This window comes from Mycobacterium sp. NPDC051804, assembly GCF_044452905.1.
Taxonomy (GTDB): domain Bacteria; phylum Actinomycetota; class Actinomycetes; order Mycobacteriales; family Mycobacteriaceae; genus Mycobacterium.
The window spans coordinates 737,089-794,054 of the sequence record NZ_JBITCD010000002.1; the positions used below are offsets into that span (position 1 = coordinate 737,089).

At 63.1% G+C, this 56,966-nt stretch carries 57 protein-coding genes and 2 pseudogenes (2 of these 59 only partly in view); 28 read left to right on the forward strand and 31 right to left on the reverse strand.

Going from position 1 to position 56,966, the window contains the following annotated elements; translation table 11 throughout:
• A protein-coding gene (locus ACIA48_RS09270; RefSeq protein WP_396729975.1) for a hypothetical protein crosses the window boundary here: on the forward strand, positions 1–361 show its 3' portion. The gene continues 74 nt to the left of window position 1, outside the view; only the last 361 of its 435 coding nucleotides appear in the window; its start codon lies beyond the left edge, outside the window; its stop codon occupies positions 359–361.
• Here the strand turns inward: ACIA48_RS09270 and ACIA48_RS09275 are convergent.
• The 3 genes from ACIA48_RS09275 to ACIA48_RS09285 form a co-directional block, all read right to left on the reverse strand.
• Positions 358–1,566, reverse strand: a complete 1,209-nt coding sequence (locus ACIA48_RS09275; protein WP_396729977.1) for a cytochrome P450 — start codon at positions 1,564–1,566, stop codon at positions 358–360. The genes ACIA48_RS09270 and ACIA48_RS09275 overlap by 4 nt on opposite strands.
• A 17-nt stretch (positions 1,567–1,583) precedes the next feature.
• On the reverse strand, positions 1,584–2,822 hold the full coding sequence (locus ACIA48_RS09280; RefSeq protein ID WP_396730739.1) for a CaiB/BaiF CoA transferase family protein: 1,239 nt from the start codon (positions 2,820–2,822) through the stop codon (positions 1,584–1,586).
• Positions 2,823–2,888: 66 nt separating this feature from the next.
• Positions 2,889–3,452, reverse strand: coding sequence for a nuclear transport factor 2 family protein (locus ACIA48_RS09285; RefSeq protein ID WP_396729979.1), 564 nt, complete (start codon positions 3,450–3,452; stop codon positions 2,889–2,891).
• Positions 3,453–3,564: 112 nt separating this feature from the next.
• Here ACIA48_RS09285 and ACIA48_RS09290 point away from each other — a divergent pair, with 112 nt between their 5' ends.
• Positions 3,565–5,178 (forward strand): class I adenylate-forming enzyme family protein, encoded by a 1,614-nt coding sequence (locus tag ACIA48_RS09290; RefSeq protein ID WP_396729981.1) that lies wholly within the window; start codon positions 3,565–3,567, stop codon positions 5,176–5,178.
• A gap of 4 nt (positions 5,179–5,182) precedes the next feature.
• On the opposite strand, the gene ACIA48_RS09295 is transcribed toward ACIA48_RS09290, so the two are convergent.
• Entirely contained in the window at positions 5,183–5,602 is a 420-nt protein-coding gene (locus ACIA48_RS09295) for a VOC family protein (RefSeq protein WP_396729983.1), read from the reverse strand.
• A gap of 77 nt (positions 5,603–5,679) precedes the next feature.
• Here ACIA48_RS09295 and ACIA48_RS09300 point away from each other — a divergent pair, with 77 nt between their 5' ends.
• Together ACIA48_RS09300 and ACIA48_RS09305 are read left to right on the forward strand one after the other, a co-directional pair.
• Positions 5,680–6,468: an SDR family NAD(P)-dependent oxidoreductase gene (locus ACIA48_RS09300; protein WP_396729985.1), complete on the forward strand. Its 789-nt coding sequence runs from the start codon at positions 5,680–5,682 to the stop codon at positions 6,466–6,468.
• 19 nt (positions 6,469–6,487) lie between these two features.
• Positions 6,488–7,567, forward strand: coding sequence for a dihydrodipicolinate reductase (locus tag ACIA48_RS09305; RefSeq protein WP_396729987.1), 1,080 nt, complete (start codon positions 6,488–6,490; stop codon positions 7,565–7,567).
• Here the strand turns inward: ACIA48_RS09305 and ACIA48_RS09310 are convergent.
• On the reverse strand, positions 7,564–8,346 hold the full coding sequence (locus ACIA48_RS09310; RefSeq protein ID WP_396729989.1) for an SDR family NAD(P)-dependent oxidoreductase: 783 nt from the start codon (positions 8,344–8,346) through the stop codon (positions 7,564–7,566). The two genes, ACIA48_RS09305 and ACIA48_RS09310, sit on opposite strands and share 4 nt — an antisense overlap.
• 89 nt (positions 8,347–8,435) lie before the next feature.
• Between ACIA48_RS09310 and ACIA48_RS09315 the strand changes: the two genes are divergently transcribed.
• A complete protein-coding gene (locus ACIA48_RS09315; protein ID WP_396730741.1) occupies positions 8,436–9,248 on the forward strand; it encodes a mycofactocin-coupled SDR family oxidoreductase in 813 nt (270 codons plus the stop codon).
• On the opposite strand, the gene ACIA48_RS09320 is transcribed toward ACIA48_RS09315, so the two are convergent.
• The 9 genes and pseudogenes from ACIA48_RS09320 to ACIA48_RS09360 form a co-directional block, all read right to left on the reverse strand.
• Complete coding sequence (locus ACIA48_RS09320; RefSeq protein ID WP_396730743.1) at positions 9,245–9,586, reverse strand: hypothetical protein; 342 nt, start codon at positions 9,584–9,586, stop codon at positions 9,245–9,247. The two genes, ACIA48_RS09315 and ACIA48_RS09320, sit on opposite strands and share 4 nt — an antisense overlap.
• Before the next feature lie 57 nt (positions 9,587–9,643).
• Entirely contained in the window at positions 9,644–10,318 is a 675-nt protein-coding gene (locus tag ACIA48_RS09325; RefSeq protein ID WP_396729991.1) for a hypothetical protein, read from the reverse strand.
• Between the two features lie 8 nt (positions 10,319–10,326).
• A complete protein-coding gene (locus ACIA48_RS09330) occupies positions 10,327–10,464 on the reverse strand; it encodes a hypothetical protein (RefSeq protein WP_396730786.1) in 138 nt (45 codons plus the stop codon).
• Between the two features lie 205 nt (positions 10,465–10,669).
• Positions 10,670–11,332: a GntR family transcriptional regulator gene (locus ACIA48_RS09335; RefSeq protein WP_396729993.1), complete on the reverse strand. Its 663-nt coding sequence runs from the start codon at positions 11,330–11,332 to the stop codon at positions 10,670–10,672.
• Between the two features lie 24 nt (positions 11,333–11,356).
• A complete protein-coding gene (locus ACIA48_RS09340; RefSeq protein WP_396729995.1) occupies positions 11,357–12,232 on the reverse strand; it encodes an SDR family NAD(P)-dependent oxidoreductase in 876 nt (291 codons plus the stop codon).
• Positions 12,232–13,359 carry a dihydrodipicolinate reductase gene (locus tag ACIA48_RS09345; RefSeq protein ID WP_396729998.1) on the reverse strand — a complete coding sequence of 376 codons (1,128 nt, stop codon included), beginning with the start codon at positions 13,357–13,359 and terminating at the stop codon, positions 12,232–12,234. Before ACIA48_RS09345 ends, ACIA48_RS09340 begins: the two co-directional genes overlap by 1 nt.
• A complete protein-coding gene (locus tag ACIA48_RS09350; RefSeq protein WP_396730000.1) occupies positions 13,356–14,402 on the reverse strand; it encodes a hypothetical protein in 1,047 nt (348 codons plus the stop codon). Before ACIA48_RS09350 ends, ACIA48_RS09345 begins: the two co-directional genes overlap by 4 nt.
• 1 nt (position 14,403) lies before the next feature.
• Positions 14,404–15,549, reverse strand: a pseudogene (locus tag ACIA48_RS09355) (cytochrome P450).
• Between the two features lie 94 nt (positions 15,550–15,643).
• Entirely contained in the window at positions 15,644–16,474 is an 831-nt protein-coding gene (locus tag ACIA48_RS09360) for an SDR family NAD(P)-dependent oxidoreductase (RefSeq protein WP_396730002.1), read from the reverse strand.
• Positions 16,475–16,524: 50 nt separating this feature from the next.
• On the opposite strand from ACIA48_RS09360, the gene ACIA48_RS09365 reads away from it, so the two are divergent.
• From ACIA48_RS09365 to ACIA48_RS09375, 3 genes are read left to right on the forward strand one after another with little or no spacing between them, the layout of a single operon-like run.
• Positions 16,525–17,166, forward strand: coding sequence for a fatty-acid--CoA ligase (locus ACIA48_RS09365; RefSeq protein WP_396730004.1), 642 nt, complete (start codon positions 16,525–16,527; stop codon positions 17,164–17,166).
• Entirely contained in the window at positions 17,166–17,360 is a 195-nt protein-coding gene (locus ACIA48_RS09370) for a bacterioferritin-associated ferredoxin (RefSeq protein WP_396730006.1), read from the forward strand. The genes ACIA48_RS09365 and ACIA48_RS09370 overlap by 1 nt, the downstream gene beginning before the upstream one ends.
• Entirely contained in the window at positions 17,357–18,118 is a 762-nt protein-coding gene (locus ACIA48_RS09375; protein ID WP_396730008.1) for an SDR family oxidoreductase, read from the forward strand. The genes ACIA48_RS09370 and ACIA48_RS09375 overlap by 4 nt, the downstream gene beginning before the upstream one ends.
• Positions 18,119–18,645: 527 nt before the next feature.
• Here the strand turns inward: ACIA48_RS09375 and ACIA48_RS09380 are convergent.
• Positions 18,646–19,488 carry an SDR family oxidoreductase gene (locus ACIA48_RS09380; RefSeq protein WP_396730011.1) on the reverse strand — a complete coding sequence of 281 codons (843 nt, stop codon included), beginning with the start codon at positions 19,486–19,488 and terminating at the stop codon, positions 18,646–18,648.
• An 88-nt stretch (positions 19,489–19,576) separates the two neighbouring features.
• On the opposite strand from ACIA48_RS09380, the gene ACIA48_RS09385 reads away from it, so the two are divergent.
• Together ACIA48_RS09385 and ACIA48_RS09390 are read left to right on the forward strand one after the other, a co-directional pair.
• Entirely contained in the window at positions 19,577–20,671 is a 1,095-nt protein-coding gene (locus ACIA48_RS09385) for a dihydrodipicolinate reductase (RefSeq protein WP_396730013.1), read from the forward strand.
• Positions 20,672–20,675: 4 nt separating this feature from the next.
• Positions 20,676–23,042 (forward strand): CaiB/BaiF CoA transferase family protein, encoded by a 2,367-nt coding sequence (locus ACIA48_RS09390; protein ID WP_396730016.1) that lies wholly within the window; start codon positions 20,676–20,678, stop codon positions 23,040–23,042.
• Here ACIA48_RS09390 and ACIA48_RS09395 read toward each other — a convergent pair.
• Together ACIA48_RS09395 and ACIA48_RS09400 are read right to left on the reverse strand one after the other, a co-directional pair.
• Positions 23,039–23,830: an SDR family NAD(P)-dependent oxidoreductase gene (locus ACIA48_RS09395; RefSeq protein ID WP_396730018.1), complete on the reverse strand. Its 792-nt coding sequence runs from the start codon at positions 23,828–23,830 to the stop codon at positions 23,039–23,041. The two genes, ACIA48_RS09390 and ACIA48_RS09395, sit on opposite strands and share 4 nt — an antisense overlap.
• Positions 23,827–24,441 (reverse strand): TetR/AcrR family transcriptional regulator, encoded by a 615-nt coding sequence (locus tag ACIA48_RS09400; RefSeq protein ID WP_396730020.1) that lies wholly within the window; start codon positions 24,439–24,441, stop codon positions 23,827–23,829. Before ACIA48_RS09400 ends, ACIA48_RS09395 begins: the two co-directional genes overlap by 4 nt.
• A gap of 126 nt (positions 24,442–24,567) precedes the next feature.
• Between ACIA48_RS09400 and ACIA48_RS09405 the strand changes: the two genes are divergently transcribed.
• Genes ACIA48_RS09405 through ACIA48_RS09440 form a run of 8 tightly spaced genes read left to right on the forward strand, consistent with a single transcriptional unit; the run spans position 24,568 to position 32,919 of the window.
• On the forward strand, positions 24,568–26,022 hold the full coding sequence (locus ACIA48_RS09405; RefSeq protein ID WP_396730022.1) for an aldehyde dehydrogenase family protein: 1,455 nt from the start codon (positions 24,568–24,570) through the stop codon (positions 26,020–26,022).
• The gene (locus ACIA48_RS09410; protein ID WP_396730024.1) at positions 26,019–26,927 is read left to right on the forward strand and encodes an SDR family NAD(P)-dependent oxidoreductase; all 909 of its coding nucleotides are present in this window, start codon (positions 26,019–26,021) and stop codon (positions 26,925–26,927) included. The genes ACIA48_RS09405 and ACIA48_RS09410 overlap by 4 nt, the downstream gene beginning before the upstream one ends.
• Positions 26,924–28,021 (forward strand): Zn-dependent alcohol dehydrogenase, encoded by a 1,098-nt coding sequence (locus ACIA48_RS09415; protein ID WP_396730026.1) that lies wholly within the window; start codon positions 26,924–26,926, stop codon positions 28,019–28,021. Before ACIA48_RS09410 ends, ACIA48_RS09415 begins: the two co-directional genes overlap by 4 nt.
• Before the next feature lie 21 nt (positions 28,022–28,042).
• Entirely contained in the window at positions 28,043–29,260 is a 1,218-nt protein-coding gene (locus tag ACIA48_RS09420) for a DegT/DnrJ/EryC1/StrS family aminotransferase (RefSeq protein ID WP_396730029.1), read from the forward strand.
• 13 nt (positions 29,261–29,273) lie between these two features.
• Positions 29,274–30,560, forward strand: a complete 1,287-nt coding sequence (locus ACIA48_RS09425; RefSeq protein WP_396730032.1) for an amidohydrolase family protein — start codon at positions 29,274–29,276, stop codon at positions 30,558–30,560.
• Positions 30,561–31,733, forward strand: a complete 1,173-nt coding sequence (locus ACIA48_RS09430; protein ID WP_396730035.1) for a thiolase family protein — start codon at positions 30,561–30,563, stop codon at positions 31,731–31,733.
• The gene (locus ACIA48_RS09435) at positions 31,730–32,155 is read left to right on the forward strand and encodes a Zn-ribbon domain-containing OB-fold protein (RefSeq protein ID WP_396730037.1); all 426 of its coding nucleotides are present in this window, start codon (positions 31,730–31,732) and stop codon (positions 32,153–32,155) included. The genes ACIA48_RS09430 and ACIA48_RS09435 overlap by 4 nt, the downstream gene beginning before the upstream one ends.
• A complete protein-coding gene (locus ACIA48_RS09440; protein ID WP_396730040.1) occupies positions 32,152–32,919 on the forward strand; it encodes an SDR family NAD(P)-dependent oxidoreductase in 768 nt (255 codons plus the stop codon). Before ACIA48_RS09435 ends, ACIA48_RS09440 begins: the two co-directional genes overlap by 4 nt.
• 8 nt (positions 32,920–32,927) lie before the next feature.
• Here the strand turns inward: ACIA48_RS09440 and ACIA48_RS09445 are convergent, their stop codons facing one another.
• Positions 32,928–33,437: a nuclear transport factor 2 family protein gene (locus tag ACIA48_RS09445; RefSeq protein ID WP_396730042.1), complete on the reverse strand. Its 510-nt coding sequence runs from the start codon at positions 33,435–33,437 to the stop codon at positions 32,928–32,930.
• Positions 33,438–33,451: 14 nt separating this feature from the next.
• Between ACIA48_RS09445 and ACIA48_RS09450 the strand changes: the two genes are divergently transcribed.
• The gene (locus tag ACIA48_RS09450) at positions 33,452–34,489 is read left to right on the forward strand and encodes a dihydrodipicolinate synthase family protein (RefSeq protein ID WP_396730045.1); all 1,038 of its coding nucleotides are present in this window, start codon (positions 33,452–33,454) and stop codon (positions 34,487–34,489) included.
• Here ACIA48_RS09450 and ACIA48_RS09455 read toward each other — a convergent pair.
• The 3 genes from ACIA48_RS09455 to ACIA48_RS09465 form a co-directional block, all read right to left on the reverse strand.
• On the reverse strand, positions 34,486–35,370 hold the full coding sequence (locus ACIA48_RS09455) for an SDR family NAD(P)-dependent oxidoreductase (protein ID WP_396730047.1): 885 nt from the start codon (positions 35,368–35,370) through the stop codon (positions 34,486–34,488). The two genes, ACIA48_RS09450 and ACIA48_RS09455, sit on opposite strands and share 4 nt — an antisense overlap.
• 89 nt (positions 35,371–35,459) lie before the next feature.
• Positions 35,460–36,518: a dihydrodipicolinate reductase gene (locus ACIA48_RS09460; RefSeq protein WP_396730049.1), complete on the reverse strand. Its 1,059-nt coding sequence runs from the start codon at positions 36,516–36,518 to the stop codon at positions 35,460–35,462.
• Positions 36,519–36,530: 12 nt separating this feature from the next.
• A complete protein-coding gene (locus tag ACIA48_RS09465) occupies positions 36,531–37,769 on the reverse strand; it encodes a cytochrome P450 (protein ID WP_396730051.1) in 1,239 nt (412 codons plus the stop codon).
• Between the two features lie 127 nt (positions 37,770–37,896).
• Here ACIA48_RS09465 and ACIA48_RS09470 point away from each other — a divergent pair, with 127 nt between their 5' ends.
• The gene (locus ACIA48_RS09470) at positions 37,897–38,988 is read left to right on the forward strand and encodes a dihydrodipicolinate synthase (protein WP_396730052.1); all 1,092 of its coding nucleotides are present in this window, start codon (positions 37,897–37,899) and stop codon (positions 38,986–38,988) included.
• On the opposite strand, the gene ACIA48_RS09475 is transcribed toward ACIA48_RS09470, so the two are convergent.
• Positions 38,959–40,104 (reverse strand): ABC transporter substrate-binding protein, encoded by a 1,146-nt coding sequence (locus tag ACIA48_RS09475; protein WP_396730054.1) that lies wholly within the window; start codon positions 40,102–40,104, stop codon positions 38,959–38,961. The genes ACIA48_RS09470 and ACIA48_RS09475 overlap by 30 nt on opposite strands.
• 98 nt (positions 40,105–40,202) lie before the next feature.
• Here ACIA48_RS09475 and ACIA48_RS09480 point away from each other — a divergent pair, with 98 nt between their 5' ends.
• The 6 genes from ACIA48_RS09480 (at position 40,203) to ACIA48_RS09505 (ending at position 46,897) form a co-directional block, all read left to right on the forward strand.
• The gene (locus ACIA48_RS09480) at positions 40,203–41,300 is read left to right on the forward strand and encodes a dihydrodipicolinate reductase (RefSeq protein ID WP_396730056.1); all 1,098 of its coding nucleotides are present in this window, start codon (positions 40,203–40,205) and stop codon (positions 41,298–41,300) included.
• Between the two features lie 51 nt (positions 41,301–41,351).
• Complete coding sequence (locus ACIA48_RS09485) at positions 41,352–41,984, forward strand: TetR/AcrR family transcriptional regulator (RefSeq protein ID WP_396730058.1); 633 nt, start codon at positions 41,352–41,354, stop codon at positions 41,982–41,984.
• Positions 41,985–42,104: 120 nt separating this feature from the next.
• Positions 42,105–42,893, forward strand: coding sequence for an SDR family oxidoreductase (locus tag ACIA48_RS09490; RefSeq protein WP_396730060.1), 789 nt, complete (start codon positions 42,105–42,107; stop codon positions 42,891–42,893).
• Between the two features lie 31 nt (positions 42,894–42,924).
• Positions 42,925–44,376, forward strand: coding sequence for an aldehyde dehydrogenase family protein (locus ACIA48_RS09495; RefSeq protein WP_396730745.1), 1,452 nt, complete (start codon positions 42,925–42,927; stop codon positions 44,374–44,376).
• A gap of 29 nt (positions 44,377–44,405) precedes the next feature.
• A complete protein-coding gene (locus ACIA48_RS09500) occupies positions 44,406–45,572 on the forward strand; it encodes an NDMA-dependent alcohol dehydrogenase (RefSeq protein WP_396730062.1) in 1,167 nt (388 codons plus the stop codon).
• A gap of 113 nt (positions 45,573–45,685) precedes the next feature.
• Positions 45,686–46,897, forward strand: a complete 1,212-nt coding sequence (locus tag ACIA48_RS09505) for an alpha/beta hydrolase fold domain-containing protein (protein ID WP_396730064.1) — start codon at positions 45,686–45,688, stop codon at positions 46,895–46,897.
• Positions 46,898–46,905: 8 nt separating this feature from the next.
• Here ACIA48_RS09505 and ACIA48_RS09510 read toward each other — a convergent pair whose 3' ends face one another.
• The 6 genes and pseudogenes from ACIA48_RS09510 to ACIA48_RS09535 all read right to left on the reverse strand — a co-directional run bounded on the left by ACIA48_RS09510 (position 46,906) and on the right by ACIA48_RS09535 (position 52,670).
• Complete coding sequence (locus ACIA48_RS09510; RefSeq protein WP_396730066.1) at positions 46,906–47,733, reverse strand: 1-acyl-sn-glycerol-3-phosphate acyltransferase; 828 nt, start codon at positions 47,731–47,733, stop codon at positions 46,906–46,908.
• Positions 47,730–49,169, reverse strand: a complete 1,440-nt coding sequence (locus tag ACIA48_RS09515) for a wax ester/triacylglycerol synthase family O-acyltransferase (RefSeq protein ID WP_396730068.1) — start codon at positions 49,167–49,169, stop codon at positions 47,730–47,732. Before ACIA48_RS09515 ends, ACIA48_RS09510 begins: the two co-directional genes overlap by 4 nt.
• A gap of 272 nt (positions 49,170–49,441) precedes the next feature.
• Positions 49,442–50,398, reverse strand: a complete 957-nt coding sequence (locus tag ACIA48_RS09520) for an LLM class flavin-dependent oxidoreductase (RefSeq protein WP_396730070.1) — start codon at positions 50,396–50,398, stop codon at positions 49,442–49,444.
• Between the two features lie 5 nt (positions 50,399–50,403).
• On the reverse strand, positions 50,404–51,231 hold the full coding sequence (locus ACIA48_RS09525; protein WP_396730072.1) for an SDR family NAD(P)-dependent oxidoreductase: 828 nt from the start codon (positions 51,229–51,231) through the stop codon (positions 50,404–50,406).
• Position 51,232: 1 nt separating this feature from the next.
• Positions 51,233–51,631, reverse strand: a complete 399-nt coding sequence (locus ACIA48_RS09530) for a nuclear transport factor 2 family protein (RefSeq protein WP_396730074.1) — start codon at positions 51,629–51,631, stop codon at positions 51,233–51,235.
• A pseudogene (locus ACIA48_RS09535) lies at positions 51,628–52,670 on the reverse strand (zinc-binding dehydrogenase). The gene ACIA48_RS09530 and the pseudogene ACIA48_RS09535 overlap by 4 nt, the downstream one beginning before the upstream one ends.
• A gap of 97 nt (positions 52,671–52,767) precedes the next feature.
• Here ACIA48_RS09535 and ACIA48_RS09540 point away from each other — a divergent pair.
• Positions 52,768–53,637, forward strand: a complete 870-nt coding sequence (locus ACIA48_RS09540; RefSeq protein ID WP_396730076.1) for a helix-turn-helix domain-containing protein — start codon at positions 52,768–52,770, stop codon at positions 53,635–53,637.
• Here ACIA48_RS09540 and ACIA48_RS09545 read toward each other — a convergent pair whose 3' ends face one another.
• From ACIA48_RS09545 to ACIA48_RS09555, 3 genes are read right to left on the reverse strand one after another with little or no spacing between them, the layout of a single operon-like run.
• The gene (locus ACIA48_RS09545) at positions 53,638–55,176 is read right to left on the reverse strand and encodes an FAD-binding protein (protein ID WP_396730078.1); all 1,539 of its coding nucleotides are present in this window, start codon (positions 55,174–55,176) and stop codon (positions 53,638–53,640) included.
• Positions 55,173–56,051, reverse strand: coding sequence for an SDR family NAD(P)-dependent oxidoreductase (locus ACIA48_RS09550; protein ID WP_396730080.1), 879 nt, complete (start codon positions 56,049–56,051; stop codon positions 55,173–55,175). Before ACIA48_RS09550 ends, ACIA48_RS09545 begins: the two co-directional genes overlap by 4 nt.
• A 40-nt stretch (positions 56,052–56,091) precedes the next feature.
• Positions 56,092–56,463: a MerR family transcriptional regulator gene (locus ACIA48_RS09555; RefSeq protein ID WP_396730081.1), complete on the reverse strand. Its 372-nt coding sequence runs from the start codon at positions 56,461–56,463 to the stop codon at positions 56,092–56,094.
• Between the two features lie 171 nt (positions 56,464–56,634).
• On the opposite strand from ACIA48_RS09555, the gene ACIA48_RS09560 reads away from it, so the two are divergent.
• A protein-coding gene (locus ACIA48_RS09560; RefSeq protein ID WP_396730083.1) for a PAS and ANTAR domain-containing protein crosses the window boundary here: on the forward strand, positions 56,635–56,966 show its beginning. It continues 391 nt past the right edge of the window; the window shows 332 of its 723 coding nt (coding positions 1–332); the start codon lies at positions 56,635–56,637; its stop codon lies off the right edge, out of view.

The window sequence follows — 56,966 nt, forward strand, 5'->3', positions numbered from 1 at the left end:
CGTCGACATCTACCTTGAATCACCAGGCGATGAACGGGCCTTGTGCATCCTCGGCGCGAGAAGCGTTGCACTCCCCAATGTCTTTGATTTCGAGTCGATTTTGCCGGACGCAGTCTTTCTATCGGCAGCGATGCATGAGCGTCATCGAGGCGTACAGCGCCTCGTGGCAACGTCCATCCGGCGACACGTCGGCGAGATCGGGGTCTGGGGCGGAAGCGTACCGGGCCTCGTCGCCGAAACCCGAAGTGAACATCGTCTGAGCACCGCGGCGCGCGCGTTCAAGCCTCACGCGATGAACGCCGCGGGACTGCCGCCGTGTGTGACAGACATCGAGACGTTCAGTGGCGGTCAGCTCGGTTAGCCCACCCTCCGCACCGGAACGTTGGACCAACCGCAAACATTCGTCATCGCCACACGCCGCAGACCGTCGCGGTCGACCTCATACTCCGGGATGAGATCCAGCAACGCCTCGAGAGCAATGCGGCTCTCCATCCGCGCCAGCGCGGCACCTAGACAGCTGTGCACCCCGTAGCCGAATGCCAGATTGAAGCCCATCTTTCGCTCACGCTCGATGTCCAGTCGGTCAGGATCATCGAACATGCGCTCATCGCGCGTTGCGGACCCAGTCACGAGCAGGACGGCGGCACCTTCGGGGATCGTCGTTCCGTGGTGAGTCACGTCCCGCGTCGCAGTGCGGATCTGGTATTGCGACGGCGCCTCGTAACGCAAGAGTTCCTCGACCGCAGCGGGAACCTTGTTTCGGTCCGCTTGAAGCTTTCGCCATTGGTCGGGAAAGTCGGCGAAAGCGACCATCGCGTTGCCGACGAGCTTCGTTACCGTCTCCGCGCCGGCGCCGCCAAGCATGGTTGCAAACCCTGAGATGTCGACATCCGTCAGCTTCTCCACCACGCCGTCGCGTTCGATCTCAGTGTCGATCAAACGGCTGATCATGTCGTCCTGGGGCTGCGCGCGCCTCTGTTGAATGAGGTTGTAGTAGTAGATGCCAGTGTTCACCGAGGCTTCGTAACCCTGTTTGGTGGTGGCGATCTCCCCTGCCTGACGCTCGAGCAACAAGTCCAGCCAGAGCCGGATCTGATCGCGGTCCTCTTTGGGCACGCCGAGCATGGTCGTGATGACCTCGTTCGGAAACAGCGCCGAGAAATCCGCGACGATGTCGAATCCCGATGGGTCCAGCGAATTTAGGCATTCGAAGACCTTCTCGCGCACCATGCCTTCCAAAGCGGCGATGGCGCGCGGTGTGAACACCTTGCTCACGAGCTTGCGCATCTTCTCGTGCTCAGGAGGATCCATCGAAATGATCACCTTGGGTACCGGAATTGCATCGTCGTGCGCTTTGACCATGTCAAGAGTGGCGCCTCTGGCCGACGAATACGTCTCATGGTCCTTTGTCCCGGGCGCCACGTCGTCATACCGCGTCAACGCCCAGAAGTCCCACTTTGCGCTGTAGTACACCGGTGCCTCGTCTCTGAGCCTCCGGTACGTCTCGTATGCCCCGTCGAAGAAGTCCTGCGAAAACGGGTCGAATTCGATCGGACTTCCGGACACCTCGGAGGTCCTCGCGTTCACAGGATCGCGCCGGATTCTTTGTGCGCCATGATCGTGTCCCAATCTATTCCCGCATCCATCAACACTTCTTCGGTGTGCTGGCCGTGTTCTGGCGCTCCCGGTGGGACAACGGCCTGCTCATCGAACTGAACGGGGTTGGTGGGAAGTGAGAACGGCGTACCGCCAACGGTTTCGGTGTGGGCGATATAGCCGTTGGAAGTGACGGCGGGATCCTCGCACAGTTCCCCGGGCGTCTGCACGATGCCCCACGCACCGGAGAGTCCGGCGAGATTCTCGCGCCATTCGGCCAATGTCTGCTTGGCGAAAGCCTCGTCGAGCGAGGCGATCAGGCTGCCCCTGTTTGCGTATCTGGCGGCCGGATCGGCGAATCGCGGATCATCGACCAGTTCCGGCAGGCCGATCACATGCATTGCTTCGGCGTAGAACTTGTCGAGCTGCAACATCATCAACTGGACGAAGCGGTTGTCCTTCGTCCGATAAGTCCCCACAAGAGGATTCGGCGCATCGGCATGCCCGAACTTCGGAATGGCACTGCCGCCGTGTAGCTGGCTCACCGCGACGTCCGGACTGAGGTTCCACGCCGCCAGCCCGAGCAACGACACGTCGACGACCGAACCCTTGCCGGTGGTGGCTTTCTTGTACAGCGCCGCGGCAATTCCCCCTGCGATCGTCATGCCACCGAGCAGATCACCGAACGCGGGCCGTGACCGTACAAGTTCGTCGGCCTCCTCGCTTAGGACGGTCGCGATTCCTCCACGCGCCCAGTAGGAAACACCGTCGTACCCCGGCTTGTCCGAGTCGGGCCCCTTCGGTCCATGACCAGAGCCGCGCACGTACACGATGCTCGGGTTCACTGCCCGGATGTCATCGACGTCGATGCCCAACTTCTTGCGACGGTCGGGAAGGTAGCTGGTGAGAAACACGTCACAGCTCTTCGCCAGCTCTTGGACCACCTGCTGGCCGCCGGGTTTGCTCAGGTCGACACCGATCGATTTCTTCCCCCGATTGGGGATCTCGATCATGTAGTTGACGGAACCGCCGCCGGAGTCGACGATCCCCATGGTGACGAGGCCGCGCTGTGGGTCACCGCCGTTTCGGGGCTCGACCTTGATGACTTCAGCACCCCACTCCGCCAACACTGCCCCGGCCGACGGGACGAATGTCCAGGCCGCTACTTCGAGCACACGGACTCCACTGAGCACCTTGTCGTCGGAAATGACGTTCCTCCCTACCAGTGATAATCATCATTATCACTACTGAGAATGGCATTTACTCATCGGTTTGTAAAACGAACTCACAGGTCATGGCCGCCGCGACAGCCGGGACGGCAGCTCTGGATCTCCCGCCTCCCAGAACGCCCGCCACGTCGGCATGCGGTGGGGCATCGCCGCGCGAAGCTGCACATCGGCAGGCCATCGAACAAAATCCGGCGTCGGCCGCTCGGTGACGTCAACCGAGTACCACGGATGTTCGCGTCGTTGCACGAAGCACCAGCCGCCGTCTCGACGCGAGTACACATCGTCGTACCGCATTGTGATGACGTACCAGCCGTCGCCGTCCTCGTGTTCTGCGCGGCAGTAGACGGAGCCAGTTGCGTTATCGCAATCGAGGAAGTCGAACTGATGACCGCAGATCAGGTGAATGCTTCGGTAGAACCGCCGCAAGACTGGCTCGTACCACCGCTTCAGCGCTTCCCTGCCGGTCCCCTCCGAGCCGGCGTCGACGTCGGTCACAAACACCGCTACCAACGCATCGAGATCGCGGGCATCCAGCGCCATCGCATAGCGGCTGGGCAGCTGGCTGATCGCGAGACTGGACTCGATCCTGTCAAGCCGGGCAGCCTCATCCGTTTCCAAGACCGCCATGACTGCAGCATAGTTCGTCCATTCCCCGACGAGAACCGGTGTTCTCGATTTACGCATAGGGAACTATCCTGTTGAGGCCCAATGATCATCCGAAGCCGAGGATGCTGACGCCATGCCGTTCCCGACTATCACTCCCACGGTTCCTGCGCTGGTGCGATCAGGTGCGGCCCGTTTCGGTGACAAGCCATTCCTCATCGCCGATGGCGAGATCCTGACCTATTTCGATCTCGACCTGAGGTCGGCACGGTTGGCACGGGCGTTGCTCGCCGCCGGCCTCGGAAAGGGCGACCACGTCGGAATCCTGATGCCCAATAGTGTCGAGTGGGCGGTCGCCTGGTTCGCGACGACCCGCATCGGTGCCGTCGCGGTGCCGATGAACACCTTTTACAAAGCCGCTGAGCTTGCCTGGACCACACGCCATGCCGATCTACGGGCCATCCTCGCCGCGTCGTCGTTCCGGAACCACGATTTTCTCGCGCGTCTGGAAGAGGCGCTGCCAGGTCTTGCCGACCAACGCGAGCCTGGACGGCTTCTGCTGCGCGAAACGCCATATCTGCGCACGGTCGCGATATGGGGGCCGTGCGACAGATTATGGGCAACGATGCTTCGCGACGACGAAGATCCGACCGGCGTCGACTCCGACTTCCTTATCGACGTCGAATCCTGCGTCACCGCGGCGGACGACGCCATGATCATTTACACCTCGGGCAGCACCGGCGATCCGAAGGCGCCGGTGCACACTCAAGGCACGCTCGTGCGCCACACCTACAACCTCACGTTCGACTACGGCGTCACACCCGAGACGGTGATGTTCACCGCCATGCCGTTCTTCTGGGTCGGCGGCTTGATCACCGGCGTCCACGCGGTGATTCACCACGGCGCGACGCTTGTCACGCAGCCGGCGTTCGACGCGGCCGAGGCGCTGGAGTTGATCGAGCGGTACGGCGCGACGATCACACTCGGCTGGCCGCAGCAGGGCAAAACCCTCGCCGAACACCCGGACTTCGGGGCTCGGGATCTCAGTTCGGTGCGGCGCACGAGCATGCCCGCGATGGTGCCCCCGGAACGCAGACCGCAGGGACCCAACGCACTGGGGATGACCGAGCTGTGCGGCAATCACATCGGGGTCGACCCGTATCCACCGCAACCCGCGGATCGGGCCGAAACGGGCGGACGTTCGATCGAGGGCCTGTCCCACATCCTGGTCGACCCCTCATCAGGCGAACGCGTACCGGTGGGCACCGACGGCGAGATCTGGGTGCGCGGTTACTCGTTGATGCAGCGGCTGTACAAGCGTGAGCGCGAGGACGTGTTCACCCCTGACGGCTATTACCGGACTGGCGACTGCGGCGTCCAGTACGACGACGGCTGGATCAGATTCACGGGTCGCCTCGGCGATCTGATCAAGACCGGAGGCGGTACCAACGTGACGCCATCTGAGGTAGAGCTGGCCCTGAGCGATTGCGACGGCGTGCTCGAGGCCTATGTAGTTGGCGCGCACGACGGGGACAACGGCACGGTCGTCGCCGCCGCGGTGGTGCCGCGTGGCGATTCGGCGCTCGACGGTGAGGAATTGCGGACCCAAGTCCGCAGTCGCCTTTCGGCCTACAAGGTGCCGAAGTTCATCTGGATCACAGCCAAGGACGCACTACCCTTCACCGCGACGGGCAAGGTCAAGAAGTCAGATCTGGCGGTGCAACTGGGCGAGCTGCTCGCCAGGGGCTGACCAGTCACGGAAGGTTCGTCGTCAGCAAGGTCAGTGGAATACCGAACAGCGGTTCCAGCTTCACCTCGGTGACCTCGAAGCCGTCACCCTCGACATGTTGGCGGAAATCTGACGTCGTTCCGTGACGCCCCGCGATGTGCTCGGCCGCCTCGGAATCGGCAGTTCGCACCACCACGGAGAACAATCCATCGCCGTGGCGAGCGAGAAAGACCGCCGCAGTTCCGGAGTCGGTGGGCGCATCCGCGAGCGGCGCTATGAGTTCGAAGCCGCGGTCCCAGTCGAGCCTGATCGCCAGGCGAAGTTCCTCGTGGTCGAACGCCTCGAACTGAAATCCAAGGTCTTCGAGGAACTCGACTGCCTGATTCAGCCGCTCTCGTTCGATCGCGAAGACCACGTGGTGCAGTAGCGGCAACGATTTCGTCATGGTCGGACACTATGTCGGTCGCGAAATCAGGTTTCCGATTTGCGGAAACTCTAATTCTCACTTGGTAGATTCGCGTCGTGGCGCTTGAGCAATTCCAGTTGGACGGGCACGTTGCGATCGTGACGGGCGCCGGCCGTGGTGTCGGTGAGGGAATCGCGAAGGTGCTCGCCGAGGCGGGCGCGACAGTGGTCGGCACGGCGCGCACGTCATCCGAAATCGAGTCGACGATGCGGGACATCACGAGCGTAGGCGGCAAGGGGTTGGCATTGACCGCGGACGCGCTCGAGCGCGAGGACAGCGAGCGAGTGGTGCAGACCGCGGTCGACGAGTTCGGCCGAATCGACATCTTGGTCAACAACGTGGGTTTCGCCACCTACGGCCCATTCCTGAGCCTCACGTCGGACAACCTTCGGAGTACGTTCGACTACTGCGTCACCTCGGCCTTCGACATGAGCCAACTCGTCGTACCTCACATGCTCGACGTCGGGCGTGGCTCGATCGTCAACATCTCCTCCGGCGCGGGACGGTTCGGCATTCGCGGGCTGCTGCCGTACTCGGTCGCGAAGGGCGGACTCGAAGCGCTGACGCGTGCCATGGCTCAGGAACTCGCGCCCAAGATCCGCGTCAACGCGATCGCCCTCGGCGCGTTCCTCACCACCGGTCTGCAGTCGAGCTTCGACCTGATGCCGGGTTCGGAGGAAAAGCTGAAGGAGCGAACGCCGTTGCACCGCATCGGCGACGTCGCCGACCTCGGCCGACTGACGCTGTACCTATGCACAAGGGACTGCTACGCCACCAACTCGACGTTCAATGTCGACGGCGGGCTCCAGGGGCCGAATTCCGAACTGCCGATCCCCGATCTGTGAAGCAGAAGGAGCAGAAGTCATGACTAGCGCTCCGTTGAGGGTGGCCGTCATCTCCACCGGGTGGATCAGCAGCCTCGCCATCCGCGCGATACTCAAGCGCCCCCATCTCGAACTCGTCGGGGTGTGGGTACACAGCCCCGAAAAGACGGGACGCGACGCCGGCGAGGTCATCGGTGTGGACCCGATTGGGGTCACCACGACCAACGATCTCGACGAGATCATCGCGCTGAAGCCCGATTGCGTCGTCTACGGCGCGGCCAGCGCGGAAATGGACGCCGCAGCTGTGCGTGACTACGTGCGGTTGCTCAACGGCGGACTCAACATCGTGACCACGAATACGCCGGGAATGATGTTCCCCGACAGGTGGATTCCTGAACTCGCGCGTCAAGTGCGCGAGGCCGCGCTGGCCCGCGGGGTCACCATCTATACGTCGGGTATCGAGCCCGGCTTTGCCGGCGACCAGTTCGCGGTGCTACTGACGACGTTGTCCAACAGGATTCGGTCGATCCGCGCCCAGGAGATCTTCGACTATTCGGCATATCCCAACCGTGACCTCATGGTCACGGCGATGGGTTTCGGCGAACCGCTGGACTTCACCCCACTACTCGAGCTCGAGGGCGCACAGCAGTTCGCCTGGGGTCCCCCTATCGGGCTGGTCGCCAGAGCGCTCGGCGTTGAACTAGATCGCGTCGACGAGTCCTACGAACGGGTCCTCACGCCGCGTGACCTTCACGTTGCCTGTGGCACGATCCCGGCAGGCACGGTCGGTGCGGTGCGGGCGGTGACCTCCGGCATCGTCAACAACCGGGCAGTCATCACCATTGAACACATCAACCGGATGGCCCCCGACCTCGCACCCGAATGGGCGACGGCGCCAAACGGCACCTACCGCATCATCATCGAGGGGCAGCCTCACATGCAATGCGACCTGAAGCTCGGCACCGAAGACACCCCCGAATCGGGCAACGACAACGCGATGGAGGCGACGGCCATGCGTGTCGTCAACGCCATCCCTTACGTCATCGACGCGGAGCCGGGCATCGCAACGTCACTCGACTTGCCGATCACCGCTCCGCGCAACGCAATAGACCTCGGCTAGACGGTGAACATCGGGCCGCGTGGTGCACCGCGGACCTCGCTTCCGCCGTCGACTGCAAAGCTCTGTCCCGTCATCCAACTGGATTCGGGTCCGGCCAGATAGCGCACACCCGGGGCGATGTCATCGGAAACCCCGAGACGACCGAGCGGAACACGCTCGAGGAAGCTCGTGGTGAGTTCCTCGAGATGGATATAGGCCTGTGTGGTGACGGCCTTAGTCAGGCCCGGGCGTACCGCGTTGACTCGGATGCCCCGGGGTCCGAGTTCGGACGCAGCCACGCGGATCATCATCTCGAGCGCGGCCTTTCCGGCGGAGTAGTGACCGAGGCCCTCCATCGGAATCTTCGACGACGTCGACGAAATGAAAACGATCGAACCACCGTCAGTCATCAACGGCACCGAATAGCGCATGGCCAGAAAGTTCGACCGCGGGTTTCCCATCACCAGGTCCGTGAAGGTGGCCAGGTCTTGCTCGACGAGTGGGCCAGTACCACCCGTGGCGACGGTGCCGACGACGATGTTCAGCCGGTTGTGGATGTCGTGAGCTGCCTGCGCTGCCGCCTGCACGGTCGCCTCGTCCTCAGGATCGCCTTTGCGGAGGACGATTTCGGCATCCGGGACGACCGCACGGATGTTGTCACGTGCGGCTTCCAGCCTCGTGGTGGACCGGCCCAGCAAGAACAATGCCGCGCCGTCAGCGGCCAGCAGTTTCGCACTAGCCTGTGCGATCCCTGCCGAGGCTCCGAGAATGAAGGCGGTTTGACCGTTGAGCACACCCATGGGCACCGACGCTACCGTGCCGCCAAGCATGCTTCTCGGAAATTACAAATGCGTATTCTCATTCGCGGTAGCGTACCCACGTGCCAGACATGACCGACAAGGTTGCGCTCATCACCGGCGCCGCCCGCGGGCAAGGCCGTGCGCATGCGGAGCGGCTGAGCGCCGACGGAGCCGACGTCATCCTCGTCGACATCGCCGGACCGCTGCCGCCCAGCGTGCCTTACCCTTCGGCCACGCCCGAGGACCTCGCCGAAACGGCCGCCCTGGTCATCGCCAACGGGAGGCGCGCAGTCACGGCCGCGGTCGACATCCGCGACCACGAGGGCCTGTCTGCGGCTGTCAAGGAAAGTGTTGCCGAACTCGGCCGACTCGACGTGATCGTGGCGAACGCGGGCATCTGCGTTCCGTCGACGTGGGATCAGGTGTCAGCTCGGGATTTTCAAGACACTATCGACATCAACCTCGTCGGCACCTGGAATACGGTGATGGCCGGCGCCAAGCACATCATCGGCGGTGGACGCGGCGGATCGATCATCCTGATCGGATCAGCCGCGGGCGTGACGATGGAGCCGTTCATGATCGCCTACACCGCCAGCAAGCACGCGATCACGGGACTCGCGCGATCTTTCGCCGCGGAGCTCGGAAAGCACAAGATCCGGGTCAACAGCCTGCACCCCGGCTCCGTGGTCACCCCGATGGGCAGCGTCGAGATGGTCGAGGCGATGGCGGATGCCGCCAAGACGAACCCCGTTCTCCGGCATGGATTTACGAAGCAGCTATTGCCCGATTCGATCACTATGCCCGAGGACATCGCGGCGGCAGTCGCCTGGTTGGCCTCCGACGAGGCCCGCTATGTCACCGGCGCTGCGATCCCTGTCGACGTCGGTGTGACAGGAACCTAAGGAGAACCGGCCGCTTCTCGCTCCCCGTGGATGCGCACCAGTTCGCGGAAGCCGACCCGGGGATACTGCGGAACAGGCTGAATCCCCCACTCGTCTCTCGCAGTCTGCTGTCCTGCCGCCTCCGGCGCGCCACCGAACGGCGGGCCCGAGAGCGGATACGGCTGCGTGCAGTCGAGCGTGTCGTCGGAGTAGCGGACCTTCATCAGTTCGCTGCATATTTCGGTCAACGACAGACTCGGCCAGCCGTACCACAAAGCGAGCGCAGGCACCGTGAGGGCACCTTCGACCACGAGACCGAAAAGGCAGACGAAGAGACCGCGTTTCAGCCACCGGTGCATTCGCGCAAAGGGCGGTGTGGTGCCGACGGGCAGTTCTGTTTCGGTCACGGGGTGTCCTCAATCGGAGAAGATCTCACGGTTCACGGTGTGGAGGTATGGAATCGCCAGGAACGGCGTTATGTAGAAGATGTTGTAGAGCCACCACCCGAGGACCGGGAAGGCGACGCCGGCGTAGCGCACGTCGGCATACATCGTCATGTTGATGATGTAGCCAAGCCAGGTGATGAGGCCGAACCAGCAGGTGACGATCATCCACTGGTGTCCCCACCGCCTCATCTGCAGGAAGGCGATCCCGGCGGCGATGCGCATCGGGAAGACAACGACGATGCAGATGATGATCCACGACTTCTCGCCGGGCGCGCCCGCGCCGCCGATCCACAATTCGTTGTAGTGCCAGAAGTATCCGCCGTCCATCAGGTTGCCCCACGCAGTGAAGATCGTGCGGGTGATCAACGCATGGTTGGCGAAAACGTCCAGGCCCCAGCCGATGCTGTTGATCGCTGCATCGATGATGATCACGTAGCCGATCAGCGTGACCATCATGGGACGCACCGAGAGACCGGCGGTTTGTGCTTTGTGCAGCAGGTAGATCCCGCGGCAGAAGACCGGCAGTCCCAGCGGTCCGAGCACCAGGGAACCCATCAGGATCGAGCCGACGATCAGCCAGCGATCGGCGGCCTTCTGCGCTCGGCGACTCTCGTCCTCGTGCAGATCCAAAGTCATCGATGTCATGGCGTCACCTACCAATCCCTGACGAAGAACATCTGCAACTGGACGAGGAACATCGCGGCCATCGCGCCGTAGACGACGATCTGGAAGACGATCAGGGCGCGGTGACGGCGCCGGTCCTGCTCGGACATCCCGTTGCGTCCGGCCATCAGAAGGTTCCGATGTTCGACAACAGCCAGTACCAGAACCAGATGATCCCGACCATCGCTCCCCACGCGAACGTCAGTCGCACCAACTCGTGGAGCATGCGGACCTCCTATATTCGTTCTCATTTCCGAGAACCCGAATTCTTAAGTGAATATTGTATAATGTATCCACAATGTCAACCGGCGAGCTCTCCGCCCGAAGTAACTCTCAGGCCTGCCGGGACTCCAGCGCGGCCATGAGATGCTCGGCCGCCGCCCTCTGAGTTTCGATCTGATTCGCCGACGCGCGCTTTCCGTCACCGGTACGTATCAATGAAATCGTCTTCAAAATACCAAGTTTCGTCGTCTCGACAGCTTCCGGTGACACCGCATTCACATCGCTGACCTCAACCAGCACACGCATGCGACGCAACGTGCGATTCATCCGCTTGGAGACGCCGACTTCCATGATGGCGTCGACGTACTTCCCGACGACTCGCCACACCTCGTCACCGGAAGTTGCGGCTTCCAGTTCGACACCGATGGCCGCCAGCGCGGCATCGAGGTCATCCGTCAACCGCTCGGCGGCCTTCTGGGCGACATAGGCGTAGATCAGTCCGAAGATCTCGGTGTTCTCGCGGACCGATTCCGGGTCGATCGGGAGGACGTACGAGCCGCGGTGCAGCTCAGTCTCGATGCGGCCCTCGTTCTCGAGAATCGCCAGAGCTTCGCGAACCGGAACCCGGCTGACCCCGAGAACTGCCGCGGTCTCCTCCTGATTGATCCGGTCCCCGGGAGCGAGCCGGCCGGCCATGATCTCGTCCCGTAGATACGCCGCAACCTGCTCACCGCTGCTGCGTCTCCTCAGCCGGGCATCCGGTGCTGCACTCACAGTTCGCGACGATACCGTTTCCCGTCAACGAGTCTCGCGGAGCGCACCGAACCTCGGCTGCGCGAGCCCGACGCGCACCAGTTGGTGCATGACGGATGTCGGAGTGAAGCGGCCGACGGTCCGAAAGATCTTGGCGTCGATTCCAGCGCCGCGGTGCACGATCGGGCCGCGATCGCGTTCCAGCGATCGAGCCAGTGACTTCGCGAAGCGCTCCGGCGGATTGGCCACCCTCACCGCGGCGCGACCGCGCTTCTCCATCTTCGGGTGCATCGGTCCGTTCGGCCCATCGGGATTCCGGAAGACGGGAGTGGCGTCGCCGGTAATTTCCGTCGCATACGTGCCGGCCATCAGGATGGTCACGCCGAGACCGTGCGGCGCGATTTCGGCGGCCAATGACTCGGCCCACCGTTCCAATCCGGCTTTGGACGCGGAGTAAATCGGGGAAATCGGCATTCCGCGCACAGCGACGGTGCTCGACACCACCACAACGCGCCCACGCCCGGCGGTGCGCATCGCTGGCAACAACGTGTTGGTCAGCGCGACGGGTCCGAACAAATTCGTCTGAAAAAGTCTTGTCCACTCGGTGGCCGGGGTCTCCTCGGCGAACCCGGCACTCGCGACCGCGGCGTTGTGCACCAACGCATGTGGCGCCCCGACCTTCTCGACGATCTCCTTGCCCGCGGCCGAAACCGATTCGGGGTCGATGAGATCGAGGTTCACCCCGAGCAGTCGCGGATCGTCGGATCGCGCACCGGTGGCTTCACGTAGCCGGTCGAGGCCGGATTCGGCCGACCGCATCGCCCCCACCACACACCAGCCGCGGCGATACAGTTCAGCGGACGAGGCGAGCCCGAGTCCGCGCGAGGCACCGGTTATCACCACGGTGCGGGCCTTGGACATCAGCGGCTACGTGACAATCGGCTGACAATTGCAGGTCCGGCCAACGGCATCCCGATGACGCCCGGTTCCGCCTCCACAGTTGCAGGGATGGCATTGACCGCCGCCATCGCCGTCACCGTGATGCCGGGATTGACGCGGTCGGTTGGGCTCTGGTTCATGGTGAGCGCAAGACTCATACTCGGACTGCCTTCGACCCGAAAGATCATCCCGCCCTGGCCCTCCCGGACCGGCCTCGGCCAGTCGTCCGGCCACGGAGTCGAGCTGACGGTGGCGAAGTACTGCACGGCGACGACCGACTTGCCATCGATGACCCCGGACAGTTGCCATCGGTGGCCGCAGATGGTCCCCTTAGGAATCGTGCCGAGCGCGGTGGGGAGATCTTCGGGTGCCAACGGCGTCTCCCATTCCAATTCCACACTGTCCAGCCGTAACCCAAGCACGTCCGCGAGATACCGCACCACGGTCTCCCAATCGTGATTGACCTTGCCTGAGGCTATCCGTGCGGGTACGTGGCCGTCAGGCTTGCCGAATCCCATCGACTCGTGCAGAACTTCCCAGATGGGATACGACGTGTCCAAGTCCAGTGCGTATTCATCCATCCGATACGAGTCGACCCGTCCCGCGCCGGACAGTAGCGCCGTCGGAATGTTCAAGCTGATGAAGCCGGGCTCGGCACCAGTGGCATAGAACGATGAATTCCCCTCCGCGGCAGCCGCTTCGATGGTGGTGCGCCAAGATTCCGGCGCGGCCGGCGGGTAGACCATGGGAATCGTCGAGATGGCTACTACATTGATTCCCGCCTTCAGGTACTCGACGATGTCGGCGACGGCGTCGTCGTCTCGTCTGACAGCCGTCGCGCAATACGAAACACAATCCGGTTTTGTGGCAATCACTGCGGCGACATCGTCGGTTGCGATCACGCCGACGTTCGGACCACCACACAGCTCACCCGCGTCGACCCCGACTTTGGATGGGGTCGAAACCTTCAGGCCGACCAGTTCGAGTGCCGGGTCGTCGATGAGCGCGCGCAACGCCTCAGTGCCGGTGAGGCCTGTCCCGACGTGGACGACGCGGTAACGAGTTTCGTTGTCGCCGAGCAAGAATGTCTCCTCTGATGGATGCGTCATCTGAAAAACGGGCCGGGCTTACCGGCGTCCTCGAGATGACCGTACGGGTCGTAGACCTTCACGTTCGGGTACGGATTCTGGTCGTACGCTGGCCGCGACAGACCGGCCTCCCGCAGCCCGGCCAGCCCAGCAAGCGGCGTGGCGAACGATACGAGGCCGACCGTCACCGAGATGAGCAGCTGCCTGGTGAGGGTCACTTTGGGCCTGCCCGCCCGAGCAGGTAACCAGCGTGCGATGCGGTTGATCAGCACCAGGTCGCCGTTTTCATCGCGGACACACATCACCGCGACCATGCCGAAGATGATCGAGTCGTACATCGCCATGATCAGCGGGAAATGGATGTGGCCGATCTGGAGGACCGGCCCGACGGCCTCGGTGTAGAAGAAGATGCCGGCGCGCATCCAGGTGAACTGGATCAGCCCGTTGATCGGGATCGCGACGATCGTCGACCCGATGAACACCCTGACCAACCGATAGCTTGCCAGCCAGTTCACGCGCCGCATGAACGGGTCGAGCAGGCGGTCGTGGAGTTGCAGGAAACCAAGGCCGTTCAGCAGGTAGTAGGCCGCATAGCCACCCAGGAACGCCAGTGCCGGTTCGAGATTGGGCGAGATGTTGACATAAGGCCACGTCAGCGGAAAGTGCAGCATGCGGGGATCGAAGATCGCGAACGTCGCCCAGTTGGCCAGCGGATCCAGAGCACCGGTGATGAGACCGGCGAACGCGATTATCACCGCCCAGTGCACCCTGCGCTGCCGCCACGAGAGCCACACCAGCGCGGTGATCAGGCCGATCGCCATTGGGATCGAGCTGATGGACACCGCGTGCGGCCAATTGTCGAAGCCGAGGAACGGCGCATACGGTGCCGGACCCGGGTTGGGGTTGGCCCGCTCCGGGTCACCGTGCAACCCGGACTGGATCGTCACGACAGTCACCACCGCAAAGGCGAGGTAGGCGAGGCCGAAAAGACCCCACCCGATCCGGGTGGGCCACGGAGAGAACACCGTGTCGCAATCCGCTTCCGAATCAATAGTATTCGTCATGTCATACCCAAACCGGTAGGGTCGCCCAGCCCCTGACACTGGTGGTATGGGCAGGTTTGGCCTCGGTGTAGTCGACGTCCCAGTCCGGCCACCGCGTCAACACCTCATCCAGCGCTATCCGCGCCTGGACTCTGGCGAGCGCGGCACCAAGGCAGAAATGGATGCCACACCCGCGGACAGATGTGCGCCCCTGCGGTGGATGTCGAAGGTGTCCGCGTCGGGAAACTGCCGCTCGTCGCGGTTGGCGGATCCGTCGATCAGCAGCATCACCGATCCGTTGCGAACCGTCTGCCCGTAGTGGTCGACTTCGCGCGATATGTAGCGAGCCTGCACCGGTGACGGCGCCTCGTACCGCAGGATCTCTTCGATGGCATTGGGTATCAGGCCGAAATCGGCTGCCAACGCAAGTCGCTGGTCGGGGTGATCGGACAACAGCTGCCCTGCGAAACCCGATCAGCCGGGTGGTCGTCTCGTTGCCGGCACCGACCACTGTCCCGGTGTAGGTCAGCACCTCGCCGCGCGTCAACCGCCGTCGCGAGCCGTCGGGTCCCTCGACGTCGGCGTTCACGAGGTCGGTCATCAGATCGTCGGAGGGATTCTCATAGCGCCAGTCGATGAACTCCCCGATCATCGATCCGGAGTTCGTCACCATGTCTGCAGCCACTTCGCCCGGACCGTCGGCGGACAGTTCGAGCAAGCGGTCGTTCTTCTGTCGGATCGCGACCTGCCGGTCCTCGGGAATGCCCGGCAGGTACCCGATTGTCCGCATCGGCATCCACGCCCCGAGGTCGGCGGTGAAGTCGAAGCGGTCGACGCCCTCCAGCGGTTCCAGCGAGCGCCTGCAGAACTCCCGGGCCAACAGTTCGATGGCCGCCATGGGCCGCGGAGTGAAGACGCTCGACAGCAGGCGTCGGTGCAGATCATGGATCGGCGGATCCTTGAACAGGATGATTCCCGGCGGCACCTCGATCCTGCCGAGCAGCACCCCGATGACCGTGCCGCGCCCCGACTGGTAGTCCTCCCGGTTCACCAGCTCGCGGGCCATGTCGACATGCCTGCTCAACGCGTAGAAGCCGTACTTTTCGTTGCGGTAGAGCGGCGTTTCGTCGCACAACTGCTTCCACACCGGATACGGATCGTCGTCGATCTCGACGTCGAACGGTCGCGGTAGGGGTCAACCTTCACCCTGTATGTCACGTGACGAGAATATGCGTGTACGGCTCGCGCAACGGCGTTTTGCCCTACTCGGCCGGGCGAAGACTGTTGCCCTTGATCACCGGCATGTTGGTCCATGTCCCACGATCGTCGCGGTACCAGCCCGCGGCAGCCAGTGCACCGCCATCTGCGTGGATCACGGTGCCGGACACCCACGCGGCCAGCGGGCTGGCCAGGAACAGTACACATCCGGCGATATCCTCAGGAGTGCCGAAACGGCCCAGCGGGATCCACCGCGGAATGTGGTGCTGTTGGGACGGGTGGATCATCCGGTCGAGAGGGACCTGCGCGCTGTCGGTGGTCTCCGGAGCGACCGCGTTGACTCGGATGCCTTCCGGCCCCAACTCCAGCGCAAGGCTCATGGTGAAGCCTGTGACCGCCGCCTTGAACGCGCCATACACCGCGAAGTGCGGAATACCGCGAAACCCTTCGATCGACGAGATGTTCGTGATGCTCGAGCCGGAACCGGCGTCCCGTAGCAGCGGCAGCACCGCCCGAGTGACGGAGAAGATGTGCTTGAGGTTCACCCGGTAAATGTCGTCGATCTGTTCGTCGGTCATGTTCTCGAACGAAGTGGGACGTGTCACGAAGTGCCCGACGTTGTTGACCAGCACATCGACGCGCCCGAACCGTTCGTCGATAGTCGCTGCAAGCGATGCCACATCGGCGGGATCGGTCGCATCACCTTGTACCACCGTCACGTTGGGTTCCGCTGTCCGCAGATCCTCGGCGCGGGCCTCGTCAATCTCGAGCGCGACAACCGTCGCTCCCTGCCGGGCGAACGCCGATATGGTTGCGCGTCCGATTCCCGCGCCACCGCCGGTGACCAGAGCCACTTTGTCGGTGAAGTCGATCATGTCCACCTCCGCTAGAGAACATCTATTCTCACATGCGAGAATTATGAATTATGGGTGCATCCGAATTCCGCAGCTTCGTCTTCGCTGTGGAGTTCGAGGTAGGCGACGCCGACCGCGTGTGGCCGGTACTGACCCGTTACGAAGAGAGCCTGCGGGATCTCGGGGCGCTCTATGCGTTCATTTACGAATCGATCATCGGCCCGAGTAGGGTGCTGGTCGTCATCGGTGTCCGTACCCGGCAACCGTTGGTGAGTCTTCTTCGCTCGCCGCAACTCTTCGAATGGTTCGATGCGGTTGGTCTCGACGATCTTCCCGCTGTGTTCGCCGGTGAGACGGTTGAGCGCTTTGATATCGGCGACCCGCCCGCACCGGGCACCGAGATCGTGGTCGCGGCCATCACCCCGGTCGATGACGTCGACGAATTCTTGGCCTGGGTGCGCGAATCCCTATCCCAGTTCGCCAGGGCCGGGATTCGCAGAACCCTGGTCTACCGCGCGTTCGACACCCCGCGTGAGGTGATGTTCCTGCAGCAACTGGCGAACCCGGAAAAGGCACTCCTGTGGGTCGAACACTCGGAGCTTGCGGCGTCCTGGCTCGCCGCCGCCGGCGTCGGCGCCTACCCGCCCGTCTTTGTCGGACGGTTCGTCAATGCGATGCGTCTGGCCCAAACCAGCGGGACGGACCTGTACTGATGTATGTCTGTCTTTGTCGAGGTGTCACCAACGAGACCGTTTCTGCCACCGTCGTCGCGGGAGCGAGAACCCCCAAGCAAGTGTCCGCGGCGTGCGGGGCAGGATCGGAATGCGGCAGATGTTGCCGCACCATTCGGTCGATCATCGAGTCGTTGGCGACAACGACGGAAGCAGGCAGGGGAAGCAACGTATGAGTGATCGCAACTCCGATATCGCGGGAACACGGATGCTGATTGTCGGCGCGTCCTCCGGAATCGGACACGCGCTGGCGCTGGCTGCCTGGTCCCGGGGCGCCAAGGTCGCCCTTGCGGCGCGACGGGTGAATATATTAGCCAAACTGGCCGAACAACTCGGCGGCTCGGCGCACGAGCTCGACGTGTCCGACCCGCAGGCCATCGAACGCGTCGTCGGCGAGGTTGCAGCACTCCTCGGTGGCCTTGACGCGATTGTATTCACCAGTGCCTCTGCGCCATTCGCGTTGATCGAGGACACCGACGTGACGACGTGGATGCACACCTACGCCGTGAATGCTGTCGGCGCCTCCCATCTGTTGCGCGCCGCCGTGCCACACCTCGCCGACAACGCCGTCGCGCTCATCGCCTCGAGTCACGACGTCGGAAGACCGCGCGCGGGCGTCGCGGCATATCACGCGAGCAAAGCGGCACTCGACGAGATCCTGCGATCATGGCGGGCCGAACATCCGGAGCTGCCGGTCATTCGGGTGAGCATCGGCCCGACCGAGGGAACCGAGATTCTGCGCGGCGCCGACCGAGACCTGCTGGCGGACCTGTACCGGACATGGGCCAAGGAGGGTCAGATTCCCGCCGAGATGTCTGCGGTCGACGATGTTGCGAACGCTCTACTGTCCTTCATTGCCATCGCGCGCGCGCACCCGACGGTCGTCAGCGACATCGTCCATCTCGCCCCGCGCGCCCGCACCAAGCAAGACTGAGTAGTACGCGCCATGGTCCTGGGCTTCGCGAGCGCCAAAGCCGGCGTAACCGGAGGCAGCCAGGGCACGGACCCGGCGATCGCCGAAACCCTTTGCGCTGAGGGTGCCTCGGCAGCGATCGCGGCGCGCGGCCGCCAAAGGCTAGATTCAGCAGCCGAGGTCCTGCCAGTCACCTCGACGTGGACGATGCCTGATCGATCGCGGCTGTGAACGACGGCTGGGGCCTGCTCAGACTCTGCACACGAGGGGCATCACCGCGAATTGTGTATGCCCGAGCTCGCTTGTGACTGCAGGCTTTACCGAGGCGCTGACGGACGTCTTGGCCGCAGACAACCTCGACTTTCCGAATCCTCATGACGTGAGGAAGTGGGTAGAGCAGATGCACGGACATCTCCGCGATGTTGGTCGCGCCGGGCTGCCCACAGAAATCGCCTCCGCAACAGCATAACTGGCTTCCCGTCGCAGTGCGTACGCCACGCGGTGCGACCGTCACACCCGCGGCGGATCGGACTCTTCTGAAAAGACACTCAGCCGTTCTTCGACATCTCCCCCGCCGCGATGTCCGCCCACTTCGCTTCGTGACGGCCCATGGTCATCGCGCCGTTCCAACCTCCATCAGTCCACAGCACCTCACCGCCGACATAACTCAGCCGCGGACTTCCAAGACAGATTAGCGGCCAGGCCTGTTCTTCCGGCGTCGAGTATCGCCCGACAGGCCCGATCGCCTGATCCACCGTCTCCTTACCCATCAGATCCTGGAACGCCGGCATCATCGCCGTCTCGGTGGGACCAGGGTTGATGCAGTTGATGCGTATCCCCTTCGCGCCCAACTCGGGATACCACCAACCCACCCATGCATCGATGATGTATTTCGAGTAGGCGTAGCCGCTCCACGACCATTTCTTCTCGTTGGCGGTGAGCCACTCGACGGCGCCATCGAAGCCGTCGGTCTCCAGAAGTCCTGTGATCGCCTTGATGTGGTCTTGCCATCCGATTGCCGCCGACGAGGAGATCACGCTGATCGAGGAGCCGTCAACCATCTTCGGCACCAATTGCTCCGCCAGATGCCGTGCACCGACGAAGTTCACGAGGATGGTGTCCCATTCGCTGAACGGCGGGCCGGGAAGGCCTGCGCAGCTGAACAATGCGTCGATCGGCCCGTCGATCGATTCGGCTACCGCTTCTATGTTCGCGCGATCTCGCAGGTCGATAGTCAACGCGCGCGCTACCGGAGCTGTGGTCGCATTGATGTCGAGCGCGGTCACCGTGGCCCCCAGGTCGACGAGGATCTGTGCCGCCGCCTGGCCCATTCCCGATGCGGCGCCGGTGACGACGACCGACTTGCCCTGATAACCCAACACATCATCCATATCGAGAACCTCACTTAACCAATAGTGAGAACTAAGATTATCACCCCCGATACAGTGGGATCCGGCTTGGGCCGAAGGGAGCTGTCCGTTGACGAGCACGCGACCGATACGAGTCATCCAGTGGGCCACCGGCGGAGTGGGCGCCGAGATGGTGACCACCATCCTCGACCACCGGCCCGATATCGAACTGGTCGGTGCGCGCGTCTACTCCGAAGCGAAGAACGGCGTCGACCTGGGCACGATCGTTGGCCGAGATCCGATCGGCGTCACTGCGACAACCGACACTGCGGAGATCCTCGCGCTCGATGCCGATCTCGTTCTCTACGCGCCGTCTTTCACCGACCTCGACGATGTCTGCGCGCTCCTCGCGAGCGGTAAGAACGTGGCGACACCGTCGTTTCTGTTCCACCCACGCCGCATTCCCGTGGTGGAACGACAGCGCCTGCAGGCGGCATGCGACAAGGGCAACGCCACCATCCACGGTAGCGGCCTGAACCCGGGCAACCTGTCCGGGGTTCTGCCGCTCGCGCTGTCGGGCATGAGCCGCACCATCGACCGGGTCACGCTGCAGGAGCGGGCCGACTGGACGCTGTGGGAGAGCACCGAAATCACCTTCGACGGGATGTGGTTCGGTCGACCGCCTGGAGACGTGACGCCGACGGCCAACGAGTATCTGAGCTTTCTGACGAAGCTTTTCGTCGAACAGACCTGGTTCATCTCCGACACGTTGAACGCGGATATCGAAGACGTTTTGGTCAGCCTCGAAAGCATTCCAGCGATAAAAGATTTCGAGATGTTCGGTCATGTGGTCAAAGCGGGCACCACGGCCGGGCAGCGTTGGAACTTCCGCGGCCATCGTCTCGGCGAGACGCTGATCGAGTTCGAGACGCTGTGGACCATCGGCGGTGAGTATCCCGACCACTGGCCCAAGCCGCTGGACGGCTGGACCCTGACCATCGAGGGAGATCCGTCGATGCGCACGCATTTCTTCCCGCTGGCCAGCTTCACGCGCGAGGCCTCGATCGAAGAGCATGTGAAGGCAGGCCTGATCACCGTCGCCATGCAGGTCGTCAACGCGATCCCGGCGGTGTGCGACGCACCGACCGGCTTCGCGACGATGGCCGATCTGCCATTGATCCGCTCTTACTCCGGGTTCGGCAATGGCCGAGTGATAGAAATCTGATCCGGTGGACCTGGCTTTCGCGCTCGACGATGTCCGCGTCGTCGACTTCAGCACCGGAGTTGCTGGCCCCTACGCCACACACCTGTTGCGTGACATGGGCGCCGCCGTGCTCAAGATCGAACCACCCTCAGGCGATCCGCTACGCGCGTGGTCAGCGTCCGGCCGTCGCCCTGCCGACCAGGACGGCGCCCTGTTCTGCTTCCTCAACGGCGGTAAGCGCTCGATATGCGGCGGCCCCGGGGATCCGGAGGTCATTGAACTGATTGGTGACGCCGACATCGTGATCGAGAGTGGGCAACTCTCAGATGATGACATCAAGCAACTACGAGAACGTTTCCCGCACTTGGTCAATGTGTCTGTAACGCCCTTCGGACGGTCGGGGGCGTGGGCGCGACGGCCCGCGACTGAGTTCACTCTCCAAGCCTTGTGTGGGTCGACCGCCTCGCGGGGCAGCACCGACCGTCCACCTGTCGCAGTCGGCGGTCGGCTCGGCGAATGGATTTCGGGCACCTACGCCGCCGTCGCCGCGCTTGCCTTCCTCGCCGGGGGCCGGGGCGACCATGTCGACGTCTCGATGTTGGAATGCATGTGCGTGACGATGGGCGGATACGGCCATCTCTACGCGTCGCTGGCGGGCCAGTTACCCAAAGCCGCGGAATACCGCGGACCTGTGCGCAGCGTCGAGTCGCCGTCGGTCGAGCCGACCAGCGACGGTCTCGTCGGTTTCTGCACGGTGACTGCGCAGCAGTTCGCAGACCTCGCCGCGATGATCGGGCATCCCGACCTCGGCGACGATCCCCGCTTTCAAAACGCGGGCCAGCGAATCATCAATCAGCGCGAGTTCGCCGCGATCCTCCATGGGTGGACGACTAAACACACCACCGCAGAGATCATCGAGCTTGCGTCGCTACTGCGGGTTCCGGTTGCACCGATCGGAAGGCCAAGCACCATAGGAGATCTCGACCATTTTGTGGACCGGCGGGTATACGTCGACAATCCGATGGGGTTTCGGCAGCCACGGACGCCGCACTCGACGGACGGACTCCGCACCAGCCCGCCGTCGCCAGCGCCACAACTGGGAGAGGACTCCGGGTACACGTGGCCCGCAAGAATCCGACCTTCTCGGGTGCCCCAGCCGGTCGGCGAACCGCTCGCGGACATTCGCGTTGTCGACCTGACGGCCTTCTGGGCAGGGCCTGCGGCAACCAACATCATGGCGGCACTGGGAGCCGACGTCATCAAGGTCGAGTCCGCGAAGCGACCCGACGGAATGCGTTTCACGACCGTCAAGCCGCCCGGCGACGATGGGTGGTGGGAGTGGAGCATGGTGTATCAAGGCGTGAACGCGAACAAGCGGGGCCTGACCCTCGATTTGGATCAACCCACCGGTCGTGAACTACTGCTGACGCTGATCGAAACCGCCGATGTCGTAATCGACAACTTCTCCCCACGGGTGATGGACTCTTTCGGTCTGACATGGGAGGTTGTTCACGCCCGCAATCCGCGAGCAATCATGGTGCGAATGCCCGCATTCGGGCTCGATGGGCCGTGGCGTGATCGCACGGGATTCGCGCAAACCATGGAGCAGACGTCTGGCATGGCGTGGATCACCGGCTATCCAGACGGTCCGCCGCTGATCCCCAGAGGCGCCTGCGATCCGACCGCGGGTATGCACGCACTCGCCGCGCTACTCGCCGCGCTCCACGAACGGGAGAGCAGCGGCGTCGGACGGTTTGTCGAGGTGCCGATGATCGAGACGGCACTGAACACCGCTGCCGAACTCATGATCGAGTATTCCGCGTACGGAGTCGAACTCATGCGGGATGGCAATCGTTCTCCGGTCGCGGCTCCACAAGGTCTGTATGCGTGTGCTGGACGAGAGGCGTGGTTGGCGCTGGCGGTCGAAAGCGACGCTCAATGGCAGGCGCTCTCAGGCGTGCTGGGCTACCCGGCGTGGATGTCGGATGATTCACTGAGCACGGACGACGGTCGGCGCGCACATCATGACCGGCTGGACGAACTGTTGTCGGCGGCTCTCGAGGGTCGCGACGTCGACGATCTTGTCGAGATTCTTGTCGCTGCGGGTGTTTCCGCGGCACGGGTCGTTGCACCCGCCGCCGTGCCACAGCTCGCCGGTCTACGGACTCGGCGGTTCATCGAGGAGATCGACGGCCCAGTGGTTGGTCGGCACGAGGTGTTCGGCATTCCATTTCGTGCGGCCTCGCGCGTCGAATTACAGTGGTTCGAAACACCTGCGCCCACACTTGGGCAACACAACAGAGAAGTGCTCGAAGCCCTTCTGGGGCTTGACATCACCGATATCGACAAACTGGGGCGTGACGGCGTCATCGGTGACCGCCTGCATGGCTAGAACGGAAGCTCGTCCGCCCACCAAGGTTGGTGAATGGTCTCGCCGCCGTCGACAACGATGGTCTGACCGGTGATGTAGGCGCCTGCATCAGAGGCGAGGAATGTGACAAGACCAGCGATGTCCTCGGGAACACCCAGCCTCGGTGTGAGGGTGTGTCGCAACCAGGTGTCCTTCATCGACTGCGGCACAGCGGCATTAACCAATTCGGTGAGGATGATTCCGGGAGCGACGGCGTTACATCGGATGCCGCGCTTGCCGTACTGCGTTGCAACGTTGCGCGTGAATGCCTGCAACGCGCCCTTTGAAGCGGAGTAGGCACCGCGACCGCTGTCGCCGACGAGTCCGTCTGCTGACGATGTGTTGATGATCGAGCCTCCGCCGTTGGCCAGCATATGGGGAATCACGTGTTTGGTTCCCAGCATGGCACCGGTCGCGTTGACAGCAAGGGTGCGATTCCACACCGCCGCGTCGAGTTCGTGCACAGCGCCATCTGACAAAGCGAGTTCTATCGCAGCGGCGTTGTTGTGCAGGATATCCACCATGCCGAACTCGGCGATGGTTTTGGCGACCATCCGCGCTACCTCCGCCTCGATGCTGACGTCTACGACTACGTGAACTGATTGTCCGCCAACATCTTTGATTGCCTCGGCGACGCCAATCGCGGCGTCCTCACGGATATCCGCCACAACGACGGACGCGCCGGCCGAGGCCAGCGCCTGCGAACACGCCGCACCGATACCGCTGCCGCCGCCGGTCACGATCGCGACCTTTCCTGCGAGACAGCTCATGTCGCGCGGCCCGCGAAAAGGCCGATGGGATCGACTGCCTCAGGTGCCCCCACGTCAGAGGCGATCACGAAGTGATCGGTGACGAATTGCGCTGCGGCAGCCGGGTCGTCGAGGTCGAGTGACTGTGAGCGCGTGACGTAGAGCGACATGAGGATGCGTGCGAACCATTCAGACGTGGCGACCGGGTTCAGGCCACTTCTGATCTCACCGCGCATCTGCGCGGCCGCGACGTACGGCTCGAGAAACGTTGTGAATCCTTGAAGTAGTTCACCGGACTCGTCGATCAGCAGAAGTGCTGAACCCGCGGCATCGAACTTGGCCTGACCTTGATGCAGCGACTGCCGGTGCGCGGCGAGGAAGCGCGCGGCCAGCGCCAGTTGCGCCCTCAACCCGATGCCCTGCGCCATCGCCTGCCCCATCAACTTGAACACCGACTTCGACGCCCCTGCCACGACTGCGTCGATGATCTCGCGTTTGTCGGCGAAGTACTGATAGACGGTGGCTCGCGACACCCCGGACTGCCTGGCGATTTCGGCGATGTTCGCACGCTTCACGCCGCGTTCTTGGATGCACGCCCAGGCACCGGCGACGATCGAGTCTCGGGTGTTCATGGCCCCGTTACGATACAACACTCTAGGAATTTCTGTATGGGTATAGCTCTCAATTTCTCGTAGTGATAGGTTTCAGATCATACAGATCTGAACAAACTGTAAGATTTGTTAGGAAGGACGAACTCCGTGTCCACCGCTGAAAGGGCGATCACCGCATCCGCTGAGGTTTACGTCGACGGGCGGTGGGAATCGCCTCGTGCCGGTTGGATCGAGGACATCGACCCCACCAGCGGCGAGGTCTTCGGTCGGGCGCCCAACGCCGACTTAGGTCAGATGGAGCGAGCCGTGGTCGCCGCTCGCCGGGCTGCCGACGACGGAGCGTGGGCCGCGGACCCCCAGTTGCGAGCCAACTGTCTTAAACAGCTCAGTGACGCACTTTTCGCACATCGCGGCGATGTCGTCGATCTGGCCCGACGGGAGTACGGCGTCGTCGACGCGGTGCACACCATACAGATCGACGGTCCGGCATTCATGGCCAGCCGTGGTGCCGAGCACGCGCTGGTTCCGATGGAGTACGAGCAGGAGACATTCGGTGCTGAAGGACGCTGCCTCATCCGCCACGAACCGATGGGCGTGGTGTCGGTCATCACCCCGTGGAACTTTCCCCACATGATCAACGTGATGAAGCTGTCTGCCATCCTCGCCGGCGGCAACACCGTGGTACTCAAGCCGTCACCGCTCACTCCGATGATCGGGCTGGCGCTCGCCCGAATCATCGACCAGCACACCGATATTCCTGATGGTGTCGTCAACGTCGTCACCACCGACAGTCTGACGGCCAGCGAGCTGCTCACGACGCATCCGGGGGTGGACATGGTGTCGTTCACCGGAAGTTCGGCGGTCGGGCGCACCATCATGACCAACGGCGGGTCGACGATGAAGCGCCTGCTGCTGGAGTGCGGCGGCAAGTCGGCGTGCATCCTTCACGGTGATATCGACGTGGAGGCAATCCTGCCGCGACTGCTGTTCGATTGCGTGACTCTGCATTCGGGCCAGGCATGCATCCTCAACAGCAGGTTGCTGGTGCCAGAGCATCGCCGCGACGAGGTGATCGACCGACTTGCCGCGCTGGCCCGTGAGGTGGTGCTCGGTGATCCTCGCGACCCGGCGACGAGGATGGGGCCACTGATCAGCGCGGCGCATCGCGATCGCGTCGCCGGAATGGTCGACCGTGCAGTGACTGCGGGTGCGACCCTCGTGACAGGGGGACGCCGACGTGACGGCCTCACTGGATTCTTCTACGAGCCAACCATTTTGATCGACGTCGACCGGTCGTCCGAAATCGCGCAGGAAGAGGTGTTCGGTCCTGTGCTGTCGGTGCTCACCTACACCGATATCGACGACGCGATCGCCATCGCCAACGACTCACCGTACGGCTTGGCCGGGTCGGTATGGAGTGATGACGACGACGCCGCAACAAACATCGCCCGTCGGATGCGAACCGGTCAGGTCACAGTCAACGGCATCGGGCCGGGCGACGCGCCCTATGGCGGGTACAAGCAGAGCGGCTTCGGTCGCGATGGCGGGATCGGCGGCGTGCGCGCCTATACCGAGACCAAGGCGATCGGCGTGCCCGCGTGAATCCACCGAAGATACTGAACGACAAAGTCGCTGTCGTCACGGGCGCGGCTCGTGGTATCGGCCGCGCGATCGCGATTCGGCTCGCATCCGAAGGTGCCCGGGTCGCGGTCACCGCCCGCACCAGACACAACGGCGACGGCGCCTACGCAGGCTCACTGCAACAGACAGTCGAGGACATCAGCGCAGTGGGCGGCAAGGCCGTGCCGATCGTCGCCGACCTCGCCAATCCCGCCGACCGTGCTTCGCTGATCACCGAAGCACAAGGCGCACTTGGCGGCCCGGTCCAGATACTGGTCAACAACGCCGCAGCCACCCGCAATTTCGAGCTGAGGTTCACCGGGGTCACTGCGGAGGAATTTCATCGTCAGGTCGACGTCAACGTGTGGGCCGGGTGGGAGCTCTCGCAATACGCTTTGGCGGGGATGACCGCCGCGGGCGCCGGTTGGATTCTCAACATCTCCTCGCAGGGCGCGGCCCCAAAGATCGGCCCGCCCTACCGGGCGATCCCCATGGTGGGTGCGCAATGCCTTTACGGCTCGACCAAGGCCATGCTTGATCGCCTCACAACGGGAGCGGCGATGGAGCTGTGGCCCGACGGAATCGCGGTCAACGCGCTTGCACCCGAAGCGGCCGTGGCCACCGAGAACGCCAGCGCCGTTGCCGGTGTGCGTGATGACTACTCCGAACCCGTCGAGTGTTTCGCCGAGGCCGCTCTCGCGTTGTGCTCCGGTGAGCCTGGTGTGATGACCGGACGCGTGGCGACCAGCTTGTCGTTGCTCGTCGAGCTCGGTCGGCCAGTCCGGACCCTGGACGGCTCGGACCTGGTGTCCGGTTGGCAACCGGCGGAAATCGACCGCCGCCGGCTGGTCGGCAGCTACCTCGCCGCATTCTGCGGAGGTCGATGATGCGAGCCGCGCTGTTCGTCGATTCCGCCGAACTCGAGATCGTGGACGATGTCGATATCGACGTCCCCCGGCGCGACCAAGTTCGTGTCAAGGTAAACCACTGCGGCATCTGCCATTCCGACTATTCGCTGATCGTCAGCGGGTACAGCCCTAGCCCGCTCATCCTCGGTCACGAAGCGGCGGGAACCGTCGAGGCGGTCGGCCCAGACGTACATGAACTGGCTGTCGGCGACAAAGTGGTGCTCAGCCCGACCGTGGCATGCGGGAGGTGCAGAGCCTGCCTGCGCGGACAACCCGCACTGTGCGCGGGTAACAAGGCGGTGTTCGCATCGACGTTCGTTGACGGCGAAACCGGACTGTCCCGCGGCGGCAAGCGTGTGTACCGAGGCATGAACGTCGGCGGCTTTGCCGAGGCAGCTCTGGTAACGCAGGCGGCGGCGGTCAAGGTAGCGGCCGACACCCCCCTCGAGATCGCCTGTGTCCTAGGTTGCGCGGTACAGACCGGCGTCGGTGCCGCTCTCAACACCGCCGACATCGTGCCCGGAGACACGGTGGTCGTCCTGGGGGCCGGCGGTATCGGGCTATCCGTTGTGCAGGGAGCGCGCATCGCGGGTGCCGCACGCATCGTGCTGAGCGATCCGATTGCCGAGCGGCGCGAACTCGCCGCAAAGTTGGGAGCCACAGATCTCATCGACCCTGAAGCCGATGACCTTGTCGGTGTCGTCCGTGATCTCACCGAGGGTGAGGGCGCCGACACCGTGTTCGAGGCGTCCGGAGTCGGCGCGCTTCAGCGAGTGGCGATCTCTGCGACACGGCCCGGTGGCACCACGGTTCTCGTCGGTGCTCCTCCCGGCGACCACACCCTGAAGATTCCTGCGGCTCTGCTGTGGGGCATGTCGGAGAAGAAACTCGTCGGCTGCTTCATGGGAAGTTCCAACGCCCGCCGCGACATTCCGCGCTTCCTTGACATGTGGCGGGCCGGCCAACTCGACCTGCAATCGATGATCACGTCACGCAGGCCGGTCGAGGACGTCAATGCCGGCTTGGCCGATCTCGTGGCAGGTGTCGGTGTCCGCACCATCATCGAATTCTGAACAACCCCAGGGAGACGTGTTGTGACCGCCGAACCGAAGGCGCGAAATCGCGAGATCGCAGAAGCTCGACCTGTTTTCGATGACCGTGAGATAGACGCCGTGGTGCAGGTGCTGCGGCGCGGCAACTTCGACCTCGGTCGTAGCGTGCGCGACATGGAGGCTGCCGTCGCTGCCCTCTTGGGAAAGCAGCACGGGGTGATGGTGAACAGCGGGACGTCGGCGCTCTGGCTCGCCGTGGACCTGCTCGGGTGCGAACCCGGAGACGAGGTCATCACGTCACCGCTGACGTTCAGCAGCGACGTCGCACCGCTCGTCCGCAATGGCATCGTGCCCGCATTCGTCGATGTCGAGGCCGACACTCTCCAGATCGACTCGGAACGGATCGAGGAGATGATCTCGCCGCGCACGAAGGCAATCCTCGCCCCGAACCTCGTCGGCAACTGCCCTGATTGGGATGTCATCCGCGCCGTCGCCGACGCGCACGGGCTGATCGTCATCGAGGACAGCTGCGACGTGATCGGTTCCCACCTGCGCGGCACACGCACCGGGCTGCGCGCCGAGATCTCGGTGACCAGTTTCGCGCGCGGTCATGCGATCACTGCAGCCGGCAATGGTGGCCTGATCGCGGTGAACAATCCCGATTGGTTCAATTCGACCCTGGTCCGCAGACGTTGGGGCCGACGCAGCGAGAAGTACTTTTTCGGCACCGAGCGCGGCAACTGGAAACGCTTCGGCCAGCTGCCCGACGGCACCGACTACGACATGGTGTTCGTCTTCGACGACATGGGTTACAACTTCGAACCGTCGGAAATCATGGCCGCTTTCGGACTGGTTCAGTTGCAGCGGCTCGACGAGTTCAACGCCATCCGACAGCGCAACTATCACTCGCTCAACGAGGCATTGGAACCGCACCAGGACAAGGTGATTCGCTCCCGGACGCTGCCTGAACTGAACACCACGTGGATGCGCTTCCCGTTCCTGCTCGCGGACGGCATCGACCGCAGCGACTTCCAGCAGCGACTACTCGAACGCGGCGTGCCATCTCGAATGATCTGGACGGGGAACATCCTACGCCAACCTGGCTTCATCAACATCTCCCATCGCATGCCGGCGTCGGGCCTGACCGAGGCCGACCGCGTCATGGACCGCGGTTTGTGCCTCCCCTCGCACAACGGGCTGGCACCTGACGACGTGGCACAGATCGCCGACGCGTTGTCCACCACCCTGAACGAGCTCTAGAAGGAGACCGCCAATGGATGCCGATGACCTGATCATGATCAGCGTCGACGATCACATCTGCGAGCCGCGAACGATGTTCGACGCACACGTTCCGGCGAAGTACAGGGACCGGGCACCCAAAGTGGTCACCGACGAGCAGGGCCGCGAACAGTGGTGGTATGGCGACTATCCCGGCCGTAATCTCGGCCTCAACGCGGTAGCGGGCAAGCCGCGCGAATTCTTCAATCTCGATGCGGCACGCTACGACGAGATGCGGCCCGGATGCTACGACCCGGACGAGCGCGTCAAGGACATGAACGCCGGCGGGCACCTGGCCGGACTCAACTTCCCGAACTGGACGGGATTTGCCGGTCAGGTGCTCAACCTTCACCCCGATCGCGACCTCAACCTCGTGATGATCAAGGCCTACAACGACTGGCACGTCGACGAGTGGTGCGGTTCGAATCCCGGCCGCTTCATCCCTTGCGGCCTGCTTCCGCTCTTCGATGCCGAGTTGGCGGCGGCAGAAGTCCGTCGGCTGGCCGAGAAAGGTTGCCATGCAGTCAGTTTCTCAGAAAACCCGGAGAAGCTGGACATGCCGACAATTCACAACGAGTACTGGGACCCTCTGTATACGGCATGCGTCGATGTTGGCACCGTGTTGTGCTGTCACCTCGGCTCGAGTGGCCGCGGCACCCCGATGTCGAGCGACGCGCCGCCAAGTGTGATCTTCACGATCAGTGGCCTGCAATCTGCCGTGCTGATGGCCGAGCTGCTGTGGTCGAAGATCTTCCACCGGTTTCCGACGTTGCGCTGGTCCATCACCGAAGGGGACATCGGCTGGATGCCGTATTTCGTCTGGCGCGCCGAGCACGTTCAGGAGCGTCACGAGGCGTGGACCCACCACCGTTTCGTCGATGCCGACGGGCCACGAGGGGTGTTCGAGCGCAACATCCTCGGTTGCTTCATCGAAGAACCGATCGGACTCAAGCTCATCGACGAGTTCAACATCGACAATGTCATGTGGGAGAGCGACTTTCCGCACTCTGACGGCACGTGGCCGCGCGGACCCGAGCTGTTTCTTGCGGCGGCACAGGGACTCACCGATGTTCAGATCAACAAGATCACCCACCAGAACGCGATGAACCACTTCCAATTCGACCCGTTCAAGCACCGGTCGCGAGAACGTTGTACCACCGGTGCGTTGCGGGCAGAGTCGCCGGATGTCGACGTCATCACCCATGTCGGCCAGCGCCCCGAGGCCGACGAATTCAAGAAGCTGTCGTCGGTGCTTCGACCCAAGGCGAAGACCTCCCGGTAGATGGGCACCCATCCCTACCGCGAGGTCGTCATCGCCGCAGTCCACAACACCCAGCAGGCCAGACAGCTGCCCGGACATACCTCGCTGTCGATCGCGATCGAAGCGGCTATCGGAGTGATCGACGCCGCCGGCATCGATCCCTTGGAAATCGATGGGGTACTTGGACAGTTCAACGTCGACCTCACCTATCTTCTCGGTCTGATGCCCGCCTGGGCCCCCACCGGTGGCATGGGTGGTATTCCTGAGGTGCTGGCCGCCGCCGATGCGATCGCAGTCGGGCATTGCGGCGCGGTGCTGATCGCGGGCGGGGGCGCGGGCGTCTACACCGATCGGTCGGCCACTGCCCCCTGGACCCGCGTGACTAGCGAGTTCGTGTTGCCGTTCGGCATCTACACCGCGTTGGAGTTCGCGCTCATCGCGCGCAGACACATGTACATGTACGGCACCACGCCCGAACAGATGGCGCGTGTGGCGGCGATCATCCGCAACAACGGGCACGTCAATCCCGAGGCCATCTACTACGGCCGTGGGCCGTTCACGGCTGAGGATGTGCTGGCTTCGCGCATGGTAGCCGACCCGTTCCACCTCCTGGACTGCTCACTGACCGGCGAAGGTGGATGCGCCCTGCTGATGACCACCGCGGAGCGGGCGAAAGATTTGCGGTGCACACCGGTGTACATCCTGGGCGGCGGAATCGATCACAACGGACCGTCCTACCAGCACCCTCCGTCGTGGGACCTTCGCGGCAATCGACCCGACGCGATCGAGAACGGCTATGTGGGGCAGCGCGCCGCTGAGCGTGCCTTCGCGATGGCGGGTCTCAAGCCACCCGATGTCGACGTCGCCGAACTCTACGATCCGTTCTCCTTCGAGATCATCCGCCAGTTGGAGGCTTTCGGCTTCTGTAAGCGCGGCGAGGGTGGTGAATACGCGACAAGCGGGGCACTTGAACCCAGCGGCGAGCTTCCGATCACCACCGACGGTGGGCTGATGTCCTTCAGCCATGGTGGCGGGTCAGTGCAACTGCTTCAGCGGGTAATTCGGGGTGTCCAGCAGTTAAAGGGTTCTTGCGCGACCATGCAGGTACCGGATGCAGAGGTGGCCATGGCATCCAACGGCGGCGCGGGCGCCTTGTTCAACGACGTCATCCTACTGGGGAGTGAGCAGCCATGACACTGTTGGTTCCGCAGACTCAAGGGATTCCGCTGCCGCGGCCGTCGCGACTGTCCGCCCCGTTCTGGGAGGCCTGCGCGGAAGGCCGGCTGACCTACCAGAAATGTACGCAATGCGGCTCGGCGATCTTCAATCCCGCTCCACTCTGCACGAAATGTCATTGTCGGAAACTGCAATGGACCGACAGTCGAGGACTCGGCGTCGTCTACAGCTGGACCGTGGCATACCGTCCGCTCTCGCCGGCGTTCACCGAAATTTACGCCCCCGCGATCATCGACGTCGAGGAGGGCTATCAGATGGTGAGCAACGTGATCGGTTGTAGCGTGGACGATCTCGCGGTCGGCATGACCGTCCGGGTCGAGTTTCATCCCGTCGGCGAAATAACTCTTCCCTACTTCCGGCCATCTGGCGGAGACCGGTGAGGACCGCAACCGCCATCGTGACAGGCGGATCAAGCGGCATCGGGCTGGTCGCCGTCCGGCGATTGGCGGCAGCGGGCACCAAGGTAGCGGCGGTCGACATCGACGCCGCGGGCCTCGACGAATTATGCGCTGGCACAGACGGTGTGCGCGCCTACCCGTGCGACATCTCCGACGAAGGGGCAGTCGCCTCCATGGTCGACGCAGTGACCGCTGACCTCGGACCCATCGACCATGTCTTTCACGCCGCTGGGATCTGCCGGATCGACCTGGCCGTCCACCAGCCGATGTCAGACATCAAGGCGCTGTTCGACGTCAACCTGTTCGGAACGGTCAATATATGTCGCGCAGTCGTACCCGGGATGCTCGAGCGCGACCGGGGTTCTCTGGTGATCATCAGTTCACTCGCCGGGTGGCTACCGTCGCCCAAGTTCTCCGCCTACGCGGCATCAAAGGCCGCGGCAACCGCCTATGCAGAGGCGCTGTCCAATGAACTACACGGTACGAATGTGCGACTCAGCTGCGTATGCCCGACCGAAGTCGACACCCCTCTCGCCAGGAATGTTCGCACAATCGACGGCTCCGCCTTCGGGGATATGCGGGCGATGAGCGTGGATGCGTTCATGAACCACGTAGAACGCAAAATCGCCAAGAAGCGGCCGCCGCTGTTCGTCTTCCCCGGAGTGGCGGGCCCGCTGTGGCGAGCACGCAGGTTCGCGCCCGACTTCCTGCGTAAGCAGACGTTGCGTCAGACATCGCGTCCATGAGTCGATCTTCAGCTGCCCACCTCCCGGTACTCGACAGCATCGGTGACAACGATTCGCTCGGAGATGAGCCAGCGGCCGCTACCGCGGACGTAGCGGTCGTGATAGCGAATGAACATCACGTAGTCGTCTCCGGATCGTGGCTCCGCTGAGCTGAAATGATGCGCCACGCTATAGACCTCGCCCACGGCAGTTTCATGCGCAAATTCATAAAGACCCTGCCCGACCAGATGAAACGTCCTAGGCCAGTGGCTTACTGCCTTGATGAGCTTCGCCAACTCCGCGTGGCCCGACAGCACCATGTGATTTCGACCGGGCGGTCGTGCCCGCAGCACGGCATCCGGGTGGAATACGGCGAGGGCAGAACGGAGGTCCCGCTGGTCCAACGCGGCAGCGTATCTATAGGACAGCGTGGCGAGGTCCGGGTGTGGGCGGGAAGCCAAAATGTCCATCAGTCCGGGATACTCGAAAACAAATGCTCTCGCATGAGAGAATAATAATTCTCGCTCGTTGCCGGACACCACCGGAGGTTGACATGGCCAGAGCTCGTGAGGCACGGGACTGGGCCCATACCGTGCTCAACCGCCCCTTGATCGGCGAGTCTCCGTACACACCGTTCCGCGGCCCCGACGGCGAAGCGCTCGATCTCGATGCCTACCGAAGTCTGATAACTCACATCGTCGACGGGCTCGAGAGAAGATTGCTCTTCCTGACGAGTGGCAACGGCGAATTCTGGTCGCTGACGCTGGACGAGCGAAAGCTGCTGCTGGAAGTCGGGATCGAGGTGGCGCGCGGGATCGCGCCCGACACGATTATCCAGACGTGCACGTCCAGCATCACCGTCCAGGACACGGTCGAATTGACCCAGCATGCGCAGGCCAACGGCGCCGATGTCTGCTACATCCAGACCCCGATGATGGAGACCCACGGGGGTCCAGGAACACTTGCCTTCCTGAAGTACGTCGCCGACCGAACCGATATCGCGCTGGGAATCTTGAACTCGCCGTCGTCGGGCTACGTGTTGACCCCCGCGGATCTCGCGCTCATCCATGACGCTGTACCGGCGGTGTGTGCGGTCAAGGCTGGCGGCATGGCGCCGTGGCACACTAAGCAGACTCGGGCGCTGGCACCAGAATTCGTCGTATGGGAGACAGATCCGATCGCGTATGCAGCAGGGTGGTTACGTCGGGGCCTGACCTCGAGAGTTCAGTTGGCAGCATCTTCCTATCTTTTCGAGACGCCCGACAACCGCCAGGTGACCCACTACTGGAATCTCATTTGGAACGACGAACTCACCGAGGCTGTCGACTTTGCCGCGAGTTCGGGCCTCGAGGACCTGCAGATGGGCCTGACCGCATATCTGACCACCGCGCCGGATCGGCCGGGATACTTCACGCACTGGGGTGGCGCGTTCAAGGCCGCGGCGGCGATGCTTGGCCTGCCCGTCGGCGAGTACTCCGATTCACGCCCGCCACAGCAGGCGATCACCGCGGACGTCCGCTCGGGTATCCGAATGGTCTACGAGGATTCGAGCCTGGCTGACGAACTGGTTGTGCAGTCACAGCTCGTCTAGTCCGGGAAGCCCAGACCCATCTCGTCGTAGAGTGATCCCGGCACCACGAGCCCTGTGGTGTCAGTGATCTCGGGCAAATGGGCCGCGACGGCCTCGGCGGTGAGAGTTCCGTCGGGCGCCCGCCAACCCGGCGTGACGCCGATCTGCAGTGCACCTACGCGGCCGTGAAACGCACTCAGCACCAGTCGAGTCGCTGTGCATGCTTCGCTGGCCAGGTAGGCGACTACCGGTGCCACCTGATCCTTTCGAAGGGTGTCCAGGAACGCGCTGCCATCCTCGGTTTGCGCGGCTTCGCCCATGACTGCGTCTGCCATTCGTGTGCGCGCCATCGGCATGATGGCGTTGGCCGCAATTCCGCAGTCGGCACCCTCGAGAGCGACGATCTTCATCAAGCCCAGCATGCCGGTCTTCGCTGCCGCGTAACCGAGCATCCCGTGCTGTCCAAAGACTCCGGCCGAGGACGAGACGAAAACGACCCGGCCGTAGCCCGCCTCCTTCATAACCGCGAACCCCGGTCTTATCACGTGGAATGCGGCCAAAAGATGATGTCGCAGAAGCGATTCGAAGCGCTCAGTCGGCCAGGATTCGATGTTGGTGTTGAAGGCGTTGCCCGCGTTTGCGATGATCGCGTCGAGCCGGCCGAACTCGCTCACCGCCAGCTCGACCGCTTCGCTGCCACCGGACTCCGTGCTGGCATCGGATGTACAGGCGACAGCCCGGCCGCCATTGTCACGGATAGCCGCCGCAACATCGTTGGCCGGTCCCGGATCGTGGCCGTTGCCATCGACGTCTGCGCCGTTGTCGTGCACGACGACCGCCGCACCGCGGTTGGCCAGCTCACGGCTGTACGCCTCTCCCAACCCGCGCCCTCCGCCAGTCACGATCGCTACTCGGTCTCGAAATGAAATTTGGGTCATCGCCATGGTTCCCTTGCTTGTCAAATCAGTAATCGCCTGTGCCGCCGTCGATGTCAGACATATTTTGGAGATCCTGGTCGGGGCCCGGCGAACGGTGCGATCGTAGATAGGTCATAGAGGCCGGGTTCGGCGGCAATCACCGTTGGTATCGCGTTGATTGCATGCATAGCAGTCGCCAGACAACCCTGCTCGGCGTGATCTTCCTCGCTGGAGCCGATCTCGAGGTGAAGCTTCAGATTCGGTTCACCCTCCAACGTCACCTCGTATCCGATCTCGGTCGGCCAGTCCGGAACCAGATCGTCGGCCATACGGGTGAGGTGTTCGACGGAGATGATGGTGTCACCGCAATCCACGACTACACCGAAGCGCATAGCGCCCACGGTGTGCGCAGGTATCTCGCCGGCAGCGACAGTCAGCGCCCGCGGTGTCGTCGCCACCTCGCGGAAGCCTTTCACCGAACGGATCTCCAGCCCAAGCGATTGCGCGAGCACGGTCGCACTGCCAATCCATGCGCTCGCCGCGTATTCGGTGTTGGTCAGTAGCGGGGTGGTGTCCTCGGGCAAATGGCCAAAGCCCATCGCGTTGAAGATGAGATCGTGGCTGGCGTAAGTGGAGTAATTGAGCACTTCCCGCACCGAGATCCGACTCGAGCTCTGCGTCAACCGCGACAGAATCGGCACCAGAGACTCACCGAAGAAACCTGGGTACAGGCCCAAGCCAAGGAACGATGAACTGCCCGTGCGACAAGCCTGTTCGATGTCGTCGGCCAGTGACTCGTGCAACGACCTGGGATGAATGAACCGGCTTCCGGTCGCCACCACATTCTTGCCAGAGGCCAATAGATCGCAGACATCGGCGAAGCACCCTTCGGTGTCGATCTCCACTTTGCCCATGTAGAGGACGATCTCGGCGTCAGTGCCGATGACCGCGTCACGGTCATCGGTCGTGAGCACTCCCGTTTCGCTGAGACCGCACAGCACCCCGGCGTCGACGCCGGCCTTGACAGAGTCGTAGACACGTACGCCGACAAGGTCAAGGTCCGCGCGGCCGATCACGTTTCGGAGTGACAACATCCCGGTAACACCGGTGGCCCACTGAATCACTCGCGTCATCGCCGGCCCACCTCAGTCCCAGACCACGTCGAGACGCGGCGGTGAACGGAACATCGTGCCGGTTACGTACGGTGGCGACGCGTTGGGGTCCAAACGCAGGCCCGGCAGTTCGTCAAACAATGCGTTGAAGATTTTGCTGCTTTCCAACCGTGCCAGATGCATTCCGAGGCAGACGTGCGCACCGTGGGCAAAACCGATGTGTGACTTACGTTCTCGAAAGATATCGAACTTCTCCGGATCGTCCCAGCGGGTTTCGTCGTGGTTGGCGCTACCCAGGCTGAGCATCATCGTCGCCCCTTTCGGCACCGCAACTCCCCCGATCGCCGTGTCGCAGGTGACCTCTCGCATGAAATTCAGCAGCGGGGTTTCCCAGCGGATACCCTCCTCGATCGCCTGCGGCAACAGGCTGCGATCCGCACGCACGGCATCGAGTTGGTCGGGGTGTGTCAGCAGCCCGAAGGCGAGACTGGCCGTCGACCGTGATGTGGTTTCCGCGCCCGCAGGCAGAAGATTCCGCATGAAGCCATAAATCTGCTCGTCGGTCATCTTGACGCCGTTGACCTCAGAGGCGGCCAAGATCGACACCATATCGTCCCTCGGGTCCCTACGTCGGTCGGCCAGAATCCCGATGAAGTACCTCTTCATCTCGGCCGACGCGCGCATCGCGCAGTCCATGTCCCCGCGGAAGCCCAACAGGTCGATGGCCAGGCGATGGAACCAGAGGACGTCGGAATCCGGAAGACCCAGCAGCGCGGCGATCACCCGAACCGGTATGGGCATGAACACCTTGTCGACGAGATCGACCTTCTTGGCGTCTTTGAATTTCGCGATGGTTTGGTCCACCAGCGGACCGACCAGTTCGGCGTCCCACCGCTTCATCGATGAACGGGCGAATGCGAACTCGTGCAACTTGCGATAGACCGCATGTTCCGGTTCCTGCATCTCCAGGATCGTCGGGCCCTGCAGCGGCCGCACAACGTCCTCGTAGCAGCGCGTGCTGAACGTGCTGTTGTCGGTGAAGATCGCCTTGACAGTGTCAAACGTGTAAGCGGTGAACGTCGGCGGCCCGTCGCCCGAGTTGCCGACAATCCCCATTTCGGGCCAACCGGCGTGCACTGCCGCTTTCTCCCGGAGCTCTTTGAGCATCGGATATGGCGACGCGTCACCGTCGGCACCCATTCCCGCGTTGAACTTGTCCTGCGCTTCCCGGATGCTCTGTTCAAGTTCCTCAACGGTCGCCGGCTCGGCCATCTGACGGCTCCTCCACTGGTGGATATCATCGAACAACCTACAGGTTGATGGTTGAAAACCTACATGATGTAGGTTGAGCGGAACCAACAACCGTGGTAGCCGCGAAAATGCAACCAGGAGCGTTCGATTGGTAACTCGTGTGGCGCAGTGGGCAACAGGCGCGGTCGGAACCCCCGCGCTGGCGGAACTGATCGAGAATCCCGACTTCGAACTGGTCGGCGTCCTCGTGTACGACCCGGCGAAGTCCGGCCAGGATGCAGGCGCCCTATGCGGCCTGCCCCCCACCGGCGTGCTGGCGACCACAGACAAAGAGGAAATCCTCGCGCTACGGCCCGACGTGGTCATTCACACGGCGAGCAAAGCACACGCCATTGAAACCAATGCGGAGGACATCTGCCGATTGCTCGAGTCGGGAATCAACGTAATCACCACGACCTCGTACAACCATCTGCCCACCTGCGGAGCCGAGACCGAAGCCGCGTTCGTCGAAGCGTGCCGCGCGGGCAGGTCCCGATTCCACGCCGCGGGTGAGAACCCAGGCTTCATGTTCGAGCGTCTCGTCGCCACCGTCACGGCGCTGTCCAAGACGGTCGACCGTATCGATCTGTACGAGGCCACTGACGTGTCAGCCGTCGATAGCAGGCCCATGCTCATCGACCTCATGGGCATGGGCCGCCCGCCCGAGGACGTCAACGCCGATTCGCCTATCGTCAGGAAGCTCGACCTCGCTTATCGGCAGGCGCTCAACGCCACCGCGGATGTTCTGGGTATCACGCTTTCGCATATCGACGTGTCCGTGGACGCCACGACACTTCCCTACGACATCGAAGTGCGCGCAGGCACTATCGAAGCGGGAATGGTTGTTGGACAGAGGTTCTCGTGGGTCGGCAACTGGTCCGGTCGACCACTGCTCGCAATCCACGAGGAATGGGTGCTGACGCGCGACCTCCCGCAGTGGGGGCTGAAGCCCCTCGCGCCGGGCGAGAAGGCGCCGCTGATCCGGGCCGTCATCAAGGGCAGGCCGAGCTTCGAACTGCAACTGGACGTCGGGTTTGACGACAAGCCAGCCGATGGCACGCACGCGCAGCCTGGTCATCTCATGATCGCGATGGGCGCGATACGCGCAGTCCCCGACGTCCTCTCCTCAGCGCCGGGGGTCGTTGCCGCGCCGGTGTTCGGTGCGATCCAACTAGCCGGTGCCGACGCCTACCGCCAGTGAGATGTGCTCACTTGGAGCTGAGTGAAACACGTGTGCACTGCCGTCGGGCAGGACCCTGCGCGCGACCAGATAGTCCGAACCCAGCCAGCCCTGCCGGATGAACCGGCCGAAGCGCAGGAAGGTGCCTGGCGCTCCGCTGGCCGACGGTACGAGCTTCACCTGTTCGATGCCGTTCTTGACTCCCTCTCCGGTCAATGGCCGCGCAGCGGAAAGACCGCGAACGATGACCGTGCCGACGTCGTAGGCGAGCCCGGGCATCGAGTGGCCCGGCCGGCGGCCGTAGCGCGCCTCGAACCGATCCAGGAACGCCTGACCAACCGCGTTGCGCTCGTCGTAGCTGTCAAGCCCGATCCACCCGCGCAATTGGTGCATCCAGTCAGCATTGATATGCGCCATCTCGAACGCGGTGGTGGTGTAACGAGGCGGGTCCCAGTCCGCCGCCAGCAGTGCATCAGAGAAGCCCCAGAGTCCGTGACCGAACCCGACGTGCACAAGGGCGTCGGCGTCAGCTGCACGGAGCTCCTCCACCGCCGCGGCCTTTTCAGCCTCGACCTGCGGAATGGCCACAGTGGTGACGACTCTCAGACCCGCAGCCGAATAGGCCTTCTCAGCGAAGGCCAGATACTCCTTGCCGATCAGCGACGCTTCATAAGCGATCGCGATCCGGGATCGGCCGTCACCGATCATCACCGCGGCCAACATCACAGGTTCCTCGGGCATCGATCCGTTGTTGAGGGCGAAGGTCCATTCACCCAGGGCACCCTCCGAGCCCGACAGGATGATGTTCGGAACCTTGCCCACGCGATCGGCACGGGCGGTCAAGGGAACCGCGTTGTCCGACACGTAGGGCCCGAATATCACCAGACACCCTTCAGAAACCAACTCGTCATAACCCCGCTCGACGGCGTGGTAGGTGCCGTTCGGCAGACCGATCACGTTTCGCTCGATCAGCTCGATCGGCCGGTCGACCAGTCCCGAGGCGACGGCCTCGTCGAACACCAGCCGCAGCGTGTCGACCGTATCGTTCTGGGTATCGCCAAAGGTCGGATAGTCATTGAGCAAGCCGACTTTCAGCGGTGCCACTGAACCGTATGCGCGAACCTCGTCGTCTGCCATGGTTGCAACATACAACATGAAGGTTTTCCCTCAGGTCCGGAAATTGCCGTTTACGAGATTGCATATGCGGATTACCGCGCATTGATAGCGTCGTCGACATGACTGCTGAAGCACGTACCCAGAAGTACCGAGTCATACAGTGGGGTATAGGCAATGTTGGCACGCTCGCGCTTCGTCATTTCGCCCACAACCCTGTCTACGAAGTCATCGGGGTGCTGTGCAACCGCCCGGAAAAGGTGGGCAAGGACGCCGGTGAATTGGTCGGTGTCGCACCCATCGGCGTGCTCGCGACGACCGATAAGGAAGCGCTGGACGCGCTGGACGCAGACTGCGTCTTCTACGCGCCACTGTGGTCGGATGTCGACGAGATATGCCGGCTGTTGCGCGGTGGCAAGAACGTCGTCGCTTCTGGAGGCGCCTGGTGGTACCGCACCGAGACCAACGCCGCGGATATCGACAAGATCGAGGCCGCGTGCGCCGAGGGCGGGACGTCGTTCCATGGGGGTGGCATACATCCGGGATACGCGGCGGACCTACTCGTCCTTACGCTAGGCCGCATCGTCAGCCGCATCGACCACATCCACATCTACGAGGTCGTGAACTTCAACAAGGACACCCTGAAGTACCTCGACGAGATGGGATTCGGAAAGTCCCGCGAGGAGTTCGAGGCGCAAAACCTGTTCTCGAGCGCGTGGTCGTTGTTCGCGCAATCGCTGACCATGGTGGTGGAGGGCATCGGCAAGACTGTCGACAAGTTCACCACCGACGTTCAGGTGGGGCTTGCTACGCGCGACATCCCGTACGAGGGCACGGAACAGATGGACATGCCGGGCTTGAGGGGCGTCATCAAGGAGGGCACTGTGGCCTCCCAACATCACGAGTGGACGGCATGGGTAGATGGCAAGCCGTTCATGACGCTCCACGAGCTGTACTCATTCGTCGAACATGACGCAATAGACCCCAGACCCGAATCGGATGCCTACTACCACTATCGGATCGTGATCGAAGGCGATCCATCGACGGAGCTGATACTTCGCGGGCTGGCCGACGATGACGGCGATCACGGCAATCCGGGCTACTCGTGGACGGCGATGGAACCCGTCAACTCCATTCCCGCCGTATGCGATGCTCCGCCGGGTTTCATCACCCACAAGGAACTTGGACTGATGCCGTTACGGGGGCTCATTCGGAGCTAGAGTGCACCACCGGTTGCAACCTACAAGATGAATGTTGCTAGGATTCAGTGCATGGCGCAGCGGGGGGGCACGGACGTCGAGCGCAGGTCCCGCGGAGACCAGACCCGACGAGATCTCGTCGACGCCGGCCGCGCGCTGTTTGTGGACAAGGGCTACTTCGGCACCAGCATCGGGGATCTCGTCACCGTCTCAGGTGTCGGTACCCGGGGAGCGTTCTATCACCACTTCAAAGACAAGGCCGAATTGTTTCGCGCGGTGTTCGAGGAGGTCGAGCGCGACCTCACGCTGCGTTCACTGGCATCACCACCACGAGGGGATGACCCGTGGGACCGCCTTTCCGCGGGGATGCGTGGCTTTCTGGAGTCCGCACTCGAACCCGAGGTGCAGCGCGTGATGCTGATAGACGGCCCGGTGGTCCTGGGCTGGCGGACGCTGCGCTCCATCGAGGAGGGCAACAGCATCGCCTTGATCAACGAGATGGTGGCTGAGGCTATCGCGGAAGGCGTTATCGACGACCACCCGGTCGGCGAGTTGACCCACCTCCTGGTGGCGGCGGTCGAGGAGGCCGCCCTCCTGGTCGCGCATGCTGACAAGCCCGCGAAGGCGCAAGCCAGGGCAGCCAGGGTCCTCGACCGCCTACTGCTCAGCTTCGCGGTGGAGCCGCGAAAAGTACTGCGACGATAGTGTTCTGCGCTGCGCCGTGGTTCCGCGGCGACTGTGTGTAAACGGGTGTTTCCACTAATCGAATATGATGCTTCTACCGAGCTGATAATGTTGCTCTCGCCTTCTGCTCAAGGAGATTCAATGTCTGACGCTATGCCGCTGAGAGTTGCCGTCGTCGGTGCCTCTGCGGGGTTGGGTCGGTGCATCGGCATCGGGCTGGCCGCGATGGGCGTCCGGGTTGCCTTTCTGGCCCGCCGACGTGACCGGCTGGTGAATGCGGCAGAAGCGGCGGGCGCTGGCGCACTTCCAGTTGCATGCGATGTCACCGACGGAACAGCCTGCCGCGATGCGATCGCCGAAGTCGCCGATGCGTTCGGTGGCCTTGATGCGCTGGTGTATACGACCGGTGTGGGTTTGCTCGCTCCCCTCACCGATGTCACCGACGAGCAGTGGGCGACATTGTTCGCCACCAACGTGACAGGCGCATCCCTGATCACTGCCGCCGCCGCACCTCACCTGGCCGCCGCCGCGGGTTCAGCCATATACCTGTCCTCACTGAGCGCCTCATACTCGTCGCCGTGGCCATTACTAGGCGCCTACGCGGTATCGAAGGCAGCGCTGGACAAGCTCGTCGAGGCATGGCGCATCGAGCATCCGAACATCGGCTTCACCCGGCTCGCGGTCGGCGATTGCTTCGGCGGTGAAGGCGATTCGCAGACCGAGTTCAACAGGACCTGGGATCCGACGGCGATGGACAACGCGATCCGCTACTGGATGGACAACGGTTATATGAAGGGCGGGCTCGTCGAGGCCGACCACCTGGTGGGCGTCGTGCACTCCGTACTTCGTTGCGGCAGCAGCAGCTTCATCCCTTATCTGACCCTGGCTCCCCGGCCCTCGGATGCCGTGGCCGAACTTCGACAATGGTGAAGGACATCTGACAGTGGCACACGAATCCCGCATGCTCATCGACGGCAAGCTCGTCGAATCCGAAACGGGTCGTCAGTTCGACAACATCAACCCGGCTACGGAGGCGGTCCTGGGCGGCGTCGCCGACGGCACCCGTGCAGACATGGAACGCGCGGTAGCAGCCGCCCGGCATGCGTTCGACAACACCGACTGGGCGCGGAATCCAGATCTTCGAGCGAACGGTCTCCGGCAGCTGCAAGCCGGGCTGCAGGCCGAGCGCGAAGATCTCCGCAGTGAGCTGATCGCCGAAGTGGGTTGCCCGCTGCTGACGACGTTTGGACCCCAACTGGACGTGCCGCTCACCGAGGCCCTCACCTGGCCGGCCGACATGATCAGCGAATTCTCCTGGAAGCGTTCTCTCCCAGACAAGGACGCCTTCGGAATGGGCATGCCCGCTGCCCGGGAGGTCTGGAAGGAGCCATTGGGCGTCGTCGGTGTCATCGTGCCGTGGAACTTTCCGGTGGAGATCACGCTCAACAAGATCGGCCCCATTCTCGCTATGGGCAATACATGCGTGATCAAGCCAGCCCCGGACACGCCTTGGAACGCCACCCGCATCGGCCGGATCATCGCCGAGCACACGGACATCCCACCCGGTGTCATCAACATCGTCACATCGTCGGATCACCTTGTCGGCGAGGTGCTGTCGACATCTCCCCTGGTCGACATGGTGGCCTTCACAGGGTCGACCGCAACTGGACGAACAATCATGAAGGCCGCGGCCGACACTGTGAAAAAGACGTTTCTCGAATTGGGCGGCAAGTCGGTCTACCTCGTGCTCGACGAGGACGGTGACATCAGCGGCACCGTCGCCGGGGCCGCCTTCATCTCAATGCACGCCGCCCAGGGCTGTGCGATGCCCACTCGGCTGTTGGTGCCTCGGTCGCGTTACGACGAGGCTGTGGAAATCGTCAAGACCGCAATGGAGAAGAACAAATACGGCGACCCCACTGATGCCTCGGTGCTCCAAGGCCCGCAGATTTCGAAACGGCAGCAAGAGCGGGTCCTCGGCTACATCGAGACGGGCAAGTCCGAGGGTGCCCGCCTGATCACAGGCGGCGGCATACCGAAGGACACACCCAGAGGCTTCTTTGTCGAGCCGACGGTGTTCGCCGACGTCGACAATCGCATGACGATCGCCCAGGAAGAGATCTTCGGCCCTGTACTGCCTGTCATCGCATTTGATGGTGACGATGACGCGGTGCGTCTGGCCAACGACTCCATTTACGGACTTTCGGGCGTGCTGCACTGCAAAGACCTCGAAAGGGCCAAATCGGTTGCCTCTCGGATCCGAACCGGGACGCTGGGCATCAACGGCGGACTCTGGTATGGCGCCGACGCGCCATTCGGTGGCTATAAGCAATCCGGTACCGGACGCCAATGCGGCATCGAGGGTCTCGAGATCTTCACCGAAACCAAAACAGTTGGCTGGCCGGCGTCCTAGCCGACCGCGACCGCAACGAGGGAGCACAAATGAAATCCAAAGCGGCCGTGTTGCGCGGTGTAGGTATCGACTGGGAAGTCACGGAGGTCGAACTCGACCCGCCCCGTGCGGGCGAGGTGCTGGTCAAAATGGCGTATGCCGGCATCTGTCACTCCGACGAGCACTTCTACACCGGGGACAGCGTGCCGAGCAAGGATATGGAGGACATGATGCGCGCGGCGGGCGTGACGGTGCCGGAATGGTTCCCCATGCTCGGCGGACACGAAGGCTCCGGCGTCATCGAGGAGGTCGGTCCGGAGGTCAAGACCCTCAAACCCGGCGATCACGTTGCCATCTCGTTCTTCCCCTCGTGTGGAAACTGCCGTTTCTGCGTCACGGGTCACACCTATCTCTGTGATATCGGAGCCGATATCCACAGCAAGGAGATGACCACCGACGGCACGCGCAGGCGTCATCTCGGCGACGAAGACCTGATGGCGATGATGCAGGTTGGCACCTTTTCCGAGTACGTCGTCGCCTCCGAACGGTCGCTCGTGAAAATCAACGATTGGATTCCCCTGGAGGCGGCTTCGCTTGTGTCATGCGGTGTGACAACAGGATTCGGTTCGGGATCGGTGGCGGCAGGTACGCAGGCCGGGGACACGGTCGTCGTCGTAGGCGTCGGTGGCATCGGGATGAACGCAGTCCAAGGCGCTAGAGCGGCCGGAGCCAAGACCATCGTGGCGGTCGATCCCAACGAGTTCAAACGCGACATCGCGCCGTCCTTCGGCGCCACGCATACCGCGATCGACGCGGGCGCGGCTATCGAGCTAGTCAAGGAAATCACATGGGGCGTCATGGCGGACCGTGTCGTGCTCACACCCGGTGTAGTGCCGCCCGATCTCATCATGGTCGCGATGATGTTGCTTCGCAAAGGCGGCACCTGCGTGCTCACCGGTATGGGAAAGGTGACCGACATGATGGTGCCGCTGATCATGGGCGACATGGTGAGCTCGTGTAAGACGCTCAAGGGGGTCCTCTACGGCGAAATGAATCCGCGCGAAGCGATGCCGAGGCTTTTGTCGATGTATGAAGCGGGGACACTGAAACTCGATGAGTTGGTCACTCAAAAGTACAAACTCGACGACATCAACGAGGGCATGAAGGATCTTCGTGCCGGCAAGAACATTCGAGGCGTCATCGCATTCGATGAGTGAGCGCCGAGACATACTGCGCCGAATATCCGGATCGTTTCTGCGCGTTCGGAATTCATAGCTTCTGGTAATTCAGATTTCCCGCCCGCCGGTAGCCCGTGGCGGTACCGTAGGTCATGACATCACGCGCGGACCACCAGCGCCGCCGATCGACTCCGTGTTCTCACGCGCGACGGCTCTCGCAATTGGGTCCCACAGATCTACTGCTGGCGACGAGTGCGGCCGCGGCATCGTTGCCTTTGGTCGGACGACACTTACAACGGGCAGGATCATTTGCCGCGATGGGCGTATGGGGCATGCAGTACGCGGACGATTTCGTTGCCGCAGCACGCCGACGTGTGTCGCCCAGCAGCGCCCACGTACGCCAACACGAACGAAACATGACGAAGACGGCCGCATTAGCGGCGCTACAAGATTTCGTGCCCCCGTCTGATCTTGCAACCGACTGGCCCGCGCCAGACCAGCTGCCTCCGCTACTAAGAGCATCCGCACACCGCCGCGCGGTGTACCGGAGTTCGGTGCGGTATGGCCGCCTACCGTCACAGGTACTAGACGTCTGGCGCGCAGCGCATCTCCCGAATGAACCGGCCCCAGTAGTTGTCTTCGTACCTGGCGGCGGATGGATTCACGGCAGTCGGCGCATGCAGGGGTATGCGCTGATGGCGCATCTCGCTTCGCAAGGATGGGTGTGCCTGTCCATCGACTACCGCGTTGCTCCACATAGTCGGTGGCCGGCACACCTCACAGACGTCAAGACGGCGGTGGCGTGGGCACGCGAGCACGCCCATGAATTCGGCGGCGACCAGAATTTCGTTGCAGTCGCGGGATGCTCAGCCGGTGCACACCTCGCGGCCTTAACCGGCCTGACGGCCAACGATGCCCTGATGCAGTCGGAACTTCCGGTGGATTCGGACACCGCCGTCGACGCCGTGGTCGCCCTCTACGGGCGATACGACTGGGAAGACCGCTCGACTCCGGAAAGACTGCGATTCATGGACTTTCTGGAACGTGTCGTCGTGGCCCGCACGGCAGCTCGCTACCCCGAGGTCTTCCGTCAAGCCTCGCCGATCGCACAGGTGCATCGTGGCGCACCTCCGTTCTTTGTGATTCACGGCACGGCTGACTGGATCATCCCCGTCGACCAGGCTCAAAGTTTTGTCGAACGATTGCGCGCGGTGTCGGACTCCTCGGTTTGCTATCTGGAACTGCCAGGTGCAGGTCACGGATTCGATCTCGTCGACGGACCGCGCACCGGTTCGACCATGACCTCGGTCGCACTCTTCCTGAATCACGTGCGCCGCAACAGCCTTCTCGTCAAGGCTGTGTGATCCCGAAATCAGCCAATCAGCGGAAGTCGGCGTTGACTCGCCAAATCGTCAAGCGCATTCTGCATCACAGTACGCACGTGGGCATCCACGGCATCCACATCCGGGTCGTGGCCGAACTGTTCCGCCAGGTCGATCGGCGGCAAGACTTGGAAGATGATCTTCGATGGCAGCGGTACATTGGGCGGCACCATCGCGGAAAGCCCGAACGGAATGCCCAATGACAGCGGAATGATCTTGACGCGCATCAACTTCTCGACCCCGAGAGCCCTCGCCAACCAACTTCCGCGCGAAAGAAACAATTGAGTCTCCTGACCACCGATCCCCACTGCGGGCACGATGGGAACTCCGGCCTTGAGCGCCGCCTTCACATATCCCTTACGCCCCGCGAAGTCGATGCAGTTGGCGTCACGAGTCGGCCGGAACGCGTCGTAATCCCCGCCGGGAAACACGATGACCAGCCCCCCAGATCGCAACGCTTGCTCAGCATTGTCATGACCGGCACGAATGAATCCCGCTCGCTGCAGCGGTCCAGCCTGCGGCCCGGAAAGGAGCATGTCGTGGCTCAGCGTGTACACCGGGCGGTCATAACCGAACTGTTCGTAATACGCGGATGCGAAGATGGGCACATCGAGCGCGAATACACCACCAGAATGGTTGGACACGACAAGGGCACCGCTCACCGGCAAGGTGTGTAAGCCGCGTACTTCTGTGCGGTGATAAATCTTGAGCAGTGGGCGAAGCCAGCCCATGACTCGTCTCGTAAACTCCGGATCCCACTCGGTGTGCTCGCCAAGATGCTTATCGTCGCTGCGCACAGGCACTTCCCGGTCTCTCATCCTGCAGCTATATCGGTGGCGTTGCCCGACGGTGACGATGATCTTGGCGCATCCCATGGTGGGACCAGCGCTTGTAACTCGCGAAAGCTCTCTATCATTGCGTCAGTCATCTCGTGGGGATCGTTGACAGTGATGTCGTCGGTCAGCACTGAGATGTTCAACTGATCGACGTAGCTCCAGACTGTTACGTTCATGCCGCTCGCGGCCGCCAGCGGGCCGACCGAGTAAATCTCGGTGATCTCCGCGCCGTCGACCGTCCTGGCTTCACGCGGTCCGGGTACGTTCGAGACGGTCAAATTCATCACTGTCCCAGAATTGAGCCGGCGAGACTGCCAACGAAACATAGCAGGTGCCATCGGGGGCGGAAGATATTCCAACCACGAAGCAAGTAGCGTCGGCCCGCTGAGGCGAAAATTCTCCTTGGCATTGCGACTCGCCTGCGCTGTGAACGCTAGCCGTTCGGCGGCATCCGCGATATGCACCGGCAGCGGCGGAAGCACATATCCAAATGCGTTGCCGCTGAGTCGCTCTGACGATTTATCCAGGCTGACGGGCACGCCTGCGATCAGTGGCGTGCTCGACTTACCATCGTATTCGAGCAGCAGCCCGCGAAGCGCCCCCGCCGTCATAGCCAACACGGCATCGTTGATCGTGACGCCGAGGGCCCTGCAGACGGTCTTGACATCCGGTAGCGCGAGCGAAGCTGTCGCGAAGCGCCGCTGGGTCGAGACAACATGATTGAGAAAGCTCGGTGGCGGCGTGAGCGGCCGAGTGACGCGAGGCGCACCTCGACGGCCGTGGAAGCGGACGAGGACACGCGCCACTCCGCGAGCAGTGGCCCACATGAGCTTTGGAGTTCGCGCTAGCTGTCGTAGGTGGTCAACCAGGGCGCCTCGGAGTAGTTCATACCGCCCAGGCACTACGTCTGGTTCCAGCACTCGACCGATGCGCTCCAAAGCCTCCTGCGACCGAAGCGCTGCGACGATCAAGTTGGCCGAGGCCACGCCGTCAGCGAGCGCGTGATGCATCTTGAGGATCACAGCGATTCGGTTGTCGACGAGGCCCTCTGCAACATAGAGGTGCCACAGCGGCCGATCGCGCGGGAGTTGGACGGCTGCGATCTCACCGACGAGATCATCGAGTTCGCGCTGGCCGCCTGGCGGCGAAACGAAAACCCGGCTGATGTGGTCTTCGGGCTCTGTCGGCGAATTCTCCTGCCACATCGGGTGGTGAAATTTGTAGGGGATATCGACCAACCGATAACGCATCGGTGCCAGGCCGAGCATCCGGCCTGCCATGACTCGTCTGAAAGAATCGAATGTGTAACCGTCCTTCAATTGGGATACGTCGAAGATGCCGATCTTGATGGTGTGCATGTGGATCTGCGGGGTTTCGCTGTAAACAAGTAGGGCGTCGAGTCCGTTTAGCCGCTTCACGGGCGACCGCCGCACACCGAAGGTTCACCGCGAACGACAGCACCTGCTTCTCGCGCCGAAGTGCACATCTGACCATCCAATGCCCCCACCAATGAGAACATACCCTCTCATAAAACGGGTTCGTCCATTTCCATAAATGAAATGCGGGACCATCGCGGTACCGCACGGTGGCCACCAGCCGTGCTCCGGTCGAAGTTCGGCGAAGACGGCTGATCGGAAACCGTCGGTTTCAGCATCAAAGCCAACAAGCCCGCGACCTCCGCGAGCGGCGGCTAGCCCAGTTCAGCGAAGCGCTTCAAGTACGGCCATGCCAGTTCTGGCGGCATCCCGCCGCACAACGGTGAGAGATTGATGACTGCGCCGTTGGCGACACGTTCTGCCGCCTCGTCCACCGAGAGAATCACGTGGGTCCGAGCGGACTCACGTAGTTCGTCGACCGTCTTGGCGGTCGTGATATTGGCGGACACGGTGTTGTCGGGATTCCACTCGGAGTACGCGAGCGCGTCGTGCAGTAAATACTTGCCGATCTCGTCCCAGGCCGCATCGACATCCTCGGCGACAAACACGTTGGTGGCGGTTTCCCGTTCGGGCAGCAGAATGAACCCAGGCTCGAAACCGGCGTCCCGACTAGCTTGCTCGTAGGCTTCCCGCATCCCCGGGACGACACCGTTGGCCAACAGGCCCAGACCGTTTCGGCCAGCCCGACGGGCCGCCGCCAGGCTTGCGCCACCCCACATCATCATGGGTCCACCGGACGTGCGCGGCCGGGGTGTCACCCTCATCCGACGTCCGTCGAAGTCGACGTCTTCGCCCGAGAGCAGCCGGCGCAATTGACCGAGCTTTTCGTCCGCCAGTCGCCCGCGATCGGACAACGAAAGGCCGAAGTGGTCGAACTCCTCCTGGCGATAGCCGATTCCGAACACGTAACTCGCTCGACCGGCGCTGATGTGGTCGAGTACTGCGATGTCCTCGGCGAGCCGCGCGACGTCGTAGAACGGCAGGATGATCACCAAATTCAACAACAATTGGTCTGTCCTGGCGGCGATCGCCGCTCCGAGCAGCAGCGGCGACGGCAGGTATCCGTCGTCGGCGCAATGGTGTTCACAGAGCACTGCGGCCACACACCCGCGGGTCTCCGCCCACGCCGACATGTCGCTGGCCGCTGCATAGAGATCGGTCGGCGGCGCACCGGTCGACGGTGCCCTCATGTCGAATCGCAGCGTGAACATCGGCACTAGTGTTCTCCGTCCGATCCCATGGCTTGTGCGCCGGCCTGAATGACCATCTTGACGGCATCGTTGCGGCTGAGCGTCTTGAACAGCTCGTCGGCCATCCGCATCATGTCCCCCACCATGAGCGTAGGACCGTTGGCGAGATTGTCGAACGCCTCGGCGATGACGTTCTCGGCCGGAATGGCCCCTGGCGGAACGTCGTCGAGCGAAGCGATCTGTCCGCGGCGGTACTCGAGCCGGCGTAGCGCCGGAGTGTCGGTCTTACCCAGCAGCAGACACAGCACGTCGACACCCTTGTCGCGCAGCTCGGCCCACAGCCCCTCGGTGAAGACCATGTCGAAGGCCTTGGTGCCGCCGTAGGCGACCATATTCGGTCCGCCAGCCAACGCCGCCCCGGAGCTGAAGTTGACGATGCCGCCCCGGCCGCGTTCGACCATTTCGCCGGCGTAGTGGTGACATAACCGCATCAGGACCAGACAGTTGCGTTGGACCAAGTCCTCTGCGACGGATACTGGATTCGCGAGAAACGGTTGGTAATTCGGGTCGGCGCCCGCGCAGTTCACAAGCATTCCGATGTCGAGGTCCACGGTCGCGTCGATGATCGTCTGCGCGGCATCGGGATCAGTCAGGTCGACACCGAGCGTCTTGGTCGCCGCGCCGGTGCGTTCGCCGATGCCCGCGGCCACCTCGCGCAGCACCTTCTCGCGGCGCGCGACGAGGACCACGTTCACGCCTTCGCGCGCCAGCCTCTCGGCGAACAACTCGCCGCAGCCGTCGGACGCCCCGACGACCAGCGCCCACGGTCCGTACTTGTCCGCGAACTCGCTCATCTCAGGCTGCAACCATCGCCAGTCGAACGGACGTGAATGTTCGCTTGCTGATCCGCCACCCTTCGGCGGTGCGGACCGCTTCGTCGTCGTAGTAGCCGATCGCATTCACCCCCGAGCCGTCCGGGCCGAGGATCATCGCATCGACATACGTGCGTGCTGTCGCGGCATCGCCGTCGACGGCGACCACCTGATTGCTCATGCGGTGCAGTGTGTTTGCCGCTCCCCTGTGCGCGACATCCATGAACTCGGTGACCTCTGCAGCGCCCGTCCAATGACCGACCTCGCCGTAATCCAGATCCGCGTCAGCGGTGAAAACGGTTGACAGTAGGTTGTATCGCCGGCTGTCGATCGCGGTGGCGTATCGGATCGTCATAGCGACGATCTCGTCAATGTCCGTCATGCGGTGTCTCCGTTCGGGTGTATGACGATGCGAGGAGGCCCCATAGACTTTCGCGCCTGCTCCAAGGCGTCGGGGACTTCGTCGAGGCCGATGATCTTGCCGACGCTGGGCAACGGATCGAGCTTGCCCTCGACCACGGCATCAAGCACGCCGTACCAGTCCTGCGGCAGCGGGCCGCCACCGAATTGCAGCGTCAGCCCGTTACGGGTGGCCTCTGTGATGTCGAGCGTGTCACCGGTATACCAACCGCCTGCGCAATAGATTCGAGAGTAGAACTCCGCTTCTTTGACGATCTTGTCGATGAGGCCGGACGCGCCGACGCATTCGAATACCACTGCGGAACCACCGGAACGGCGCTCGGCCCGCACCTCACGGAAGACATCGAACACCGACCGCTCAGCCGGATCCACGAGTACGTGCGCGCCGAAACTCGCCGCGGCGAGCTCCCGCCGTTCGGCTTGGTAGTCGGACACGATGATCGGCTCGATGCCGCGCGCGGACAGCGCCGCCACCGCGGACAGTCCGATCGCTCCGGAGCCGGTGACAATCGGGATCTCTCCCGATTCGATGCGCGCCGCGCGAACGTAGAACTCGCCGACCGCGAAGGCGTCGACACGGCGATCGCGTCGCTGGAGACGGAACCCGCGACGACCCTGGCTGCGGCCTCGGGCACGACGAGTAGCTCGCCGAAGCTGCCCTGGGCTTCCGGATGTTGACCGATGATCCGCAGACCGCCGGCACCGCCGTCGACCAACCGGATCGGCATCGACGTCACGCGCGAACCGATCGGGAAGGCGTCGCTGCACCCGGGCCCGTGTCCGATGACCTCGCCGACGAACTCGTGCCCCATGACGATGTCGCGGTCGGCGTCGTACAGCGACCGCCCGGTGGGGTCGTCGATGGCCAACTCGGGATGGTCCATGAAGTGAACGTCGGAGGCACAGATGGCGGTACTCAACGTCTTCAGCAGCAGATCGCCCTGACCCGGAACAGGATCGGCGGTGTCCCGGACCTCGAGTCGGCCACCGCGTAAAACCACTGCGCGCAAGAATTTCACCTGCATCTTCTCTATTATTCGAGATAGACTTCTCGAATTATTGAGATGACCGTAGAAGGAACGGAACGGGGAGTCAAGGTTGCGCGGCTCGAGTTCGGCCCCGACGGCGCGGGCTCTCGACGTGGTCGAGTTACTCAGCCTGCCCGCCAACAGACAGATGCGGTTCTCCGACGTGGTTCGGGAACTCGGGCTCTCCCAGGCCACCGCACACGCGATACTCAAGACCCTGACCGATCGCGGTTGGGTCACGCGAGACCCCATCGCCAAGACCTTCAGCCTCGGCCCCGCGCTGTCCGTCATCGCCGCACGCCTGGACATGGCACGGCCGGTGGCACATCTCGCGCGCGATGCCGCACGTCGCCTTGCCGCGACCGTCGACACCGCGACCTCTGTCATCGAGCGTGCTGGCGAGGATCTTGTCATCACGGCATTCGAACAACCGGAAGGCGGTTCGATCCCGGCATCGCCGAACGAACGCATCCCGTATACGGCCCCGTTCGGTGTCGCGTTCGCCGCGTGGGACACACCCGAGGCACAGCGATCCTGGATCCAGCGCGCGGCCGCCGATGACGCGGAGCTCACCAAGCGACTTGAAGATGTGCTCGCTGAGACCCGTGAACGCGGCTACGACATCGACTGGATGACGCCCGCACTAGCAGAGGCTGCCCACGCAATCGGTTCACTTTCCGAACACGCGCTGCCGGTCAGCATGCGATCGATCATCGATCAGTTGCGTCTCGAATTCACCTCGGCGGCACTGTCGTCCGCTGATAGTCGTCGCGCGCCACGTCCCGTCGCCACGATTTCCGCACCCGTCCTCGACAAGGCTGGCCACATCCAGCTGGTCTTGGGCCTCCACCCGGTCCGACCGATGACCATCAAAGAGATCCGCTCGGCAGCGACACCTCTGCTGCACGAGATCGCGCAACTCAGCGAGGGCACGAAGTGATCATCGTGACCGCGCCATGTGCAGTGCCGCTAGGTGACTGAACAACAGTGACGCGCCGATCGGGTTGCCGCCACCGGGATACGTCTCACCGGACACCGCGGCCATCGTGTTGCCCGCCGCGTAGAGGCCGGGGATCGGCCGGTCCTCGGCGTCGAGCACGCGCGCATCGACGTCGGTGCGCAGTCCACCCTTGGTGCCGAGATCCGAGGTTCCGAACGCCGCCGCCCGGAAGGGCGGCGTATCGATCGGCACCAGCGGCGACGCCCCGCCCGTGAATGCGCGGTCGAACGATTCCCGGCCACGGCCGAAGTCCTCGTCGTCATCGCGCTCCGCGAGTTCGTTGAATCGACGCACGGTTTCGACGAGATTGGCGGCCGGCACATCAATCTTGTCTGCCAGTTCCTCCAAGGTGTTGGCCTGCACCCACAGCCCGGCCGACTCGTACTCGGTCGTCGGTGAGAACGACACGTTGGTGGCCATCACCGGCGGTTGTTCACCGGCTCGGCTGTCGTAGACCATCCAGTACGGCGTATCGACGGTGCCGTGGCGCATCGCGCTCAAGATCTCACGGCCCAGCCGGTCGTACGCCGCCGACTCGTTGACGAACCGGTGGCCGGCCTTGTCGATGAAGATGCCGCCGGTGAAGCACAGCGCGAACGCCGCGCGACCGTTGGGATGAATGAGTCCGGGCGACCACCAGGCCTGGTCCATCAGGTCGGTGCTCGCACCGACGGCGATCGCCGCCTTGTGCGCCAGACCGGTGTTGCCGGGCGCACCCATCGTGCCCGATGCCGTTCCAGGAACACCGTATTCGGTTCGCATCTCCGAGTTCTGCTCGAAGCCGCCCGCGGCCAGCAGCACGCCACGGCGTGCCCTGATCGTGCGTCGCTCCCCCTCGCACTCGACGACCCCGCCGACGACACGGCCGTCCTCGACGACCAACTCGACGAGGCTGGTGTTCAGATACGCGGCCACGTCGGGGTTGTCGGCCATCGCCCACAGGAAACGACCGATGACGGCCCGCCCTCCGGTGAGGAAGTCGGGCTGTGGCTCGCCGAGACGTTCGTGGTCCAGCGGACCACGCACCTGTCCCTCGAACCGTCCGAGCCGCTCGCCGGGGAGCCCCTTCGAGACCGTATGGCGCAAACCGTCGTTGCGCGCACCGGGGACCGAACTGTAGTAGTCGGGCCACGGCAGGATCTTGAACGCGAAATGGTCGTCCTGCTCCAGATACTCGATCAGCCCCGCGCCGCCCCGCACGTACGTTTCCTGGAGCTCGGCCGGGGTGCGATCGCCGACAACGGCGCGGTAGTAGCGCAGCGCTTCGTCGATGGTGTCGTCGCTGCCCGCCCGAACCAGCACGGGGTTACACGGGTACCACATCCCGCCGCCGCCGGAATAAGCGAAGGTTCCACCGAACTGGTCGGTGGCCTCGACGATGGCTACCGAAAGTCCTTCGCGGGCAGCGGTGTACGCACCCGCGAGTGCGCCGGCACTGCCGGCCACCAGGACGTCGACGGTTTCATCTTCAGGGGTCACAGGTTCCTCGATCTGTTGACGAAGCGGCCCTCTCGCGGCGAGAAGAGCCATCCGCCACCGGCTTTGGTGCCGCCGTCGACGGGAATGTTGTGGCCGGTGACGAACGCCGACTGATCCGACGCCAGGAACAGCGCGACGCGGGCCTGGTCCTCCGGCAAGCCGACCCGGCCGACGGGCGCCCACGACGCCCACAGCTCGTCCACGTCCTCGTAACCGGTCAGGTAGTCGACCTGCGGCGTCTGGGCGAGGTCGGTTCCGATGCCGTTGACGCGGATGCCATGCCGGCCGAGATCCACGGCCAGGCAGGTGGTGAAGTGCGCGGCCGCGGCCTTCATCGCTCCATACACCGGGTCCTTGGGGTAGCCGCGCATGCCTTCCACTGAATGCACGGTGACAATGCTGCCGCGGTGGGCGTTCATCATCGACGGGACGAAAGCCCTTGTGACGGTGAAGACATGGCGCAGGTTGATGTCGTACTGCTGCTGCCACGACTTTGGCGTCGAATGGTGAAACGGCACCAGGGGCCGATAGTCGCCCACGTTGTTGACCAGCACATCGGCCCGGCCGTGTTCGCTGAGCACGGCGTCGGCGAACAGGGCGACATCCGCGTCAGCGGTGACATCGACGACATGGCAGCGGATCGATCCGCCGACGCTGGTCACCTCGTCACGGATGCGGTCCGCTCGTTCCCGATCGACCTCGGCGACCTCGACGAGGGCCCCGTGTAGGGCGAACAGCCGGGCAATGCCCGCGCCGATGCCGTCGCCACCGCCGGTGATGACCGCGACTCGCCCGTCGAGCAAGCGGTTCCAGTCGTCGATACGCGGGACACCGTCCGGCGAGCCGGACAGACCTACACTGTCGTCACCGGTCATGGCGACGGACTCTAGCGGCTCTCTTCGATCTCGCGATGGCCTATGGCTGCTTCGGCGTTCTCCGGCGCTTGTTCTCGGCGCGCAGCGCGTCGTTGTCACCTTCGAGGGTGACGTTCAGGTCATTGAGGGCGATGTTCTGGTCCTCCAGCGACAAGATGCGGACGATACCGGCGAGGTTGATGCCCGCGGCCACAAGCTCGCTGACGCGCTGCAGGCGAACCAGGTCATCGGCGCTGTAGCGACGGGTGCCGCCGGGGCTGCGGGTCGGTGTGACAAGTCCGTGGGTTTCATACAGCCGCAGCGACTGCTTGCTGACGCCGGACAGCTCGGCGGCCACGGAGATGCCATACACCCCGCGGTCGGCCGCGGGTGGGCCCGGGCTGTTGGCTCCGTCGTCTGTCTCGTCGGTCATCGGTATGCAAAACCTCTAGTGGTGCCGGTGGGAAATCTGTGACTACTGCCGATCAATATATGCCGACGCTGTTGCATAAGTCTAGCTGTGGGTGGTATACAAAATCTATCGCTACAGCAATAGATTATCTGCTCACCATATACAGGCAATCTACACAGCGGGAGTGACATCATGCGTGCACCCGGTGACGGCCGTGACCGCGATCCGGTCAGGAAAAGGTTCACGCGCACGCCCGCCGGACTCGGTGCAACTGAAACCCGCGTCAACGGTGCGGGCGCCGTTTCAGGGGTCGGAAGTTTCTGGTTCTGGTTCGACGATCCCCGCTGGGAATGGTCCGACGAGGTGTATCGGATGCACGGCTACGCACCCAGATCGATTGCGGTCACAACCGAGCTCGTGTCGTCGCACCAGCATCCCGAAGATCGAGATGGCTTGCAGGAACTCCTTGACCGGGTTCGAAATTCAGGCGAGTCGCATTCCGTCTGGCATCGCTTCTGCGACAC

Coding starts and splice junctions, on each gene's coding strand:
- ACIA48_RS09310 (WP_396729989.1), bottom strand. CDS start 8,346: ATGGGTGTGCTCAACGGTCAAACCGCCTTCATTCTCGGAGCCTCGGCA.
- ACIA48_RS09430 (WP_396730035.1), top strand. CDS start 30,561: ATGGGCACCCATCCCTACCGCGAGGTCGTCATCGCCGCAGTCCACAAC.
- ACIA48_RS09530 (WP_396730074.1), bottom strand. CDS start 51,631: ATGACGGACATTGACGAGATCGTCGCTATGACGATCCGATACGCCACC.
- ACIA48_RS09505 (WP_396730064.1), top strand. CDS start 45,686: ATGACATCACGCGCGGACCACCAGCGCCGCCGATCGACTCCGTGTTCT.
- ACIA48_RS09360 (WP_396730002.1), bottom strand. CDS start 16,474: ATGATCGACTTCACCGACAAAGTGGCTCTGGTCACCGGCGGTGGCGCG.
- ACIA48_RS09285 (WP_396729979.1), bottom strand. CDS start 3,452: ATGGCGGTCTTGGAAACGGATGAGGCTGCCCGGCTTGACAGGATCGAG.
- ACIA48_RS09495 (WP_396730745.1), top strand. CDS start 42,925: ATGCTCATCGACGGCAAGCTCGTCGAATCCGAAACGGGTCGTCAGTTC.
- ACIA48_RS09485 (WP_396730058.1), top strand. CDS start 41,352: ATGGCGCAGCGGGGGGGCACGGACGTCGAGCGCAGGTCCCGCGGAGAC.
- ACIA48_RS09325 (WP_396729991.1), bottom strand. CDS start 10,318: ATGACATCGATGACTTTGGATCTGCACGAGGACGAGAGTCGCCGAGCG.
- ACIA48_RS09465 (WP_396730051.1), bottom strand. CDS start 37,769: ATGGCCGAGCCGGCGACCGTTGAGGAACTTGAACAGAGCATCCGGGAA.
- ACIA48_RS09345 (WP_396729998.1), bottom strand. CDS start 13,359: ATGACGCATCCATCAGAGGAGACATTCTTGCTCGGCGACAACGAAACT.
- ACIA48_RS09510 (WP_396730066.1), bottom strand. CDS start 47,733: ATGAGAGACCGGGAAGTGCCTGTGCGCAGCGACGATAAGCATCTTGGC.
- ACIA48_RS09330 (WP_396730786.1), bottom strand. CDS start 10,464: ATGGCCGGACGCAACGGGATGTCCGAGCAGGACCGGCGCCGTCACCGC.
- ACIA48_RS09295 (WP_396729983.1), bottom strand. CDS start 5,602: ATGACGAAATCGTTGCCGCTACTGCACCACGTGGTCTTCGCGATCGAA.
- ACIA48_RS09400 (WP_396730020.1), bottom strand. CDS start 24,441: ATGAACACCCGAGACTCGATCGTCGCCGGTGCCTGGGCGTGCATCCAA.
- ACIA48_RS09480 (WP_396730056.1), top strand. CDS start 40,203: ATGACTGCTGAAGCACGTACCCAGAAGTACCGAGTCATACAGTGGGGT.
- ACIA48_RS09550 (WP_396730080.1), bottom strand. CDS start 56,051: ATGACCGGTGACGACAGTGTAGGTCTGTCCGGCTCGCCGGACGGTGTC.
- ACIA48_RS09350 (WP_396730000.1), bottom strand. CDS start 14,402: ATGACGAATACTATTGATTCGGAAGCGGATTGCGACACGGTGTTCTCT.
- ACIA48_RS09305 (WP_396729987.1), top strand. CDS start 6,488: ATGACTAGCGCTCCGTTGAGGGTGGCCGTCATCTCCACCGGGTGGATC.
- ACIA48_RS09370 (WP_396730006.1), top strand. CDS start 17,166: ATGTATGTCTGTCTTTGTCGAGGTGTCACCAACGAGACCGTTTCTGCC.
- ACIA48_RS09395 (WP_396730018.1), bottom strand. CDS start 23,830: ATGAGCTGTCTCGCAGGAAAGGTCGCGATCGTGACCGGCGGCGGCAGC.
- ACIA48_RS09490 (WP_396730060.1), top strand. CDS start 42,105: ATGTCTGACGCTATGCCGCTGAGAGTTGCCGTCGTCGGTGCCTCTGCG.
- ACIA48_RS09450 (WP_396730045.1), top strand. CDS start 33,452: ATGGCCAGAGCTCGTGAGGCACGGGACTGGGCCCATACCGTGCTCAAC.
- ACIA48_RS09520 (WP_396730070.1), bottom strand. CDS start 50,398: ATGTTCACGCTGCGATTCGACATGAGGGCACCGTCGACCGGTGCGCCG.
- ACIA48_RS09475 (WP_396730054.1), bottom strand. CDS start 40,104: ATGGCAGACGACGAGGTTCGCGCATACGGTTCAGTGGCACCGCTGAAA.
- ACIA48_RS09555 (WP_396730081.1), bottom strand. CDS start 56,463: ATGACCGACGAGACAGACGACGGAGCCAACAGCCCGGGCCCACCCGCG.
- ACIA48_RS09375 (WP_396730008.1), top strand. CDS start 17,357: ATGAGTGATCGCAACTCCGATATCGCGGGAACACGGATGCTGATTGTC.
- ACIA48_RS09315 (WP_396730741.1), top strand. CDS start 8,436: ATGACCGACAAGGTTGCGCTCATCACCGGCGCCGCCCGCGGGCAAGGC.
- ACIA48_RS09365 (WP_396730004.1), top strand. CDS start 16,525: ATGGGTGCATCCGAATTCCGCAGCTTCGTCTTCGCTGTGGAGTTCGAG.
- ACIA48_RS09435 (WP_396730037.1), top strand. CDS start 31,730: ATGACACTGTTGGTTCCGCAGACTCAAGGGATTCCGCTGCCGCGGCCG.
- ACIA48_RS09320 (WP_396730743.1), bottom strand. CDS start 9,586: ATGCACCGGTGGCTGAAACGCGGTCTCTTCGTCTGCCTTTTCGGTCTC.
- ACIA48_RS09290 (WP_396729981.1), top strand. CDS start 3,565: ATGCCGTTCCCGACTATCACTCCCACGGTTCCTGCGCTGGTGCGATCA.
- ACIA48_RS09415 (WP_396730026.1), top strand. CDS start 26,924: ATGATGCGAGCCGCGCTGTTCGTCGATTCCGCCGAACTCGAGATCGTG.
- ACIA48_RS09500 (WP_396730062.1), top strand. CDS start 44,406: ATGAAATCCAAAGCGGCCGTGTTGCGCGGTGTAGGTATCGACTGGGAA.
- ACIA48_RS09340 (WP_396729995.1), bottom strand. CDS start 12,232: ATGTCCAAGGCCCGCACCGTGGTGATAACCGGTGCCTCGCGCGGACTC.
- ACIA48_RS09525 (WP_396730072.1), bottom strand. CDS start 51,231: ATGAGCGAGTTCGCGGACAAGTACGGACCGTGGGCGCTGGTCGTCGGG.
- ACIA48_RS09425 (WP_396730032.1), top strand. CDS start 29,274: ATGGATGCCGATGACCTGATCATGATCAGCGTCGACGATCACATCTGC.
- ACIA48_RS09460 (WP_396730049.1), bottom strand. CDS start 36,518: ATGACGCGAGTGATTCAGTGGGCCACCGGTGTTACCGGGATGTTGTCA.
- ACIA48_RS09380 (WP_396730011.1), bottom strand. CDS start 19,488: ATGGATGATGTGTTGGGTTATCAGGGCAAGTCGGTCGTCGTCACCGGC.